Source organism: Crossiella sp. CA198 (assembly GCF_052078295.1).
Taxonomy (GTDB): domain Bacteria; phylum Actinomycetota; class Actinomycetes; order Mycobacteriales; family Pseudonocardiaceae; genus Crossiella.
This window is the reverse complement of sequence record NZ_JBQJIM010000035.1, coordinates 1-57,671: the sequence shown is the minus strand read 5'-3', so window position 1 is coordinate 57,671 and position 57,671 is coordinate 1. Positions and strand designations below refer to the sequence as shown.

The following is a 57,671-nucleotide window of genomic DNA, read 5'->3' as shown; positions in this document are numbered from 1 at the left end:
ACCAGACCGGTGAGCTTGACCGCCTCGGCGGCCAGCCGCAGCACGCTGCCCTGCCTGGCCACCACTTCCACGCTGCCGCGGGCGTCGCTGGCCGCGATGGTGACCACCTTGGTGACTTCCAGGGACTCGTCGTAGCGGCCGGGCAGCACGGAGATCACCGTGCCGTTGCGGGCGTCCAGCAACGCGGCGGAAATGGTGCGATAGCCGCTGTCCCGGTCCACCGTGAGCACGTGCCGTGACACGGGCGCTCCCCTCATCGTCGGTCCTCCGCATCGGGCAACGCAGTGGGGGGCGGATTGGGTTCACTCGGTCCGCGTCCTGCCGGTGGTTCTGCGTGTTCGGGTCTGGCCGGAGCGTGCTGGACTGGCACGATGAGGCGACAGCTCGCAGTGGCCTGCGCGACCTTCGCGCTGGCCGCGAACGGCGGCGTGGCGGCCGCGCAGGACACCGTTCTCCCGCAGATCCCGCAGGTGTTGCGGGCCGGTCAGCCGTGCACCGGCTCCTCCGGGAAGAAGATCACCGAGACGCCGTGGCAGTTGCCGTACCTGGGTGCGGACCGGTTGTGGGCGTTGAGCACCGGGTCAGGGGTGACCGTGGCGGTGGTGGACACCGGGGTGGACGCGACCGCGGTGCCGGTGGAGGCGCTGGGGGACGCGGGCAAGGACTGTGTCGGTCACGGCACGGTGGTGGCCAGTCTGATCGGCGCGCCGGTCCGCGAGGGTGTCCGGTTCGCCGGGCTGGCGCCGGGGGCTCGGGTGCTCGCGGTCCGGGGCACGGACAAGTCCGGCGCGCCGAGTGCGGGTGGGATCGCGGGTGCGATTGACGCGGCGGTGGCGGCGGGGGCGCGGATCATCTGCGTGGCGGTGGGGGTCGTGGAGGCGGATCCAGGGCTGGGCAAGGCGATCGAGCGTGCCCTGGCCGCCGGGGCCCTGGTGGTGGCGGCCGCTGGTCCGGACAGTCTGCCGAACAAGAAGGTGGAGCCGGGGCCGTACTTCCCGGCGGGATTTCCCGGGGTGCTGGCGGTGAGTGCGCTCGGACCGGACGGGAAGGCCGCGGTGAGCGTCCCCGGATCCCTTGCCGCGCCGGGGAATCTGGTGGTGGGCACCGGGCCGGGTGGTGGTCAGGTGGTCGGGTCGGGACCGGCGTTCGCCGCCGCGCACGTCGCGGCCGCGGCGGCGCTGATTCGCGCCTACCGGCCGGAGATCACCGGCGCTGAGCTGGCGAAGCGGTTGCGGGACAAGGCGTACCGGCAGCCGGGTCTGGCCGTGCTCGACCCACTGGCCGCGTTGACCGCGAACCAGGCCGAGGCGCCGGTGACCGCGCGTCGTGAGCCGGTCGCGCTGGCGGCGGTCCCGGATACCGTTGGCGCGCAACGCTCGGCGCTGGCGGTGGCCGGGATCGTGGCGCTCGCGGTGTGCTTGCTGGGTGCGGTGGCGGTGGTGTTGCCGCTGGGCCGCCGCCGCGGGTGGCGCGGCGGCGGCCGGTGATCACTTCGCGCTGAGCGCGGTCTCGTGCGCTGACAGCGCGGTCTGCACCAGGGTGGTTCCGCGCCGGGTGGCGTACTGCGCCCGGCCGGGGATCAGCGTGCGCGGCCGGACATCGCCGAAGACCATACCCTCGGAATTGGGGCAGGACAACAACAGCACCGGGGTGTTGACCTCGACCAGGCGGCGCAGCAACGGATCGTTGGCGCCCCGGCCGACGCCGTTCGCGCCGCGGGCCACCACCAGGTGCAGGCCGAGCGCGTTGCCCTGGGCCAGTGCGTCGAACAGCGGCTGGAAGGCGTTGCCCGAGGACGTGGTGACCATGTCGTAGTCGTCGATCACCACGAACACCTGCGGACCGCTCCACCAGTCCCTGGCGCGCAGCCGCGCGGGTGAGATGTCCGGGCCGGGCAACCGGGTTTGCACCGCGCGGGCCACCCCGTCGATGAGTTCGCGCACCGAATCCGCGGCCACCGCGTAGCCGAGCTGGTGCTCCGCGGGCACCGCCTCGTAGAGACCCCGGCGGTAGTCCACGGTGATGATCCGGGCTTCCTGTGGGGTGTAGCGGCGGGTGATGCCGTCGATGATCAGGCGCAGCAGGTTGGTCTTGCCGGTCTCCACATCGCCGACCACCAGCAGGTGCGGGGTGTCGGCGAAGTCGTGCCAGAGCGGTTCGAGTTTCTGATCGTCCAGGCCGAGCGGGATGCGCACATCCTGTTCGGGCGCGGGCAGTTCCGCGTGCGCCAGCACCGGGGGCAGCATCCGCACCGGCGGCGCGCTCGGGCCGGTCCAGGCGGTGGCGATCCGGTCGACCAGGGTGGCCACGTGGTCGGTGACCTCGCCGTGCACCCCGTCCAGGGACGGGAGTGCGGTGCGGAAGTGCAGTTCCTTCTCGGTGAGGCCACGGCCGGGGATCTTCGGCACGGTGGCCGCGGCGCGCATGTTGACCACCGAGTCGACCGGGTCGCCCAGCCGCAGTTCCAGTTGGGTGCCCACCAGATCGCGGACCGCGCTGGCGATCTCGCTCCACCGGCCGGAGGCGAGCATCAGGTGGATGCCGTAGTTGAGGCCGCGGGCGGCGAGTTCGGCGAAGGTGGGCAACAGTTCCATGAAGTCCTGGCGGATGGTGGACCAGCCGTCCACCACCAGGAACACATCCCCGTGCCGTTCCGCCGGGAACTCACCGGCGGCCCGCCTGCGCCGGTAGGTCGGCATGGAGTCGACCGAGTGGTCGGTGAAGAGGCGTTCCCGGCGGGCCAGCAACGCGGTGACCTCGCCGATGGTGCGGTGGATGCGGTCCAGGTCTAGGCGTCCGGTCACGCCGCCCACGTGCGGCAGGCGGCGCAGGCCGGACAGCGTGCCGCCGCCGAAGTCCAGGCAGTAGAACTGGACCTCGGCCGGGCTGTGCGTGAGCGCGAGGGCGGTGATCAGGGTGCGCAGCGTGGTGCTCTTGCCGCTCTGCGGTCCGCCCACCACGGCCACGTGCCCGCCCGCGCCGGACAGGTCGACCAGCAGCGGATCCCTGGTCTGCTCGAACGGCCGGTCCACCAGACCGATCGGCACCCGCAGCCTGCCACGGTCCGGCCAGTCGGCGGCGCACAGGCCGTGTTCGAGAGTGATCTCCAAGGGCGGCAACAGTTCGTCCAGGGAGCTGGGCTCGTCCAGGGGTGGCAGCCACACCCGGTGCGCGGCCGGACCGCTGTCTCGCAACCGGTCCACGGCCACCTCTAGGAGGCTGTGGGTGGAGCCCTCTGGTTCCGGCGTGGGGGTGGGTTCGGGTTCGACTTCGCGGTGGGCGACGAACTGGGCGGTGAACGGCACGATCTGTTGGGCCACCACGGCTTGTTCGACGTTGCGGCGGGCGGTGCGGTGCGGGCCGGAGACGTAGGCGGCCTTGAACCGTTCCAGGGCGCCGATCCCGTTCTTGAGGAACCCGTTGCCCGGATCGGCGGGCAGTTGGTAGGCGTCGGGCACACCGAGCACGCCACGGCTTTCCATGGCGGAGAAGGTGCGCAGGCCGATCCGGTAGGACAGGTGGGATTCGAGCTGGTGGATGCGGCTCTCGTCCAGGCGTTGCGAGGCCAGCAGCAGGTGCACGCCGAGCGAGCGGCCCAGCCGGCCGATCATGATGAACAGGTCCATGAAATCCCGGTGCGCGGCCAGCAGCTCGCTGAACTCGTCCACCACCACGAACAACGTGGGCAGCGGGTCCAGTGGCGCGCCGGCGGCCCGCGCGCGTTCGTAGTCCAAGGCGGAACTGTGGTTGCCCGCCTTGCGCAGCAGTTCCTGGCGGCGCACCAGTTCGCCGTGCAGGGCCTCGCGCATCCGGCCGACCAGAGCAGCCTCATCGGCCAGGTTGGTGATCACCGCGGAGGTGTGCGGCAGATCGTCCAGGCCGAGGAAGGTGGCGCCGCCCTTGAAGTCCACCAGCACGAAGTTGAGGATCTCCGAGGAGTGGGTGAGCGCCAGCGCGAGGACCAGGGTGCGCAGCAGTTCGGACTTGCCGGACCCGGTGGCGCCGATCAGCATGCCGTGCGGGCCCATCCCGGCCTGCGCGGACTCCTTGATGTCCAGCTCGATCGGCGCGCCGTTGGCGCCGACACCCAGCGGCACCCGCAGCCGTCCGCCGGGACGTGGTGCGGCCCAGCCCGCGGCCACGTCGTGGGTCTGGATGTCCTTGATGCCCAACAGGGTGGTCAGGTCGAAGTCGGCGGACAGGGGTTCGGCGGAGCGGCGCGGCGCGCCCATCCGGTACGGCGCGAGCCGCATCGCCAGCGCGGACGCGGTGGCCAGGCCCAGCCCGTCCGGCCGCCCGAGATCACCGGCCACCTCCTTGTTGTGCTGGTCGACGGTGATCAGCTTGAGGATGCCGTCCTCGATCCGCAGCCGCAGGGTCTGTGGATCGTCCTGTTCGGACAGTGCGCCGGAGAGGTCGAGCACCGTGGTGTTGCGGTAACCCGGCCCGGCCAGCCGTGCGGTGGGTGGCACCGGCACGCCGTCCACGAACACCAGCACACACGGTTCGCCGCGATCCGGCACCGCGTCCGGGTCGAAGGCCGGTCGGCTCGCGAACTCCTCGCCGAGTGCGACGTCCAATTCGGACAGTGAGGACACCATCAGGCGGGTCGCGCCCGCACCGTCACTCTCGTTCGGGTGCAGGTTGTGCGGCAACCACTTCACCCACTCCCAGCCCGCCCGGCGCTCCGGCGGGGTGAGCAGCACGATGCGCAGTTCGGCGGGGGAGTGGAACACCGCGAGCTGCGCGATCATCGCCCTGGCCAGTGCCCGTACGCGGTCCTCGTCACGCTGATCGGCCACTCGCAACAGGATCCGGGCGAAGGAGGGCAGGAACACCGCCACCGGCTGGTCGGCGACCGTGCCGTAGGCGTGGATGAACCGGCGCAGCGCGTGCGCGGACAGCGGTTCCAGATCGTCCACCGGCTTGGTGGACAACGGGTTCAGCCGCCAGGCCAGGCGTTGCGGACCCAGTGCGACCCGCACCTCGCCGAAGTCCTCGTCCTGGGCGTCCCGCTCCCACATCCTGGTGGTGCCCGGCAGCGACCACAGCGCGGCCGGGTCCGGGTGCCGCCAGGCGAGCGCCTCACGTTGGCGCAGCACGACTTCGCGCACCTTGCGGCGGGACTGGGCCAGGTAACGCAGATAGTCCCGGCGGGCGTCGTTGAGCTTCTGCCTACGCTCGCCCGCGCTGCGGCCCAGCTGGCCGATCAGCATGGCCATCGAGGACACCGTCATCAGCCCGGCGGCCAGATAGCTGAAGGCGCCGTTCTCCCCCGGCCGCACGAACAGCAGCACGGTCGCGGTGGAGGACAACGCCATCGGCAGGTACATCATGATCGCGCCCGCGCTGCGCTGGACCTCCGGCAGCGTGGGCGGTTCCTGGATGCTCAGCTCGCCCTCGGGCATCTCCGGTCCGGGTCTGCGCTGGCTCTTGCGGAACGTGATTACACTCAAGCCCGGATTCCTTCCCTGACGGACGCGCTGTGGTGGCAGCTCCGCAACAGGTGACGAAATCCGACCACGCGACGGTTCACTCCGATGCCGCGCGTCGGTCGCCGAAGAAAAGGCGTGTGCCATGGCGACCACTTCCGGGCTGTGCAAACTCCGGGTCCGGGCCCCCTCCACCGGCTTCGAGCTGGCCGTGCCGGGGGACATCCCGCTGATCGAGATGATGCCGACCATCCTCGGCTACGCAGGTCCTGACCTGGCCGAAGCCGGCCTCGAACACGACGGCTGGACCCTGCAGCGACTCGGTGAGGCGCCCCTGGACCAGGAGGCCACCGTCGACGCGCTCAACCTGCGTGACGGCGAGACCCTGCACCTGCGGCCGCGCCGCGAGCGGCTGCCCACCGTGCACTTCGACGACATCATCGACGGCCTCTCCACCGAGGCCCGCGACCGCGCCGACACCTGGAGCCCCGAGGCCAGCCGGTGGACGCTGCTCGGTGGTCTGCTCGCAGTGCTGACCCTCGGCTTCGGCGTGCTCGCCACCGCCCCGAACACCTGGCAGACCCTGCTGGCCACCGGCCTGGCCGCGGTGTTCCTGCTGGTGTGCGCGGCCACCGCGGCCCGCGCGCTGGGCGACCAGCCCGCCGCACTCGCCCTGTCCCTGGCCGCGGTCCCGTTCGTCGGGCTGGCCGGATTCCTGATCCCGGACGGCCCGGAAGGCGAGGTGCTCACCGGGGCCCGGATCCTGGCCGCCTGCGTGGCCGGGGCGGGCGCCGCCGCGCTGGGACTGGCCGCGGTGGCCGGGTCCGCGCCGGTGTTCGTCTCGGTCGCCACCACGGGCCTGCTGTGCGCCACCGGCGGGCTGGTGATGATGCTCACCGGGGCCAGTGCCGCTGCCTCGGCCACCGTGATCGCGGTGCTCGCCGTGCTGCTCGGCGCGTTCGTGCCCAGGGTCGCCTTCCGGCTCTCCGGTCTGCGGCTGCCCGCCTTGCCCACCAACGCCCAGGAGTTGCAGGAGGACCTCGAACCGCACGCCGGGGACGAGGTGGTGGCCAAGGGCCGGATCGCCGACGCCTACGTCACCGCCCTGTTCGCCGCGGTCGGCGCGGCCTGCGCGGTGGTGCTCACCTTCGTGGTGCGCGATCCGTCCTGGCAGGCCACCACGTTCGCCGCGGTGCTCAGCGCGTTGCTGCTGGTGCACGGCCGAGCGCTGGGCAGCGTGTGGCAGCGGCTGTCCGTGCTGGCACCCGGTGGGTACGGCGTGCTGTGGCTGCTGCTGGCCGTGCACGAACGCTCACCGAAACCCCTGGCCCTGATGATCGGGTTGTTCGTGCTGGCCGCGGTGCTGATCGTGGTGCGCTGGACGCTGCCCGGCCGCAGGCTGCTGCCGCAGTGGGGCCGACTGGCCGACATCGCGGAGAGCGTGGCCGCGTTCTCCCTGCTGCCACTGGGATTATGGCTGCTCGGCCTGTTCGCGTACATGCGCGGGATCGGGGGCTGAGCCGTGAACTCCAAGACCGACCAGGTCCAGGCGCACCGGTTCATGATGGGCAGGCTGTCCTCCGCACTGCTGCGGGTGGACCCGGACGCGCCGGAAAGCCCACTACACCGCACGTACCGGGGCAGCACCATCGGCGGGCTGATCGCCACCCTGGTCTGCCTCGGGCTGCTGGTGTTCGGCCTGATCTCCCCTGGCGGCAACACCTCCTGGAAGGTGGAGGGCGCGCTGGTGGTCTCCGACACCACCGGCGCCCGATTCCTGTACGCGGGCGGGAAACTGCTGCCGGTGCTCAACCTGGCCTCGGCCCGACTCGTTGCCGGGGATCGCCTGGTGGTCAAGCACGTGGCCGAGGCCTCCCTGCGCGAGGTGCCCAGGGGCGAGGCGCTGGGCATCATCGGCGCGCCCGACGCACTGCCCTCGGCCGCGGCGGACCCGTGGGAGGTGTGCGCGGCGGTCGGCCGGGACCAGGCAGGCGGCACCGCGTTGCGGATCGGCGGCGGCTCCGGTCGCGCGCTCGGACCCGACGACGCGGTGGTGGTCCTCACCCCGGACGGCGTGACCTCCTTGCTGTGGCAGGGCAGACGGCACCGGGTCGCCACCAACCGGGGCGCCCTGGACGCCCTGGACGGCATGCCGCAGCCGGTCAAGGCCCCCGCCGCACTCCTGGACGCACTGCCGGTCGGCCCGGACTTCGCACCGCGGACCCTGGCCGGACTCGGCGCGCCCGGACCGGCGCTGGGTGCGGTGGACTCGCGGATCGGCCGGTTGTTCGCCGTCGCCGGCGAACCGTCCCAGCGGTATGTGCTCACCGGCACCGGACTCACGCCGATCTCCGAGCTGGAAGCCCGGTTGCTGACCGCGGATCCCGAACTCCGCCGGGCCGCCTACAGTGGCGGCGACGTAGTGGCGACCCCGTTGCCCGGCCGCCTGGTCAGCGAGAACCTGGCCAAGGCCGAGCCCCCGCCACCGGTCAGGCCACCGCGTGCCACGACCCTCCACAGTGGACAGAGCCTGTGCGCGCTGGTTACTCCGGATGGCGGCACCCCGCGCACCCAGCTCACCGTGTCCGACCAGGTCGCCGCCGTCGGCGCGCCGCCACTGGCCCAGCCAGGGATCGCGGCGCCGTGCGCGCGGGTGGACCGGATCACGGTGCGGCCGGGGACCGGGGCGCTGGTGAAGGCCACCGCCGCCTCCGGACGGCTCGGCGACGCGCTGTACCTGGTGACCGACACCGGCGTGAAGTATCCGGTGCCGCCCGAAGGCGCCAAGGCCCTCGGCTACGGCGCCACCGCCGCCATCGGACTCTCCACCAGCCTGCTGGCGCTGCTGCCGACTGGGGCGGCGCTGGACCCGGCCGTGCTGCGCGGCGGCGGCACCGTGCTGCCCGCCGCCACCGCCTGTACTTCCTGACCGGCGGAACCGCAGGCGGTTTCTGCCGGTGGTTCAGCATGGTCCGCCCGCCCCCGGGTTGATGTCCTGGGGGCGGAGCGCACCACGGGAAAGGACCACCGGATGAGCACGCCGCAGTTCCAGAAGACCGACACCGGCATGAAGGGTGGCTACCAGGCCATCCAGAGCTGCCTCGACACCTGCCGCGCCATCGGCGGCAACGTCGCCAACATCTCCACCGACCTGGGCGGGAACTGGCAGGGCCAGGCGTCCCAGACCTTCCTGGCCAACCTGCGGGCCTGGATGGAGGACTACAACCGGATCATCAACTCCCTGGACGAGATCGGCGAACTGGTCGGCATCAGCGACCAGCAGATGAACGACGTCGAAGCCGACATCACCCTGCTCTCCCAGGGCGCCTTCACCGGCGGCGAGGGCGACCGCGTCTTCAAGTCCCTCATCTCCTGACCACCACACCCCAGCAGAGGAGCACCCGGCATGTTCGACGGATTCTCGGTCGGCAGCGGCATCCCGCACATGGCCGACCAGATGCAGGCCCAGACCAAGGCGATCATGGACGCGCTGGAGGAGCTGCGCACCCGGATCAAGCCGATGGCCGAGACCTGGACCGGTGACGCGGCAGGCATGTGGGCCCAGGTGCAGTCGACCTGGACCGGCGCCACCAACGACATGCAGCAGCGCTTCGGCAAGGCCCAGGTGACGCTGAACCAGTCCTACGACAACTACCGGCGCACCGACGCGAACATCGCGGGCAAGTTCACCGGGCTGTAAGCCGGGATCCGGTACGGGGAAAGGGAGCAGGGCATGGCGGACAGTGGCGACATCACGATCACCGTCGCGCGGTTGCAGCAGTTCCAGGCCAAGGTGCTGCAGCCGATGGTCAACGACCTGATCGGCAACGAGCATGTGCGGGAACTGTCCTATGTGCTCGATGAGAAGACCCGCAGCCTGCTCGCGGGTTCGGAGACCTTCCAGCCGGCCAAGGTGCTGATGGACCGGTACGAGTCGGCCACCGGCACCGCGCCCACGCTGCACACCCAGTTCCAGGCCCTGCGGACCTCCCTGGAAACGCTCAACCGCAACATCACCTCGGTGGTGAAGATCGCCGAGAGCGGTGAGGACGAGAACATCAAGCTGTCCACCGAACTGAGCGCGTACCAGCTCGGCGTGATCCTCGGCGGCAAACCCGCCACCGGCGGGAGCTGACCCCGATGCCCGACGAAGCCCCGCTGGGTCCGGTGGACTGGTCGAAGTGGTCCTGGGAACAGGCGCTCAACATCTTCCAGGACGGCGCCACCTACCCTCTCGTGCCCAACCGGCAGACCGTGGCAGGCGCGAAGTGGATCAAGTGGGACGTGTGGAGCGCGGTGCACGGCGCGGCGGGCAAGGACGGCGACAAGCACGAGTACTACGTCAAGTACGCCACGAACTGGATGAACTACTGGGCCGTGGCCGACACCGACTCCGAAGCGCTCACCAAGCCGATGAACGACTTCTACGGCAACATGCGCAAGATCGTGGACTCGCTGCGGGCCGGGGTGAACACGGTGGCGCAGCCGGAGACGTTCAACCGGGCCTTCCGCACCCTCAACGGCGCCAAGGATCTGCTCACCAAGCACGCGGCCACCCTGAAGACAGAGCAGCAGACGATCGGGAACAAGGGCGACGACCTGCAGGGCTCGGGCGCCATGGCACTGCGGAAGTTCCTGGGCGGCCTGGTGTTCCAGTGCGAGGACGTGGTGCGCCAGCTCGGCGTGGCCGACGGGCACGCGTGGAACGCGCTGGCCGATGCCCAGGGCAGGTTGGACAACCCGGCCACGAAGGAGATCAACGAGGCCAAAGGCGGCCTGCTGGTGGCGATCGACAAGATCTCCACCGCCTACACGGACTGGTTCTCCGCCAAGCCGGTCAGCTACGACACCGGGATCTTCGGCCGCGTCAGCAGCACCGGCTCGGCGCTGGCCTGGCCGGGCGGCGCGTTCACCGCGATCTGGACCTGCGAGCAGTTCCGCCAGGACCTCAAGGCCAACGAGCCTTCGGGGTCCGCCGCGTGGAGCGGGGGTGAGCAGTTCCCGCGCAGCAGCAAGATCGGCGCGGACGCGCGCAGCGCCGCGTTCTGGACCACCCTGGAGGAACTGGCCAAGAACCTGTGGTTGGAACATCTGCGGACCGTGCTGGACGGCCCGGCTTCGCAGGCGGTGCAATCCCTCGGCACCAGCTACAACACCGCGGCGACCTACCTGCCGACCATCGTCACCCCGGTGCGCCTCGACCTGAGCAACCCCAAGCCGCCGCCCCCGCCCGGTGGTGGGCCGCCGCCCCCGCCGCCACCGGGCGGCAAGGCTCCGCCCACCCCGCCGCCGGGCAAGGGTCCGCCGAAGCCACCGCCGGGCAGCGAGGGACCCAAGGGGCCCAAGGACAACAAGGGCAACGGCCCACCGCCACCCATCCCGAAGCCCGGCTCGCAGGGACCGGGAACGGGGAAGAAGGACCCGCCCAACCCCAACGGCCCCAACGGTCCCAACCGGCCGGGCCCGGACTCGGTGCTGAAGGTGCCCGGCAAGTCCACCGTCGGCGCCGATGGCGTGGTGCGCGGACCGGACGGCAAGCCGCTGCTGGACGCCTTCGGGCGGCCGCTGATCGTGCCGCCAGGGTCCCGGATCAACTCCGACGGCGAGATCGTCGGCCGCAACGGCAACAAGCTCACGGAGAAGGACCGGCTGTCCCGCCCGGACACCACCGCGCCGGGCGACAAACCCGCCGAGTCCGACCTGGACAAGTACCTGAACTCCCTGCGCGGCAATAACACTCCGGCTCCACCGACCCTGCTCTCCAGCTCGCCGCCACCGCCATCGGTGATGCCGAAGGGACCACTGGGACTCCACAGTGGAGGATCCAGTTCCGGGCCGTCGCTGGGTGTGGGTGGCGGTCAGCATCAGCCGCAGGGCGCAGCTCCACCGCCCGCACCACACACGGTGACCACCGAGGGCGGACCGTCGCTGCTCAAGCCCCCGCCGGGCACCGGCGGTCAGGGCAACGGGCTGGGCGGCGTGCCGTTCTACCCGCCCACCGCGGGCGGTCCGGGCGCGGGCGCGCCCGATCAGAACAAGGGTGAACGCGACCGGTCGACCTGGCTGGCCGAGGACGAACAGACCTGGGGCACCGACCCCCAGTTGATGCCCGCGGTGCTGGGCCGCCGCAGGCGGGGCCGGGCCACCGCGGGCGGCCCCCGCAACCACGCACCGGGAGGATCCGATGGCCGACTGGCTGGCGGCACAACTGCACCAGGCCATGGACACGCTGAGGGAACAGCGTGACCGGATCGAGTCAGCAAAGGCCGAACTCGCGGCCCGGACGGCCTCGGCGACCTCCGCGGACCACCTGGTGACGGCGACCGTGGACGCGCGGAACGCGGTGGTGGGCCTGAAGTTCCACACATCCAAGTACCGCACGATGCCGCCGGAACAGCTCGCCCGCACGCTCCTTGAGGTGCTGGACCGGGCCCGCGCGGAGATGGCCGAGGTGACCCTGGAGGTCTTCGGTCCGCTGCTGGACCAGCGGGCCGACCTGCGTGCCGCGATGGCCGGGGAGACCCCGGCGGACGCCGCGTTCGCCGCGATCTGGGACGAGGCGCCGTCGGACGTCCTTGACCGCGGCCGGGGCTGATCGGCATGCGCTGGGATGAGGCCATCAACGTCTTCAGCGACAACGGGGTCGCCACCAGCACCTATCCCAAGGTGCCGGAACGGGCCACCGTCATCGCGCCACGCTGGCTGTCCTCGGACTGCTTCCGCCGGCCGCGCGGACCGGGAAACCACCTGCCCGGCAACATGTGGCACGTCGAGACAATGACCCTCTACACCTCCTACTACGGGGTCGCCGATCCGACCCCGGAGCTGGAACAGGTGATGAAACCGTTCTACGCCAACGGTTCCAAAATCCTGGACGCGCTGCTCTTCGACCACAGCACGGTCGCCAGCCGGGCCACCTTCGAACGCGCGGACAACACGCTGAAGGGCGCGGCCGACTGGCTCACCGCCCAGGTCACCCCGTTGCGGACCGAGCGCGACCAGGTCGGCAAACGCGGAGACCACTTCCAGGGCACGGGCGCCAACGCGTTCTGGAACGTGCTGGACGAGTTGCGGTACCGGTGCGAGGACCTGGTGGCCCAGCTCAGCAAGCAACGCACGGCCTGGGACGCGCTCGGCGATGCCAAGGAGGCCCTGCGGCAGGCCACCGTGACCCTCAACGACGGCTACCACGAGTGGCTCGGCGAGAAGTCCTTCTCCTACGACACCGGACTGGGTTTCCAGGTCAGCGCCAACGGTTCCGCGCTGGCCTGGCCGGGTGGCGCGATCACCGCGATCTGGACCGCCCCGGAACTGGTGGCCGACTTCCGCGCGCACGGCCCACAGGACTACTACAAGGACCAGGAGAGCTACCCGACCAGCACCCTGCTCGGCGGCAAGGTCACCGAAGGCGGGATGTGGGAGCGGCTGGAGAACGCGGCCAAGAAGATCTGGGAGGCCCACCAGATCGCCACCCTGGACGTGGCGGCGACCACCGCGATCAGCAAGCTGGACAAGGACTACCTGGCCGCCGCCGCACACCTGCCCACCATCGTCACCCCGATCCGGTTCGTGCTGCCGCCCGGATCAGGTCCCGGCCCCGAACCGGGACCTGATCCCGGACCTGGCCCCGGCCCGGACGGCGCGCCCGAGGGTGGCGGCGGGCAGAGCGAGATCGGTGGCGGCCAGGTACCGCCGCCACCGCCGCCCAGTCTCGGCCCGAATCCCGGTCCGAAGGGGCCGGCCAGCGTGATCAGCGGGCCCAACTCGATGCTGAAGGTGCCCACCGGATCGCACGTCGGCACCGACGGCACCGTGTACGGGCCGGACGGCAAACCCGTGCTGGGCCCGGACGGCCGACCGATCATCGTGCCGCCCGGGTCCAGGGTCACCCCCAACGGCACCATCGTGGGACCACGTGGAAACGGCCGCCTGGAACAGAAGGACCGCATCCGCCAGCCCTTCCAGCCACCGGGTGGCACCGGTCCGCAGACCGGCGGCCAGTCGCCGGTGGAGCGCTATCTCCAGTCCCTGCGTCGCACTCCGCCACCACTGCCGCCACTGCGTCCGCCGAACGCCGCACTGCCGATGACCATGTCCAGCGCCGACCCGCTGTCCGTCCACAGTGGACCTGGCCCGGCCGGTGGCGGCAAGGTCGGTTTGTCTCCGTCGGCCACCGCGCCGTTCACCGCCACCGGCGGTGGAAAGCCGATGGTGCCAACCCTAGGTGGACCGTCCGGTGTGGACGGTCCGAAAGGGAATGCCGGGAACGGCGGTGTGCCGTTCCACCCGCCCACCGCGGGTGGGCCTGGTGCGGGGGCACAGGACAAGGGCGAACGGGACCGGGACACCTGGCTGGCCGAGGACGAACAGACCTGGGGCACCGAGACCGCGGTGGCGCCCGGTGTGCTGGGCCGCCGCAAGCGCCGGACCCGGTTCGCCACCGGCACCCGGCTCGGCGCGCCGGCACTGCCCGGCCCACCGTCGGGACTGGACGACCGGGCTGCCGGACACGGCACCGCGAACGGATGAGGAGCTAAACGCCATGAGCAGCAACGGGATGAGCGCCGACCCGGACATGATCGCCTACGTCGGCACCCAGTTCCGGCCGATCGCCCAGCACCTCTACGACCTCGGCCAAGGCGGCGAGGAACGGCTGGCGCTGCTGATCGCCGCCTGCGGCGACGACGATATGGGCCGGGAGATCCGGGAACAACTGCTGCCCACCGCCAAGATCATTGAAGAGGCGGGCGGCTCGATCGGCGCGGCGGTGGAGAACACCGGCAACGTGATGTCGGCGCTGGCCTTGCAGCTCAAGGCGATGGAGCGGAACAACGCGGCCAACATCGGCCACGGGTTCAAACGCTGACCAGACAGATTCAGCACAGAGAGCGGGAACCAACCATGTCCACCGAGAGCCAGGCCGCCACCGGCGTCGCGGTCAGCACCCCGGAACCAGCACCCGCCGCCCCGGCGGAGACCACTGTGGTGACCGCGCCGGTCGCCGCCAAGGCCCAGGCGGCCGGGACGGTGCCGCCGGTGGTCGAGGGCGGCGCCGCGGTCAGCGGATCGGCGCCCGGCAAGGTGTCCAAACCGGTGATCGTCGCCGCGGCCGTCGCGGGCGCCGTGCTGGTCGCGTTGCCGTTGAGCCTCAGCGGCCTGCTGGAGGACAACGGCCCCGGCGAGGGCCCGGCGCCCACCGGGTACGCCCAGGCCGGCCAGCCGGGCAACGGTTTTGTGCCGGGCGTGGCCGATCCCACCGTCGACAACGTCACCGGCTCCACCCTGGCCCAGCCGCCCCCACCGCCGCCAGGACCGCCCGCCACCGGCCAGCCTGGCCAACCGGAGCAGAAGTCCGGTGAGTCGGCCAATCCGGGAACTCCCGCAGCCCCAGGCAATCCGCCCGCGGGCAACCCGCCGCCCCCACCTCCGCCGCCGCCCGCGGGGCAGCAGCCGCACAAGGCGCAGGCGCCCACCTACGAGGGCATGGCCGGGCCGGGATGCGGTGGCAGCACCAGGTTTTCCGGGGTTGGCTCGTACCGAGATGGCAAGGCGGGCTGGGTTGATCAGGGCAGCGGCGGCTGCGGCAGTTCCTACGTCTCCGTCCCGATGTCGGGCGATCCGAACAAGGACGACAGCAGCGCGTACGGGCTGTGGACCTTCAACACCGGCCCGGTGACCAGTGGCAACTGCACGGTTTTTGTGTTCGTGCCCAACGGGAACGCCACCCAGGTCGGCGGCAGCCCGACCTCCTACCGGGTGTTCGACCGGTTCGAGATCGGCAAGGGCAGTCCGATCGGCAGCTTCCAGGTCAACCAGCTCGCCCAGCGCGGCAAGTGGGTGCAGGTCGGCCAGTTCCGGGTGAACGGGGCCAAACTCGCGGTCCAGCTGCTCACCAGGGGCAAGGACTGGGACGGCGCAGGCAAGACCTACGCGCATCACGCCGCGGCGATGGTGAAGGCCCAGTGCCAGGCGTGACAACCGCCTAGTTCCGCGTTCAGGTCCACTGTGGAGGTTCGGTGCCCAGCAAGTTCGACGGCGGTGACTTCGGCGATGTGCCGGCGTGGGCCCGAACCCTCCTGGAAATCCTCGGCATGTCCTGGCCAGCCGCCAACCAGCACCGGTTCCGGCGGCTCGGTGAGGACTACGACCAGGTGGCGCAGAAGTTCGCCGACACCCCGGAACTGATCGCCCGCATCGAGAAGTCGATCCGCCAGCACTTCGACATGGGCGCCTCGGAACAGTTCCGCACCAGCATGAAACCGCTCACCGACGGCTCGCCGAACCTGCTGGAGGAGTTGTCCACCGGCGCCAAGGGCATCGCCGACGGCAGCCGCAAGATCGCGCTGCAGGTGGAGTACGCCAAGTACTCCGCGATCGGCCAGCTGTTCCTGCTCGCCTACGAGATCGCCATGGAGTACGCGCTCTCCGCGGTCACCGGCGGCGCCTCGCTGGCCAACCTCACCTGGCACTACGCCGCCACCCGCCAGTACCTGGTGGCGATCTTCAAACAGCTGACCAGGGTGGCCACCCTGGAGGTCTTCATCGGCGTCTCCGGCGGCCTGATCATCGACGCCGTGGTGCAACGCCTGCAGAAGGAACGCGAGTCCTGGGACACCGAAGCCACCATGCAGACCTTGCTCTCCGGCGTCATCGGCGGTGTCATCGGCGGCACGGTCGGCGAACTCGGCGAAGCCCTTGGCCGCAAACTCGGCGGCCTGCTCGGCAAGGACTACAGCAAACTCGCCACCGACGACCTGAAGAAGTCGGTCAAGGACCTCGACCTCCCCGGCGCCGACAACTGGCTCAATGACCTGGGCCGCACCCTGTCCGACCGCGCCGGCAAGGAACTCGGCAACCCCGCCACCGCTTTCACCAAGCAGTCCATCGAGAACTTCGCCAAGCAGACCGGCGACCGTTTCGTCGCCGCCTTCGGCAAGGACCTGGGCGAGGACGCCGCCCGCCAGCTCGGCCGCGACTACGCCAAGTCCTTTGTGGACAACTGGGCCCGGCACGGCCTCGACGGCACCACCGCCTTCCGCGACCGCCTGCGCGACGTACTGGCTCCCCAGGCCGACAAACTCGGCAAGGACGCCGTGCGGTTGTTGTCGCGGGAAGTCCCGGATGTCCTGGCCCGCAACACAATCGACCACCTGGGCGGCAACCTGGCGGCGAAGGCGGCCATGTACAGCACCATGTTCCTGGCCGAGGGCGTGTCCGGGGTCATGACGATGGCGATCATGGCGCAGATCAGCGGGGATGAGGTGGGCGCGGCCGAGTACGGGATGGGGTTCCTGAGCGGCACGGTGATGGGCGGGATCGGGCACGGGATCGAGCACGTCGGGACGTACGCGCTGGATTCGGTGGTGAACGCGGCGAAGGAGAAGCTGGGGGCGTTGACGGGAGGTGCGGAGGGGCTGGGGGCGGCCGCGCAGTCGATGGGATCGGCGGCTGGGGCTTCGGCTGGGACCGCGGGGGATGTGAAGGCGGGGGCGGAGAACAAGGCGGGGGCGGAGAGCAAGGCGGCTGCGGAGAACAAGGGTTCCGCGAGCACCAAGACGACTGCCGAGGGCAAGCCGGAGCCGAAGGCGACGAGCACCGCCGTGCGGACGGCCTCGGAGAACACGGCGGGGCAGCGCGAGGAACAGCGCTCGCAAACCCGTCCCACGCCGCCGCGCACCGCCTCAGCTTCGCCGACCACCTCGACCGCCACCGCCGCCACTACCACGACCGCCGCGGCTCCGACCGCCGCCACCAGCACCGCTCCGACCGCCACCACCAGCAGCAGCACCGCTCCGGCCACCACCGCGACCGCCGCCGCTCCGACCGCCCCGGCCACCGCCGCTCCGGCTGCCCCGGCCGCCGCCGCCACTTCGCCCACCACGGTGACGACCGACGGTGGCGCCGCTGCCCAGTCCTTGACCGCCCCAACCACCGCCGCCGACGCCCCGACTCCCGTCGCCACCGCCAGTGCCGCGCCCATCGACGCCAGCACGCCTGCGCCGCTCGCCCCCACGAGTGATCCCACCAACCTCACCGCCACCCCCACCCCGGTCACCGACCCCGCCGCTGCTGCCCCCGCCGCGTCGCCGCTTGACCCCATCACCCCGGAAACCACACCCGCCGAGGTCGCCTCGCCGCCCGATCTCACCGATCCCGCTGTTCCTGCCGCCATTGCCTCGCCGATCGAAGCCGGCACCCCCACTCAGTCCACAATGGACTCGGTCGCAACCGGACCACCCCGCCGCAAGGTGCCGCGCACCCTGCAAGCCCGCCAGGCAAGGCTGTCCCGGACCTCGAAGGCCTGGCGAGACGCGGAAGTCGGCGCCCAGGGCCAGGCCCGGCGGGCCGAGGAGCTGCTCCGGGAACTCGATGTGTCGCTGGACTGGTCCGCCGCGGTGGCCGCTGCCCGGACCCGTACCTCCGGCGGGACGACCGGTCAGCACCTGCGCACGGCGGACCGGGAAGCGGAGGCCGCGCGGCGGCAGCTCGGCGAGCGCCGGGCCGAGGTGGCTGCGGTGGCGCTTCGGTTGGCCGAGGTGTCCGATCTCGGGGATGTGCCCGAGGTGTCCGACCGGCCGAGCGGGGAGCGGGCGCTGGCGCAGGAGTTGGTCGAGGCGAAGGTCCGGAGTGCCGCGCTCCGAGCGGCGCGGGAGGAGCGGCGGCAGTGGGCAGCCGCGGCGGGTGAGGCTCGGGCATCGCTGGGTGCCGCGGTGGATCAGGTGGTCCGGACGCAGGCCGAGTTGCAGGCGGCCTGGCTGGATTTTGTGGATGGCAAACAGGATGCGTGGCGGCTGGCCGTGGATGCCCTGGACGCCGAGTCCGCCCGCCTGGCCACGCCGCCGAGCAGTCCCGAGGACGAGTCCTGGCGGCATAGCCGGGCCACCACCGCACCCTGGTTCACCGTGGACAACCCGCTGGACCCCGCCGCCTGGGAGTCTCAGCGAGCGGGCACTCCGCGCCGGGCGGTGGACACCGAGACCGCCGATGTGCTGACCACCCTGTTCAGCTCGGCGGCCAAGCGGTACACGGGGCTGATCCGTTACGGCGTCAGCCGGTTCGAGGTCGGCGGCCGCGGGGTCACCGAGTTCACCGTGCCGATCAACCTGGTGCCCGGCCCCGGCGTCCGCCCGGATCAGCTCGACCAGCTCCGCGCCCGTGCCCAGACCGGCCTGGACACCTTGATCAACCAGCGTTACGGCCTGCCCAACGGCGATCAGCTGCACGTCCGGGTCGAGTTCACCGCCAACCCTGGCCTCGGCGAGCACGACGTCCTGGTCGACCCCGGCCGACGCACCACCCAGACCACCTGGCAGCCGACCGCGACCGCGGCGGACCTGGCGCACGAGCTGATCCACTACCTCGGGCCGGGCGACGAATCGCACGACCCGGACCGGGTTTTCCTGCGGCGGACCGACGACGGCGCCGGTGCGGTGGTCACCGGCGACCGCGGCCTGATGGGTGCGGACGACGGCGAGCTGCGGCTGCTGCCGCGGCACACCTGGATGATCCACCGGGTCTTGCAGGATCAGGTGGGGCAGGCGCGGCTCACCGATCCGGGGCAGGACGCGCTGCCGGGGTCGGCGGGGGCCGATCGGGTGGTGACCAGGCCGGCGCCGGGTTCGCTGCCGGGAACCGTGGTCGAGTTCGACACGAAGTCGGATTCGCTTGGCCCGCAGGCGATTTCTGGGTTGGTCGAGCTGGCCGACCGGGTGGCCGGGGCCGGGCGGGTGGTGGAGATCCGGGTCGAAGGCCGGGTGGGGAACAACCCGCGGGCGCCACTGGCCAGGCAACGTGGTCAGCAGCGCCTGGACGTGGTGGTCGCGCGGCTCGCGGAGTTGGTGGCGGACCGGGGGATCGCGGGCCGGGTGACGATCACGCCGGTGCTGGCCGAGGGGCCGGGGCGTGGGCTGAGCCAGGACCGGAGCGGTGCTGAGTTCCGGGCCCGCCGGATGGTGACCCTGTCGGTGCTCGACCACGGCCCCGCGCCGGTGACGACGGTGCAGCCCGGGATCACCGAACCCGTGGCCACGGTCGAGCCCGACGCGATCGAGCCCATCGCCGACGCCGAGCCCGCGACCGTCGAACCCGCCGCCGAAGCCGAGCCGGTACCCGTCGCGAACGACGACTACCCCACCGCGGCCGCCCTGATCACCGACCTCGGCAATGCCCTCCGCCCCGAGCCTGACCCGCACGACCTGCTCGGCCCGGACCTGTTCGACCTGCGCACCGCCGCACCCCCGCCGGACTTCCTCGCCGGACTCGACCAGACCGCGCTCACCACCGGCCAGTTGCTCCAACTCCTGGAGACCCTCAACCTGACCGCGGACGAGCCGCCTGCCGCGGTGACCAGTGACCTGCTGGACGATCCCGCGGACTGGGTCATCCCTACCGAACGGTCGGTAGACGAACTGACGCGGTGGGCGCCGGGTGCGGTCCCGCCGTTGCCCAATCCCACCGAACTGCCCGCGTTGCTGCACGCGATCTGGCTGGGTGGGCCGCTGCGGGACACCGGGCACATGGCGGGCTTCCGGCGGAACTACGGCACGGCCGCGAACGCCTACGCGGAGTACTACCGCGCGGTGCTGTGGACCGATGTGCCGCGGGCCCAGTTCGAGGCGGCCCGTGCCGCCGACGCCCCGGCCGCGCTCGCCGAGGTGCGCGACATGCTGGACTGGGCCAGGGCAGGCAACGTCCGGCTGGTCAACGTGGACGAGGTGTTCAACGCCGCCGCGCCAATGCGGTTGCACCAGTTCTACCGGGTGGAGACGGGCAAGCAGATCGGGCCGGGTTACGCCGCGGCCAGTGACATCCTGCGACTGGAGGTGCTGGACCGGTTCGGTGGCGTCTACAGCGACGGCGACAACGTTCTTGACGACCTGACCAAGGTGGAGGACATCGCGGCGTCGCCCGCGGCCTTCGCGGTCAACAAGGACGCGGACGGCAACACCGGCAACTCGGCGTTCGTGCTGCCCCGGAACCACCCGTTCGCGCGGCTGTACCTGGAAGCGATCGAGGCCAACTACGGCAAGCACCAGCGTGAGCTGTTCCCGACCTACATCGCGGACTGGGCCCCGGGGTTCTTCGACAGCGACATCGGGCGGGTCAACCGCAACTCGGTGATGTGGCGCACCGGCCCCAACGTGCTCACCGCCCTGGCCGGGAAATTGGGCTACAACAACGGGATCGAGGGCTACCCGGCCCTGACCGGCATCGTGATGAACAGCGCAGCGAGCTGGCTCCGGCCACTGCCCGCGCCCGCCCCGGAGCCGCACCGGGACCGCACCCTGGACCTGACCAAGAAGGTCGTGCAGACCCTGGTGCGCGATCTGTACAACCGGGACGGCGACCTGCACCTGACCGCGGTCGAGGAGGCGGTGGGCAGGCATTCGCGGCCGGACCTGGTGTGGCAGGCGGTGTTCGGGTTCCTCTCGGCCCGGCCCGAGCTGGCGGAGCTGGTGCGGCGGGTGACCGACGGCCGGTTCCGGGACGGCGCGCGGCAGGAGGTCGGCGTGCCGGCGGCGGCGATGGCGTTGCTGGATGTCACCCCGGGAACGGAGCAGAACTGGCTGGGGGAGTACTCGCGGGCGGCCAGGTTCCGCTCGGTGCCGAAGACACCCGGATTCCCGCTGACCACGACAACATCGGACCCGGCAACGACATCGGACCCGGCAACGACATCGGACCCGGCAACGACATCGGACCCGGCAACGACATCGGACCCGGCAACGGCGTTGGACGCGGCAGCGGCGTCGGATGCCGCCGTGACGCCGGGCGCCGCCGAGACGCCGGGTGCCACCCCGCCCTTGGATCGCGCGCGGATCTTCGCCGACGAGTCCTGGCGGCACAGCGACCGCGACCTCACCCACCCCGACGCCGCCTGGGCCACCCACGCCAACCCCGTCCCCGCCGCCCGGATCAACGCCGTCCGCGACCAGGTCCCGCCACACCGCCACCGCGCCGAATCCGGTGGCCTCACCGACAACAGCGTCATCACCATCGAGAACGGCGCACCCCGCTTCCAGCTCAGCACCTGGCAAAGCCCGATCGGCTACGAAACCCGGCGCCTGCGCTTCGGGCCCGGCCAGATCGTGCAGGACCGCACCTTCCGGCTGCACCTCAACAACCCTCGCGGCTACGACCTCACCGCCTTCAAACAGGCCGCCCAGGACGGCAACGACCAGTTCTGGAACCGGGGTTTCGCGTTGCCGCGCGGGGATCAGCTGCATGTCAACGTCGAGTTCACCGACGATCCGGCCCAGGCCACCGGTGTCATCACGGTCACCGCGCCGGGCACCCCGGCCAACCAGCTCAACATCCCCCTGGACGCCACCGCGGCGCAGTTCGCGCATGAGATCGGCGGGCACTCCGGCGGGCTGGACGACACCTATCACGAAGGGCCGCAACAGAATCCGAGCATCTTCCAGCATCACCTCGGGCGGACCGTCCGGCATCTGGACGGCAGTACCGAGATCGTGGGCCGGGGCCGGATCGTCAACGACGACAACATCATGGGGCAGCACGCCGCCCAGGTGACCCCGGCCAACCTGTGGCTGCTGGACCAGCGTGGGCCCAGCCCGGAGGTCGTCAACCCGGCCACGGTCGGCCCGGACAATCAGGTCACCCGGCCGGTCAACCCGAACATCAGCGCGCCGGTCGGCAATCCGGGGCGCAGTCTGCTCAACAAGCCCAGGCTGTTCGGACTCGCCGAGGTGGAGCGGAACCCGATGGCGGGCGCTGACGCGGCACCGCTCGGCATTTCCCTGCCCACCAAGAAGGGCGATGAGTCCGTGGCCAGGTTGTGGGCCGCGAAGACCACGGCCCGGCCGGTGCGCGAGTACAACACGCTGCACCTGAACTCGCCCGCCACAACGCATCCGGCGCCCTGGGACACCGAGGATCCAGCCAGGAAGCCGATTTTCGTCTACCTGCACGCGGGTCCCGAGCGGTTCAAGATCAGGACGACCGGTGGCACGTTCCGGGTGGACGGGGCGACCCTGGCCGACGTCGTGCTGAGCGATCCCGGCTTCCAGCAGACCGCGCTGGACCGGCCCGACGCGCCGATCGTGTTGCTGGCGTGTGAATCCGGTCAGCTGAACGCGCCGGGTGGGGGTGGCTACGACTTCCGCCGGGCGCTGGCGGAGCGGGGGCAGGACCGGCAGGTTTTCGCGCCCACCCAGACCATCAACCTGGTGCCCGTCTTCGCCGCGATCAACGTGGACAAGGGCGGGGAGTTCGTCGAGATCGCCGCCCACCCGGCCAACCCGGCCAAGATCCCGGACTTCCCGGACGCGTTGCCGGACAATGTGATCGCCTTCGTCAAGGGCTCGCGCACCCTGGACGCCGAGGCCATGGCGGTGCTGGCGCGGTTCGCGCAGCGGGCCGTGGGGCAGGCGCGGATCGTGCTCACCGGGCACGGCAACGCCAGGTTCGGGGCCGCCGACACCGGGCGGGACCGGGCCCAGGCGGTCGCGCTGGCACTGCGGCCGCTGGTCGGTCCGGCGCCGGTGATCGAGGTGGTGGCGGGGCGGGATGCGTTGCCGCCGTTGGTGTCCGGCGATCCGGCGGCCCGGCGGCGCACAGTGACCATGGCGCTGATCGAGCCCGGCCGCCAGCCGCGGCCACACCTGGATCTGCGGGCAGGGGAGGAGGTCACGGACTGGCTGTCCCGGACCGCCTTGCTGCTGGGCGAATCCGCCGAACTCTGGTCCGGCTCACCGCTGCTCGCGCACGTGCGGGCCAGCCTCGCCGCCGGATCGGGGCGGCGCGCGGACATCACGCTGCGGCTGTCGGTGGACCCCGGCGGCCCGGCGCCCAGGCTGGGCAGGCTGATCGGCGCGCGTGGCCACGCCTGGGTGGAATTCGAGCTGCCGCAAGGCATCGAGGCGATCGGGTTCCATCGACAGGGCGTGCGGTTCCAGGACCTCGGGCACACCGCGACCGCGAGCTACCAGGTGACGGTGTCGGCTGAGGACGCGCTGCTGGCCTTCGACTTCGCGTTGCGGCACCTGCACACCCCGTACCGCGCGGTGTCCTTCAACTCGGTGGACTTCGCGCGTGGCCTGTTCGAGCAGGTCTCGGGCCAACCCGCGCCCTCGGCCGGCTGGCTGGCCAACGGGCCGGACGACCTGGGCAGGCGGCTGCGGGAGCTGGCCGTGGCCGGACCGGCCGCCGCGGTGGAGCGGGTGCCGCCACACGTGGACGCGATCGGCTTCGAGCCAGGCCAGGACACGGTGCTGGCCGCCGCGCTGCCCCCGCTGGACCGGTTCGCCCGCGCGGTGCTCGGCGAGCCGACCGACCCGGCGCCGCGGATCCGGATCGTGCTAACCCACGGCGACCACCCGGCCCTGACCGTCCCGCGCGCGCAGCAGCTCACCGCCGCGGTGCGCACCGCCCTGACCACCGCCGGATCCGGCCTGACCGGCATTGACGTGCAGACCGTGCACGACCCCGGAGCGGTCGTGGACACCGCCACGCTGAGCCTGGTCCGCCCGGAACCGCCCCGGCCCGGTCCGGCGCCGATCATCCCGGCCGGGCAGTCGGTGCGGAACTGGCTGGACGGCCAGGCGAACCCGGACCACCCGGTGCGCAACGCCTTCATCAACACCCTCCAGCGCACCGCCCTGGTCCGCGCGCTGGAACAACTGCGCACGCTGGGACCGGACCGGCCGGTGTTCCGGCTGCGGCTCAAGACCGAACGGCGGAACCTGCTCTCCCAGGATGTCGGCCACGCCTGGGCCGAGATCCGCGACCCGTTCATGGGCACGACCGTGCTCGACCTGGTGCCGGGCGAGGACGTCGGCCTGCCCTGGGCGGCCGTGCCGGGCGAGGTCCGGGCCCTCGACCGCGAGCGGTACCAGGCCACCTTCGCCGCCGAGTTCCCGGCCAGCGCCAACGATCTGATCCGCGGCCTGGACACGGTGCTGTCCCTTGTGGAGGATCAGTACCAGCTGACCCGGCACAACTGCACGCACTTCGTGCTGGCCCTGCATCAGGCCGTGATCGGCGCGCCCGCCCCGTACGCGGGCCGCTGGATTCAGGGCCCGACCGATCTGGAACGCACCCTGCGTGCCCAGGCCCCGCACCTCACCGCCAGTCCACGCTTCCCCAGCGGCGAGGTCCCGGCCGCGCCACCCCGCCGTGACAACCCGCTGCGGGCGACGGAGCTGCCACGGAACCCGTTCTCCGGCAACGACTTCACCACCGTGGCCGAGTTCTCCCGGCTCGCCGGTCCCGGCAACCTCACCCCCGAATCACCGGACCTGGGTGACACGCCCGACTTGCTGGCCGCCGCCCTGAACACCCCGGGCGAGGTCGAGTTGAAGCGCCGGGTACGTGCCCTCGCGGTCGACGCGCTGACCCTGGGCACGCTCGTCCCGTCCCGCGGCAACACCCTCAGTCTGCTTTCCCCGCAACGACTCCAGACCCTGCTGACCGAACTCACCGAGTCCGTCCACAATGGACAAGATCCGATCGTCGCGGCCGGACTGGACTACGACCCCGGTGCGCCCTTGCCGCGCAGGCTGGTGGAACTCGGCCTGCTCGACGTGCCACCGGCGCTGCGCGACGCTTTGCGTGCCGACCCGCTGTTCCAGGACCTGCTGCGCAATCCGGATGCCCTGGCCGAGGCCCTGTTCACCGCCTCGGGCGACTTCACCGTGGCCTTTGACGCGGCCGCCGAGCACGGCGTGCCACCGATCAGGACCCTGACCCGGCTGGGCCACGCGGTGCCCGGACTCGCGGAGATCCTCAACCAGGCCAACGAAACCGAGGAGCGGGCCGCACGCTGGGCGGTCGGACTGCTGCTGTCCGCCCCGGTCCCCGTTGATCCCGCACTGCGGGCCGTGGTCGGCGGCACGCTCGGCCCGGCGACTCGTCCGGCCGGTGGTTCCTGGGCCCGCGAGCACGCCGTCCGGGAGTGGTGGCGTTCGCCCGACCCGGCCGTCATCCCCGACCACCACGTCCAGGATCCGTTGTCCCGTCAGGACATCCAGCACCTGCGCGCCCAGACCGCGCCCACCCGAGTCACCTCAGAGGACGGCGGACTCACTCGAAGCGGTCAGCCGTGGCGCGGCCCGATCGGCTACGACCTGCGGCACCTGGAGGTTGTCGGCGCGGACGGCGCCACCCGGCGGGTTCGGCTGCACACCGTCCGACTGCACCTGGAAGGCACCCACACCACCGAGTTCCGGGCCAGGGTCGACTCTGCGGCAGACCGCTACCTCAACCAGGGCCACCGCCTGCCCAGCGGCGAACAGTTGCTGGTCGAGGTCGAGTTCACCGACCGCGCCGACGCGCACGGCACCATCCACGTCACCGCCCCCGGTACCCGGGCCGACCAAACCCACTGGCCGGTAGACGCCAGGGAGATCGAGTTCGCCCACGAACTGGGCCATTTCCTTGGCCTGCACGACGAATACCTGGACGACAGCGAGGATCCGCCCGTCTTCCAGCACCGTGCGGGCGCGGGCCGGGTCGCCACCGGACCCGGCCTGATGACCGCGGCCGCCACCACCGGTGAGGCCGTGCTCGAACCCCGCAACCTGCATCTGCTCTGGGACCGTGCACGCCACCTGCTCGGCGACAACCCCCGTCCCGCAACGGAATCCGCCACCGAACCGGGTCCCGGCTTCCTCGCCGACACCGACGATGAACGTGAGTTCCGCACCCACCCGGAACTCACCGCCTACCTGCCCCAGGTCGCCGAAGTCCTGACCCGGCACCCGAACCTGGCCGCCACCGGCGAAGCCGAACTGGCCGCGATCCGGGCCTACACCGACACCCTGTCCCCGGTCATCGAGGACCACCTCAACGGCACACCCGCGCCCGCCTACGCCGAACCGCTGACCCGCCTGCTGTCCTCCGCCGTGACCCGGCTGCCCACCCGGTTCACCGGCCTGGCCACCCGCTGCCTGATCATGGATCTGGACCGGGCCCGCGCCCTGTTCACCGAGGACAGCGTCTACACCGACCGCGGCTTTTTCCGGGCCAGGGCAGGCGAACTGCGCTTGTTCCCGACCCGCCAGGTGATCATCACCGCCCAGGTGCACAACGGCGCCTACCTGTCCTCGGTGTCCCGCTTCGCCGGTGAACGTGAAGTCCTGCTGCCGCCCGGCACCCGGTTCACCGTCACCAGCGCCCGCGAGCAGAACGGTCAGCTGGAGGTGACGCTGCGCCAACTCGACCCCACCCCGACCCGGATTCACCCGCCCTACAACGGAATCCCTGGCCCGGTCGACCTCTCGGACTTCATGGAGAACCAGCTCTCGATGACCCGGTTGCTCGGCGAGGACCCGGAAATCGAGGTGTCCCTGGCCACCGGTGACACCCGCGCCTTCCGCGATGAACTGGGCCGGGCCCGCCACCGGCTGGCAGGCCGGACGGCCGCGCCCGCGACGATCGAGGTCCGGGCCTGGCGGTCGGCGGCCGAGCTGGACGAGTACCGGCCGGGCCGGGTGATCATCGAGCCCAGGGTGCTGATCGGCGGCGGGACGGGCGGCAACGTCCGGTTCGTGGTGCGGGCCAACGCCGCGCGCACGGTGGGCGAGCAGATCGTGGTGGCACCGGGGACCTCCTTCCGGGTCACCGAGGTCGAGCGGGCAGCGGACTGGGCCGGGACGACCGTGATCCACCTGTCGGAAACCATGCCAGACCAGGAGATCACCCCCGACCCACCCGCCATCGCCACCAACGCCCCGGCACCGCCACCCGCACCCACACCCGCCCCGCGCACGCCCACCTCAGCAGCCGATTCGCCAACGCCCGCCACCGGCCCGGGTGCGCCCACCCAGTCCGACGGTCCGCCCGCGCCAGCCGCCACTGAGTCCACTGTGGACACCAGCGTCGGCGCAGCGATCTTCGACGCCCTGGTCCCCCGCCCGGCCCTCATCCCCACCACCCTGCTCGACGGCAACCGCGGCATCCGCCTGACCGATCCCACCCTCCCCGACCTCCCTGCCCACGACCGCTACTTCACCTTCCTCGCCCACGGCGACACCACCGGCAAGCCCTTGCACAACAACACCTCCCTGACCCCGCGCACCGTCGCCGACCTCCTGCTCCGCGCCCACCGGGACGGCCACTGGGACGGTGCGAAACCCCTCCTGTTCGCCTCCTGTGGTGCCGGCCAGGGCGGCCAGGATTCCTTCGCCGCCAAGGTTCTCGCCGAACTCCGCACGCACGGCATCACCGCCGAGGCCGTCGCCCCCAACGGCCCGGTCTACTTCGTCCCCGGCGGACCCGGCCAGCTCATCGTGGCCAGCCGGGTCGGCGTCGACGTCACCGGCAGGCCCGTGCTCGAACCGGGCGGCACCTGGATCCACCTGGCCGACGACCAGGTCGAAACCCTTGGCGCGCAACTGGAAACAGACTCCGAAGAACTCCCGGTCAGCGGCCTCGAAGGGGCCGTGCGGCTGGGCATCACCGCCAAGGAAGGCCCGCTCTACCGGCATCCGGACTATCTCGCCCAGGTCGCGGCCTACGAATCAGCGCTGGGCGCGCATTTCTTCCACGATCCGGCGGCCACCACCGAACTGCGGAACACCTTGCAGCGCTTGGTCAGCCTGCTGCCCACAGCCTCCGCCGCGGAGCTGTGCGCGCGGTTCGCCGGCGGGGATCCGACCGTGCTCGGCGAGCCCGACCGCGGGCTCGGCACGGCGCAACTCGCCCGGATCGCCGGCGAGGGCAACCAGCGTGAGTTGGCCGCGGCCGTGCTGAACGTGGCCTTCCGGGACGGGCAGCTGAGCCTGGCCGCGGTGATCGACCCGATCATCGACGCCAGGGACTGGACGCTCGCGGCGAGCCTGGGACTGGATGTGGACGGTCTCCAGGCGCAGGCCGAACACCGCGAGCGGGGCTACGAGCACGTGCTCCAGGTGGTCCGGGAGGCCAACCCGCAGCAGACCGAGTCAGAACCCGATCCGTTCTGGCCGGGCCGGGAGGATCGGGCGCTGGAGATCGCACAGCTCATCCGGCCGCTGCTGACCCGCACCGAAGGCTGGGAACCGGACGTGCGGACCTTCGCCGCGGACCTGTGGATCACCACCACGCTCGCCGAACCCGACTGGCGCCCCGGCCAGTGGACCAGCACCGACCTCGACCAGCGCGGGGTGGTGCCGAGCCAGCGGGAACGCCGCGCCCTGGACAACGGCACCCTGCGCTGGGTGCCGCGCACCGCCAAGGTCGAACTGGACCGGGACACCGCCCGGTACCGCCAGGCCGAGGCGCGCGGCATCCGGCTCAGCGGTGGTGCGGCGCTGAACGTGGCCAAAGCCATGTACGCCTACCGACTGGTCGGTCGGGACACGGACAATCCGGAGCACTTCCTGCGCGGGCTGCTCGGCTGGTTGCTGCCCACCGGCGAGCACTCCCTGCACGAGGTGCTGACCGCGGCCGCCGTCAGCGGCAGCTTCCCCACGCTCCGGCGCACCCTCACCGAGGACGCCGCCATCCTCTACCGCGAACTGCCCGGCCTGACCTCGACCGACCGCGCCCAGCTCGGCAGGCCGCCGCACGAACAGCTCTACCTGAACCTGTCCCGCGACGGCGGCCTCGTCGAGCTGCGGTCGCAGCTGGTCACCGAGTCCGAGTGGCGGCTGAACAAGATGCGGAAGCAACACCCGGCGCCGGACCCGCACGAGGTCGCCGGGAAGTGGCTGCTGCGGCACGACATCACCGCCGAAGAGCTACTCGACCGCCTGGGCCTGGCGCATTTCCTCGCCTTCTCCCTCTACACCGACAACGGCTTCCCACTGATGAACGCCCTGATGCGGTCCTCGATCGGACAGCGGCAGATGCTGGCCGTGCAGCTGACCAGCATGGTGCGGACCCGCCAGCCGGACGCCTGGCCGACCGCCCTGCAGAACGATCCGGTGGTGGCGCCGCTGCTCAACCAGGCCGTCCCGGCGCTGGGCACCCCGGAGTGGGAGCAGTTCATCCAGCCCGTGCTGGGCAGGGTGAACGCGCACCTGGACCCGCTGATCAACGAGATGTCCCTGCACTGCCACCTGCTGATGGACGCGCTGCGGCAGCTGCCGCCCGCGCTGGGACAGGTCTGGCGCGGCGACTTCTCCGTCGGCGACACCGGAACCTGGTACGGCCGCTGGCTCTCCCCGGTCCTGGGCCGCACCGAGATCACCTTCAGCGAGTTCACCAGCACCAGCCGGGCCAAGGCCACCGCGGTCAACTTCGCCACCGCCAAACCAGCCACCGCACTGGCCCACCCGGTGCTGTTCAAGATCGAGACCACCGGTGCGCACGGACATGACATCGCGCCGTTCTCCGCCGTGCCGAACGAACAGGAGGTGCTGCTCGCCCCCGGCGCCAGGATCACGGTGAGCACGCGGGAGCCGGTCGCGTACGCCAAGGGCGAGGTGCTGGAGACGACCGCGATCGAACACGGGCCCAGCCTGGCTTTCCCGGACGGCACAACGGAATCCGGTCGGCGGCGGATCCGGGCCAGGTCGCTGGACGGGCTGACCCGGCTCAACCGCGGCGTGCCGGTGCGCGAGTCCGCCGACCTGACCGCGCTGGCCCCGCGGATCGGCGTCACCGGACCGGACCACGGCACGCACCTCTGGGGCCTGACCACCCTGCTGGCCGCGATCGACGACCCGGCCGGGGACCTGAGCCTGGACCGGCTGACCGCGATGCGTGCGCTGGTGGACCTCGGCACCCCGGGGTTCGTACTCGCCGAACAGTCCGCCGAGGGGCTGAAGCGGCTCAACGAACTCGCTCGCCGGGTGTGGCCGCTGGACGCGCTGCGCTTCACCGACGACGGCGTGAATGGTCCGCGCCGACTGCTCGACACCGCCGCCGACCTGGTGGCGCACAACGAGAACGTCACCGTCGCCGACCTGGACCGGCGCTGGCGGGAACAGCACCCCGAGCCCGATCCCGGCCAGCAGCCCCAGCTCGCTCCTGCACCCCCGCCGGACGCCCTGGACGACCTGATCTCCCAGCACGCCACCGATTTTGGCGATCAGCGGGTGCTGCTGGACGATCCCGGCCTCACCCCGGAACAGCGCAACGCCTTCACCAAGGCCGTGCTGGCCATCCCGCCCAGTCAGACCTACTTCACCCTGCTCGTGCACAACACCGGGCAGGGCGGGCTCAACCTCGGCTGGAACGGCATGCCGGTGACCGGTTCCCAGCTCGGCCGCCTGCTGATCACGTTGCGGGACAAGGGTCTCTGGGATGGGCAGCGGCCGATCCGGCTGGTCTCCTGCGCCGCCGCGCTGGGCACGGCCAGCTCGGTCGCGGCCGCCCTGGTCGAACGCCTGTACCAGCACAACCTCAGCACCGGCGACTCGCTGCGGGCCGAGGTCTACGCGCCCACCGGGCCGGTCTGGTTCCTGCCGGCGGGCAGCACCGGCGAGCTGATCGCGAGCCCGGCCGTCGGCGCGGACCCGAGCGGACCGGCCTACGTGCAGGGCGGCAACTGGGTGTGGTTCCGGCCCACCCCCAACGGCGACATCCGGCACACCAAGATCGGCGCGTACCTGGCCGAACACCACCAGCCGCCCGGCGAGCTGCCGTCCGGACTGCACCAGGTCGCCGATTCCGCCGTGCTCACCGACATTCCGGGCACCGTGGCCTTCGGCGAGCTGTACCGCGACCCGGGTTACCCGGACCGGGCGGAACGCTTCGAGGACGCCATCGGGCAGCACGCCTACCACTCGGAGCAGGCGATAGCCGCGGCGCGGGCCGGACTGCACCGGCTGCACCAGGTGCTCAGCCAGGCCCACCCCGATCGCACCGACGTGCACCGGGCCTTCCTCAAGGGCGATCCCGGTTCGGCCGGGCAGCTCGGCCACCTCACCGCTGAGGGCTTCGCCGAGTTGATCGGCACCGGCAACCTGCGCGAGCTGATGACCGCCTTCTACAACGGCGCCTACTTCGCCGGGTCCCCACTCGGCCTGCAACCACTGCTCAACAGCATCGTGCGCACCGAGAACTGGGACCGGGCAAGGGAACTCGGGCTCAACCTGCCCGCGCTGCGCGCCCAGGCCACCTACCTCAACGGCCCGCTGCGCCCGGTGCTGCACCGGCTCGCCCGCACGGTCTCGGACACCCTCGGCCGCACCTTCGACCTGGACGTCTTCGCCGGCGGCAACGTGCTCGCGGCCAGCCCCGACTGGCTCGGCGCGGGCAGCGAGTACCTGACCAGCCTGCGGGCCCGCCGCGACGGTGGTCCGGAGCGCCGTCTGGACGCCCGGTTCACCCGCACCCAGCGCGAATTGCGCGAGCTGGGCATCGAGCTGAGTCAGCGCGAACTCGACTACCTGGTGCGCAATCCGGGCTTCGCGCCGCTGCTCGGCCTAGTCTCCCCGCTCGGCGACCCGCCGCCCGGTCACGCCGGACCCGAACTGCCGCTGAGCTGGGTCTCCGGTCAGCAGGCCCTGGACCTGGACCCCGGCTCGGCCTGGCACCGCGAGCGCACCGCACAGGGTTTCCGGCTCGTCGCCGGGGTCTCCGGCACCGCGGCCAAGATGGCCAATGCCGCGCTGCTACTGGGAATTCAGGACCCGGCCGCGTTCACCCAGGCGCTGCTCGGCTGGATGCTCACCGGCCGGGACCACTCAGCCTACGAGATCCTGGCCGGAGCCGGACTGGTGTTCCCGCTGCCCGGCGTCGACCGCGCCAACGCCGCCACCCTGTACCGCAGCCTGCCCGGCATCAGCCTGGCCGAACTGCGCGCGCTGCCCGGCACCGACGGCCTGCTGCCGCACGAGGCGGTGTACCTGGAGCACGCCGACCCGGCCGAGGCGACCGTCGCCCGGCACAGCCTGGCCCGCTTCCGGGCCATGGCGGGGGAGCCCGCGGTGCGCACCTGGCTGGCGCGCAACGATCTCACCGCCGAGGACGTGCTCGGCCTGCTCTCACCCGCGCACGTGGCCGCGCTGCGCGCCTACCGCGGCCCGGCGCACCAGACCATCAATTCCCTGCTACGGCACCATGATCCGGCCGTGACCGGCGCCCCGGCCCGGCACGCCGAACTGGTCCGCGAGGCTCTCGCCCTGCTGCCCCCGGTACGCGGCACGGCCTGGCACGGCGGCCCGCGCACCGGCCCGCTGCTGCCCAGTCATGGCTTCCTCCGGTCCCGGGAACGGGCCGAGGAATCCCTGCCCCACAACGGAACGCTGGTCCGGGCCGAGCTGACCGGCCGGGCCGCCAAGGACATCTCGATCTTCGCCGGGGACCCGGACGAGGTGCTGCTGCCGCCCGGCGCCCGGCTGCACGTCACCCACCGCGAGCAGCTGCCCGGGCACCTGCTGGTCGATGCCGCCGAACCCGAACCGGAATTCCCGCCGCCCGCCGACCCGGACCATCGCACCGCCCGGCAGCGGGCCGAACGGGTCCGCACCGCCCTGTCCGCGCTCACCGGCTCGGCGCTCGCCGACCGCACCGACCTGGCCGGACTCGCCGGACGGCTCGGCGTCGGTCACCGTCGCCCGGCCCTGGACGCGCTGTGGGCCGGTCAATCCCGGCGGCAGGACGGCCTGGCCGCCTGGCGGCTCGGCCTGCTCGCCGACGAACTCACCGGACCACTCACCGTCGACCGGCTCACCGCCGTCCGCCGCAGCACCGACCTGGCAGGCGGCACCAGCCGCGACCACCTGGCCGACCTGCTACGCGACCTCGACCAGCGCGCCACGGACACCCCGGTGGACAACGCGGACCTGAACCGCCTGATCGAGGTCGTGCAACAGCTCAAACGCCCCGGCACGGCGGTGACCCTCGCCGCCCTCCGCACCTCCTGGCCCTACCTCTTCCCGCGCTGACCGGCGAGTTGGCCCAAGTGGGACGACCAGTTGGGCCAACTAGGCGTACGAGTTGGGCAAAGTGGGCGGGTGGGGGTGGGGTGGAACTGCGGGTGGGTTCTGCCTGGGGTCCTGCGTGGTCCCGGCGGGGCTGGTGGGGTGTGCTGGTGGGGTGACCACAGCTGCGGAATTCGTCCTGGCCAGGGTGTTCGACCACGTTCACCCGGAGACCGGCCCCGGCTTCGCCGCCGACCACCCCCGCCTTCCCGATCCCGCCGAACGCCAGGCCATCGCCGACTACCTGGACAGCGGCACCCCGGTGCTGCTCAGCCCGACCCTGCTGGACGACGTGCTCGATCCGGCGCGCACCGCGGTGGTGCCTGTCAACTTCTTGACAGACGGACGGTGGGTGTGGACGGACACCGTCACCTACTACCTTCAGCGGCACGGGCTGGCCCCGGAACCGGAGCTGCTCGCGCACCTCCGGGCCCAGGGCCCGGCCGCCGCCCCGGTGGCGGCCGAGACCGTGCGCCGCGCCGCCGGGTTTGTGCTCACACCGCGGGCGAACTGACCAGGGTAGTTTTCCCGTCATTTCGGCGTTACAGCGGTTTCACAAATATTCACGTTATTATCCCGGCTGCCCAAAAGGGCGGCCACAAGGCCGTGATCCCCCGTCTAGCGGGTCAACTCGGCGAAAGTGCCCACGGGCTGTCGGTGGTGGCGATTATGTTGTGGATCTCCGCCCGGCGCCCGAATGTGTACGTCAGAGTTTCGTTTCGGGACGCCTGAAGTCTGTTTGTTTCAGACCATCGACGTGTGTTGCCGAAGCGAAGGGCCCATCGTGACCGTTGACGTCTCCGACCGCACCGCCGTCCGTCCCACCAGCGCGGGCTTCGGCCTGGAACTGCCAGCGGGCTCCACCTCATGGCCGGTCCTGCTGGACCGCGTCGACCTGCTCTCCGCCCGTGAGCTGGAAGTCTTCCTGCGTCTCGGCAGCGGCGCGTCCAACCGGGCCATCGCGGGCAGGCTCGGCGTGACCGAGCGGACGGTCAAGGCACACGTCGCCCAGGTGATGGCCAAACTGCTGGTCGAGTCGCGGTTGCAGGCCGGGCTGGTCTCGCTGATGTTCCAGCTCACCTTCGACGACGCCCTTCCGGGGGTGTCCACAAATTGCGGCCGCCTGGCTGAAGGCTGCCGGAACCGCTAGTGAACCAAAGTTCAATTGAGCCGGGGTCGGGTCTCCGGTCAGGCTTGGTCAGATATTTGTGGAGTCACGCGAGTGGACGGGGGTCTCTTGGGATGCGTTCGTACAGTTCCTATATTGCCGGTTCGGATTGCCCAGGAGAAACCTGGGTGTACACGGTCAACGCCAACGCATTCCTCAATGACTTCATGTCGAACCTGAAGGTCAAGCGCGAGCTGGAACGCGGCAGCCGCGACGACGGGGCCGAACTGCCCAACGTCGCCGCCCGGTGCGCGGTGACCAGCGACGAGCACCTGCAGGAAGCCCTGGTCAAGGCCAAGGAGGCAGCCCCGGTCTGGGGCGCCTTCCCACTGGAGACCCGGCTGCTGCTGGGCCAGCGGGTGCGGGAAGAGGTGACCCGCAGGCGCGAGGAGTTCATCGACGTCCTGGTCGCCGAAGGCCACCCACGCAAGCTCGCCGAATGGGAGATCGCCGGCATCCAGCAGGCCGCCAGCAAGGAAAACCTGGACCTGTGGCGCAGGCAGCTCCACGAGGAGCACCAGGTCGGCCCGCGCACGCTGCGGCTGGTGCGCAAGCCCGACGGCGTCGTGGTGCTCAGCCCGCCGCAGAACGCGGCCGCGTCCAACTCCTTCCTCGGCGTGCCCGCGCTGGTCGCGGGCAACACACTGGTGGTCAAGGCCCCGCGCAGCTCGCCCTACGGCGTGATGTTCGGCTGGCGGGAGATCGTCGCGCCCATCCTGGAGGAACTCGGCGCCCCGCCCGGCACGCTCAGCCTGGTCTGCGGCCAGCCCAAGAAGATCATGAGCCAGTGGCTGGACAGCCCCCTGGTAGACGACATCTTCTTCTTCGGCGGCAGCGAACGCGGCATCCAGCTCGGCCAGGAAGCCGTCGCCCGCGGCAAGAAGCCGATCCTGGAACTGGCGGGCAACGACGGCGTGCTGGTGTGGAAGGACGCCGACCTCGACCTGGCCGCCGAGGCGCTCACCGAATGCTTCTTCGGCTCCGGCCAGATCTGCATGGTGCCCAAGTACGCCATCGCGCACCCCGACATCGCCGACACGCTGCTGACCAAGCTGGCCGCGCTGGTCGCCAAGATCCGCCCCGGCTACCCGGACGACCCCGAGGTGCTGCTCTCCCCGGTGATGCGGCCGGACGAGTACTTCGCCTGCCTCAAGGAAGCCGTGGCCGCCGGCGCCGAGGTGATCACCGGCGGGCACCGGCTGGAACTCGACGGCACCGCCTCGGACACCGGCCCGTTCATCGCGCCGACCGTGCTGCGGGTGGACGGCCTCGACGGCGCCCGCGACCTGACCGCGGTGCGCGAGGAGACCTTCTTCCCGCTGCTGCCGATCGTGGTGCCCGAGACCGACGACGGCACATTGCTGGATCAGGCCATCGCCTTCCTCAACGCCAACCAGTACGGCCTGCGGAACTCGTTGTGGGCCAAGGACCCCGCGGTGATCGAGGAGGTGGCCAACCGGGTCGTCACCGGCGGCCTGCTCAAGGTCAACGACTCGCACATCGGGTTCGTGCCCTACCTGGCCAGCCACGGTGGCACCGGGCTGACCGGCGGCCCCTTCGGCGAACTGAACTACCCGCTGCTGCGCACCTCGCACCTGCAGGGCATCAGCATCGCCGAGGGCGTGCAGCCGCGCACCGCGGTGTTCGAGACCGGAGCCGCACCGGAGGCGACCCGATGAGACTGCTCAGCCAGGAACGCCAGACCTGCGAACGCTTCCTGCCCGGTCTGGACGGCAAACTCGCCGCGATCCCGTTGCTGGACCTGGAATCCCCCGGCGGAGGAGGCATCGAGCTGTTCCGCGCCGCCGGTGGCCCCGGACTGCTCATCCCGGCCAAGCACAACGGCGGCGGGGCCACCGCGGTGGACGCGGTCCGGGTCACCAGGGCACTGGCCGCGCGCTCGCCCTCGCTGGCCGTGGCCACCACCATGCACCAGTTCTCCCTCGCCAGCCTGGTCGCGCTGGCCGAGTCCAGCACCGGGTTCGAGTGGATGCTGCTCGACGGGGTGGCCACCGACCAGCGGCTGATGGCCTCCGGTTTCGCCGAAGGCCGTACCTCCCAAGGCATCCTGGCCCCGACCATGAAGGGCGTCTGGGACGGCACGAACTGGCGGATCAGCGGCCGCAAGCAACCGTGCAGCCTGTCCCGGTCGATGGACCTGCTCACCGCGAGCGTGGCCCTGGAACAGCCCGACGGCACTACCCGCACCGCGATCGCGATGATCCCGGCCGCCTCGCCCGGCATCTCGGTCACCCCGTTCTGGGGCTCCTGGGCACTGGCCGGGGCGGAGTCGGACACGCTGATCCTGGACAACGTCGAGGTGCACCCGGACCTGATCGTCGAACTGACCATCGGCCTCAACGGCGAACTCGACGACCTGCAGACCCTCGGATTCGTCTGGTTCGAGCTGCTGGTCACCGCCTGCTACCTGGGCGTGGCCATGGCACTGGTCGAACGGGTGCTCACCGCGGAGAAGGGCACGCCGAGCGAACGGCTCGGCCTGGCCATGGCGGTGGAGGGCGCCGCGCTCACCCTCGACGGCGCGGCCCGCAACCTCGATGAGGGCGACGGCGGCAACGACGGCCTGGCCCGCGCGCTGATCACCCGGTTCACCATCGCCGACACCATCCGTTCCACCGTGGCCACGGCGGTGGAGCTGTTGGGCGGCATGGCTTTCATCCGGTCCTCCGAGGTCGCCTACCTCTCCGCCGCCGCACACGCGATCGGCTTCCACCCACCGTCCCGGCACAGCTCGGCCGACGCCCTGCTCGGGTGGTTCTCCGGGCGTCCCGTCGTCCTCGACTGAGACCCCAGGGAGCCCCATGTCCAGCACCAGCACCGAACCCGGCTACCCGGAGGTGCTCGACCTCTACCGCAGCCACCTCTCCCGCGGCCGGGCCAAGATCTCCGAGGTCTTCGGCACCCAGATGGAGACCTCGGCCCGCGGGGAGTGGATCGAGACCTCCGACGGCGGCCGCTACCTCAACGCCGGCGGCTACGGCGTGCTCATCCACGGCGCCCGGCACCCGCACGTGGAAGCCGCGGTCATCCGGCAGATCCAGACCAGCCCCATCGCCTCCCGCATCCTGCTCGAACCGACCGCGGCGCGGGCGGCCGAGGCACTGGCCAGGGTCACCCCGGACGGCCTGGAACACGTGCACTTCGCCAGCTCCGGCACCGAAGCCACCGAGGCCGCGCTCAAACTCGCCCGCACCCTGGGCAAAACCCGGCTCATCTCCACCATCGGCGGCTACCACGGCAAGACCTTCGGCGCGCTCGCGGTCACCGGCAACGACCTGTACCAGGCCCCGTTCCGCCCGCTGCTGCCCGACGTCACGTTCGTGCCCTTCGGCGACGCCGCCGCACTGGCCGCCGAACTCGCCAAGGGCGGCCAGGACGCCTGCGTCATCCTCGAACCCATCCAGGGCGAGGGCGGCGTGCGCATCCCGCCCGCCGGTTACCTCGGCGCGGTCCGGGCCCTCTGCGACGAGCACGGCGCGCTGCTGGTGCTGGATGAGATCCAGACCGGCATGGGCAGGCTCGGCCACTGGTGGGGCGCCGACCGCGAAGGCGTCACCCCGGACATCCTGTTGGCCGGCAAGGGACTCTCCGGCGGGATCGTGCCGGTCTCGGCGATGATCGCCACCCCGGCCGCCTTCCGCGCGTTCAACCGGGACCCGTTCATCCACACCTCCACCTTCTCCGGCGCGCCGATCGCGATGGCCGCCGCCCGCGCCGCGATCGAGGCCATCGAGCAGGACGGCCTGGTGGAACGGGCGGCCAAGGTGGGCGAGGTGCTGCTCACCGGCATGCGCGAGATCGTCGATCGCCGCTGCCCGCAACTGGTCACCGAGGTCAGGGGCGTCGGCCTGCTCATCGGCGTCGAACTCAAGGGCGCCGGACTGGCAGGCGCGCTGCTGGCCGAGATGGTCAACCGGCACCTGATCGTCAACTACTCCCTCAACGCAGGCGCCGTGCTGCGGTTCACCCCGCCCGCGGTGATCAGCGACGAGGGCACCGAGTTCCTGCTTTCCGCCTTCGACGGCGCCTGCGCCGAGGTCGCGGCGCGCTACCCGACCGCCGACTCAGTAGGAGCGAGCTGACGTGCGTCACGTAGAGATCCATGCCCTGATCCGGGACACCGACCCGGACACCGTCTTCGACACCCTCGCCGACTTCAGCCACTACGCCGAACTCGTCGACGTGGTGCGCAAGGTGGAGATGCACCGCGGTGACGGTGGGCCCTCCTACAGCAGCTGGGTGGTCGAGTTCCGCAACGGCCTGCTGCAGTGGACCGAACAGGACTGGTTCCGCCGCGAGGAGATGCGCCTCGACTTCATCCAGACCGAAGGCGACTTCGAGGAGTTCTACGGCGGCTGGGTCCTCGAACAGACCCCCGAGGGCATCAAGACCGCGCTGATCGCCGACTTCGACTTCGGCGTGCCCTCCCTGGCCAGCATCGTCGAACCGGTCGCCGAACGGCTGCTCACCGACGTCGTCCAGCTGGTGCTGATCGGCCTGTTCGGCGACCGGGTGGAGTTCCCCGAGGGCGCCCCGGTCCCCGCCCGCGCGGCCGCCGTCCCGCTCTGAGCGCGTCCCGACCACCCACCACCACCCGCTGGAGGAAATCGATCATGAGCACCGACCGGTCCGCGGAGGCCCTCTACGCGCACCACAGCGCACCGAACACGGTGCCGCAGGGCACCCTGCTCACCGACCTGGCCCCGCGCAAGATCTTCCGCGCGGCGCAGATCATGTTCGCCAAGAACACCTTGTCCCGCAAGCGGTTGCCGGTCCGGCTGGACCTGGAGCAGTACCGCGACCCGAACTACGTCTACGACACCGACTCCACCGAGAAGGTGGAGAAGCAGCTCCTGGACGTGCCGCTGACCGCCGACGGCATGCGCTGGATCCACGGCCGCACCGAGGTCTACTTCTACGGCGTGCGCACCGTCGACATCGACTACGACGACTTCGTCTCCAAGGTCGAGATCAGCCGGGTCGGCGACTGCTTCAAGGACGTGCTCGGCATCAACACCCAGGTGCTGCACCGGGACGCCGAAGGCAGGCCCACGCTGCAGATCGAGCGGATCGCCGCACTCGCCCAGCCCACCTACACCGCCTTCCTCGGCAAGGACGAGCTGGACGTCTACAAGCTGGAGTTCGCCGAGTACGGGCCGGACGAGCAGCGCAACTGGATGCGCACCGTGTGCAGCCCCAACCTGTCCACCTCGGTCGACGACAGCTACATGGCGGTCAGCCGGATCCCCGGCTCCAACCACACCAAGGTCGTCTTCGTGGCGCACCAGGTGTTCCCTCGGCCGCGGATCATGCAGCTGTTCGGGCTGGACCGCTGGATCTGGTTCCGGGACACCCTCACCGAGGCGGCCTACCGCTCGTTCTGGAACACCACCTACGGCAACCTGCTCCGGGTCTATGAGGGCAAGGAAATCGCGATCGGCCGTCCCAGCAACGGCGAGAAGACCGGCGTTCCGCGCGCACTCAAGATCGCCGGGGCCGCCCTGGCCGGTCTGTACCTGCTGCGCCGCACCCGCCGCGCCAAGCGCCGCTGAGCGCTCCCACGTCGAGCTGAGAGGACGGAGCCCCGCGATGGACTATCCGTACGCGTTCCACATCGCCCTGGATGGCAATGGCCTCAACGGGCTGGAAGGCCGGGCCGGGGTCTGCGTCTTCCGGTACGACCCGGTCAGTGGGCGCTACGCCTACAACGTCGAGTACTTCGACGGCATGGCGGGCGGTCACGCGGTCAGTGTCAGCCCGGACAACCGGGTGGGCTTCCTCGGCAGCACCGGCCAGCACCTGATGTTCTACGACGCGCAGACCCTGGAGGAGGTGCAGCGCATCTCCACCCTGCGCTTCGAGCCGACCGACTCCTCCATCAAGGGCAGCACGCACGTCGCCTGGATCAACGACACCCAGGCCGTCGCCGCCATGGGCGACGGCCTGTGGCTGTCCGATCTGGAACGCCTGGACAAGGCCGAACGGCTCGGCGACCACGGCGTCAAACTGCCGCACGCGATGAAGACCTCCGCCTCCGGCCGATACCTGGTCTACGGCGGCATGGACCACCCGGGGCGGGGCGAGGCGTGCGAGGTCGGCATCTTCGACCTGCACACCCGCACCGCCCGCCGGGTGCAGCTGCCCGCGACCTGCTGGCACGTGGTCTGCCACCCGGTGGAGGACCGGTTCTACGCGCTGTCCTTCCGGGTGCAGCCGCAGGACGGCCGGGACTGGCACGAGTGGAGCATCGCCCAGTTCAAGGAATACGCCTTCGAGGTCGACGCGGAGACCGGCCAGGTGCTGCGGCACTGGACCGCCGGGCACGACACACCCGCGCACATCAACTCCGACGTGTGCATCTCCGACCGCGAACTCATCTACTGCAACGGCGCCAGCGGCACCATCGTGATGATCGACCTGGACAGCTTCACCACCTACCGGGTACTCGACGAGAAACCCAGCCTGCGCAGCAAACTGCGCGCGGGGCGTCAGGTGCTGCGCACCGCGGTGGACACCCTGACCAGGGGATCCATCCTCACCGGCGGTCACCACTACCTGCGCGCGCTGCGGGTATCCCGCGGCGCGATGATCGACTCGGTCTACGCCTGCCAGCTATCCGCCGATCAGTCACTCTTGTTCACCGCGAACCGGGGACTGAACACGATCACGGTATACAACTATCCGGAGAACACCGTTCGGCTCCAGGTGCGGATGCCTGAACTCCAGGAGTTCGACACCGGGCTGCGGTGGTGGAGCGATCCCAGGCTCGGCTTCCACCACAGCACGTTGCTCAGCCCACCGGCCGGCCCAGTGGTTCCCGGCTGACGTTCAGCGACACCTACCGCGCACCAGGAGTTCCCGTTGGACCGCCTCACTGACGCCCTTTTCCGCAACAGCAGGCTCATCGTCGTGGCCTGGATCCTGCTGGCCATCACCGGCGGGGCCTTCGCCATCGGACTGGAAGGCCGGGCCGTGCCCGGCGGCGAGGCATCCTCGACCAGCCAGGCCGAATCGGTGGCCCGCGAGCTGAGCCGCAACGGCGTGCCCGCGTTGTTCGTCGTGGTCACCGGCAAGGCGGCCACCGCGGAAGGCGCTGGGGAGCTGAAGACGGTCCGGGACAAGATCGCCGGCACCGAGGGCGTGCGCGAGGTGCAACCGCTGCCGTTGCCGCCTGCCAAGGAGGGCACCGGGCCGCTCACCGTCTTCGGCGTGTCCAGCACCGGCGGCATCGACGGCTCCATCGGGGTGGCCAACAAACTCCTGGACATCGAGGGGCTGGCGCCGGGGGACAGCAAGGTCTTCCTCGGCGGCTACGGCGCGCACCGGGAGGAACTGGTCCAGCTCTCCCGCAGCGACCTGCTGCGCGCCGAACAGGTCGGCCTGCCCATCGTGCTGGTGGTGCTGCTGCTGACCTTCGGCACCCTGTGGGCCACCCTGGTGCCACTGGCCATCGGCGCCTCCGCGCTGCTCGGCGGCCTCGGCGTGGCGGGTGCGCTGGCCTTCGGCATCCCCTTCTCCGAGTACGTCACCAACTCGGCCACCATGGTCGGCCTGGCGCTGGCCATCGACTACGCCATGTTCCTGGTGCAACGCGTCCGCGAACTGCTGCTCGGCGGCCTCGAAGTCGATGACGCGGTCCGCACCGCCATGCGCACCACCGGCGTGGCCGTCGCCTGGTCAGGGCTCACCGTGCTCGTGGCCGAGGCCGGCATGTTCATGGTCGACTCCAGGGCCATCCAGACCGCGGCGCTGGGCATGATGCTGGTGACCGCCATGGCCATCGTGGCCGCGCTGATCGGCGCGCCGATCGTGCTGCGTGCCCTGGGCCACCGGATCCTGCGCAAGAAGGAACGCGCCCGGCTGGCCGCGGGCGAGGTCAGCACCGCGCACGTGGACGGCGAGATGTCCGGCTTCTGGGGCCGCTGGGGCCTGCGGGTCACCAAACGCCCGTTGCTGTGGCTGGTCGCGGGCACCGCGGTGCTGGCCGCGCTGTGCCTGCCCGTGCTGGACCTGGTGCAGAAGGTCGACCTGCCCACCGCCAGCCAGATGCCGGTGGACTCCCAGGTCCGCCAGTCCACCGAACTGGGCGCCAAGGCCTTCGGGCCCGGCGTGTTCGCCCCGGTGGAGATCGTGGTGCACGGCAGTTCCGGCGAGGTCCGCGGCAACGCCGAACGGATCGCGCAGGCCCTGACCGGCAACCCGGATGTGCTGGCCGCCCGGCCGATCCCGCTGGACAACACCGAGGCCTACCGGGTCAGCGTGGCCACCACGCACAGCCCTTCCGACGACCGCACGCACGAACTGGTGCGCAGCCTGCGCGGCGGCAGCCTGCACGAAACGCTCTCCGGCATCCGGTTCGAGGTCGGCGGCGAGACCGCGATGCGCATCGACGCCACCGACGCCCTGTTCGCCAGCCTGCCGCTGATGCTGCTGGTGCTGCTCGGTCTGGTGCTGCTGCTGCTGATCGTGGCGATGCGCTCGATCATCCTGCCGATCAAGGCCGTGCTGCTGGTGGTGATCTCCCTCGGCGCCAGCATCGGCGGGCTGCTGCTGTTGTCCACCACCGAGATCGGCGCCCGCATCATCGGCTGGTCGGATCCGGCCGATCTACACCCGATCGTGCCGATCACCATCGTGTCCGTGGTGATCGCGCTGTCCACCGACTACGAGGTCATCCTGATCTCCCGGATCGCCGAGCGGTACCGGGAAACCGGCGACAACACCGGCTCGATCATCGACGGCGTGGCCCGCACCGGCCGGGTGATCAGCAGCGCCGCGGCCATCATGATCGCGATCTTCTTCGGCTTCGCGCTCTCCGATGTGACCCCGCTCAAACAGCTCGGCGTCGGCCTGGCCTTCGCGGTGCTGATCGACGCCACGGTGATCCGCGGGGTGCTGGTCCCGGCCAGCATGCAGCTCATGGGCCGCTGGAACTGGTGGTTCCCCGGAAAGCAGGAAAGGAATCCCGACAGTGCGCAACCCCTTGGCGACGATCGCCTGGGCGAGCCGGATCGTGCTCGCCAAACGGACGGTTCCCCGGCTGGAGCCACCGTTCGAGATTGATCTCGACCTCTACCACGGCAGCGACTACGAGAAGATCATCCCGGAGCTGGTGGACATCGAGCACCGGCTCAAGGGCAAGCCCGCCGACCGCCGGGGCATGCGCTGGATCCACCAGCCCGACGGCACCGTGCTCTTCCACGGCGAGCGCGTCCTGGACGTGCCGTATGAGGACTTCATCACCCGGGTGCCGATCGGGCACGTCGGCCAGTTCTACCGGGACTCGCTCGGCCTGAGCACCCGGGTGGTGCAGCGGGACGAGCAGGACCGGGCGCTGCACCAGGGCGTGCGGATCATCGCCTTGCCGCAGCCCAACTACGCCGCGTTCATGGGCAAGCAGGAACTCGACGTCTACAAGCTGGAGAAGATCGACTACACCGAGGACGAGCAGCGGGTCTGGATGCTGACCGTGCACAGCCCCAACGGGTCCGCGGTCTGCGACGACGGCTACATGTCCTTCCGCCGCACCGGCGACGGCCGCGGCACCGTGGTGTCCTTCATGTCCTGCCAGAACTTCCCGGTGCCGCCGCTGATGGCGCTGCTCCGGCTGGACCGCTGGGCCTGGTTCCGCACCCTGGTCACCGAACTGGCCTACCGGCGCTTCTGCGAGGTGATGATGGACAACGTGCAGGACTGCTACGACGGCACCGACTTCCACGTGGGCCGCGCCCAGAGGTGAGCCGCCGCCGTTGTTAGGGTTTGGCCGTGCTCGCTGACGTGCTCGGACTGCTGGCCTGCCCGCACTGCGGCCTCGGCCTGAGCCTGGCCGGGCCCAGCGCGCGCTGCGCCACCGGGCACACCTTCGACCTGGCCAGGCAGGGCTACCTGAGCCTGCTCGCCGGGGACGCGGGCGCGGGCACCGGGGACACCGCGGCCATGGTCGCCGCCCGCGCGGACTTCCTCGGCGCCGGCCACTACCGGCCGATCGGCGAGGCCATCGCCGAGGCCCTCGGCGGAGGGGTCAGCGGGCCGGTGGTGGATCTCGGCGCGGGCACCGGGCACTACCTGGCCGAGGTCCTCGAACAGTCCCCGGCCGCGGTCGGGCTGGCCCTGGACCTGTCCAAGTTCGCGCTGCGCCGGGCCGCGCGGGCGCACCCGAGGGCGGGCGCGGTGGTGTGCGACGCCTGGCGCGGGCTGCCGGTGCGCGAGGGCGTGGCCGCGGTGCTGCTCAACGTCTTCGCCCCGCGCAACGGCCCGGAGATGGCCCGCATCCTGGCCCCCGGCGGCCGCCTGGTCGTGGTCACCCCGGAAAGCGGCCACCTGGGCGCGCTGGTGGACGAGCTGGGCCTGCTGCGGGTGGACGCGGACAAAGGCCGCCGGGTCGACGAGCAACTTGGCGCACACTTCACCCAGGTGGGTGAGATCCGGCGGCGGTTCCGGCTGGGCCTGTCCCGGTCCGAGGTGGCCACCGTGGTCGGCATGGGCCCCAACGCCTGGCACACCGACCCGGCCGAACTCGCCTGCCGGATCGCCACCCTGCCGGAGCCCTACGCGGTCAGCGCCCAGGTGCGCGTCGGGGTTTACCGGTCGACCGGCCCTGTGCGGAACGGCCCTGGTTAGACCGGTCCTGGCCGGAGTTGCCGTGGCCGCCCTTGCCCTTGCCGTAGGCCGCTTTGCCCTGGCCGGTGTTGCCCTGGCCACGACCCGCGTTGCCCTGGTTCGCCCGGCCCTGCGCGGCCTTGCCCTGTGCCGCCTTTCCTTGGGGAGCCCGCAGCCCGCGGTTGGGTGCTTCCTCCCGGCGCGAGCCGTCGGTGCGCAGGTTCTTCGGCAGCGGCGGCCAGGACAGCGACTTGTCCGCGGCCAGCTCGGTGGCGATGCCCAGCCACTGACTGAGCTTGATGGTGCCCACCGGGGCCTGCGATTCGATGCCGATCTCGTGCAGCATCCGGTGCGCCCGGCCCCGGGTGATGAAGGAGGTCAGCGCGGTGCGCGCGGGCACGTTCGGGCCACCGTAGGCGGTGCTCAGCAGGGCCCAGATCACACCCTGGAGGTGCTTGCTCTGGCCGGTCTTGCGCTTGAACACCAGGTGCGCGGCGTCGATCTTGGGCGCGGGGCGGAACGCGGTGGCCGGCACCCGGTGCTTGATCGAGATCTCGAACCGGGCCGCCCACCAGGCGGCCTCCAGGTCCCGCGGCCAGGCCGCGGTGAGCCGCTTGGCCATGCCCCATTCGACCAGCAGGTCGGCCTGGGTGAGCGAGCCGTTCGGGGTGTTCAGCAGGCGGCGCAGCAGCGCGGTGGTGATGGAGAACGGGATGTTGGCCACCACCGCGAACTCCCGGTGCGGCAGTGGCACCGAGAGCAGGTCGTCGTGCACCACCCGCAGGTTCTCGTGGTCGCCGTAGCGCCGCTCCAGGTCGCCGACGAACTCCTCGTCGCGCTCCACGGCGAGCACCCTGGCGCTGGTGCGCACCAGTTCGGCGGTGATCGAGCCGGTGCCCGCGCCCAGGTCCATGACCAGGTCGTCCGGGCCCAGCACGGCGTTGTCCACCAGCTCGGAGATCACCTTCTGGGACCAGAGCAGGTGGACGCTGGAGTGGTTGGGCTGGTGGTTTCGGGGAGGACGACCTGGTTGCACCCCCTTACGCTAGCTGGGCGAGTCCAGTAATGACGAAACCGTGGTCTGCCGGGCGAGCAGGTCGACCACGTCCATCGGCTCGCCACGGCGGGCCATCGCCTGCCGTTGCCGGTGCGCGCCACCGCCCACGGTGCACAGGTGCTCGGTCAGTTCCTCGACCAGTTCCAGCTCCCCGTTGTCGAGCAGGAACGGCCGCAAACGCTGCCGAGCGCGCCGCAGCACGACGCTGACCGGCAGCAGCGCCCCGGACTCCGGATCGGGGCAGTAGCCGCCCAGGCCGTCCCTGGCGGCCCGCCACAGCGCGGCCCGCAGCACCTCGTGCGGGATCGGCTTGGCGGCCACCCCGGTGTCCAGGTCGTGGCTGGCGGCCTGGGCCAGCGCCCGGACCAGCACGCCGAGCAGCACGGCCTCCTCGACGGTGGCGGCCACGTCGCAGACCCGGAACTCCAGGGTCGGCTGCGCCTCGGAGAGCCGGATGTCCCAATAGACCATCTTGCGGTCCAGCGCCGCGCCCACGTGCAGCAGCGCGCTCACACTGGCCTCGTAGTGCGCGGCGGACTCGAAGAAGGGCGGCGGCCCGGCCGAGGGCCAGCGGGCCCAGGTGACGTGCCGCCAGCTGGCGTGCCCGCTGTCCTGGCCGCGGGAGAACGGGGAGTTCGCGCTGAGCGCGAGCAGCAGCGGCAGCCAGGGCCGCAGGTGGTTGCTGAGCTTGATGCCGAACTCGGCATCGGGGATGGCCACGTGCACGTGACAGCCGCAGAGGGTGTCGATCAGCCCGCCGAAGCGCTCGGCGATGACCTGGTAGCGGTCCTGCCCGGCCAGTGGCGGCGGCCAGGGCTCGGCGAGCACCGCGGTGCCGGTGGCCAGCAGGTGCAGGTTCCGCTCCCGGGCACTGGCGGCCAGCCTGCCACGCAGCCGGGTGAGGTTCTCGCCGAGCTGGTCCGCGGTGGTGCAGACCGGCGAGGCGATCTCCACCTGGTAGCGGGTCAGCTCCAGCTGGAGTTCGTCGTCCGAGCCGCTGGCGTCGGCGCCGTGCCGGACCGCGGCGGCCTGGGCCGCCAGCCTGCCGGTGTCCGCGTCGACGAGGATGAACTCTTCCTCGACCCCGAAGGTCCACTCACTCATGGATTCACCCTGCCCCAGCCAGGCGCGCAAGGCTGCGCGCATCCGGGTGGCTACGGGGAGCATCCCGGCAGGGCGGGGAAGTAGGGGCGGTCGACGCGCTAGGTCGCCTCTCGGCGAAAGGCACGACATGGCTCCAGCCGAACGGTATTCCATGAAGGCGGAAAGTGAGCCCGGGGGACACGTAACACGCCGACCGCTACCTACAACTTATCGCACTTGCCGTTTGTTCCCCAAAACTTGACGAAGAGGGCCGTCGGCCGGCGAGGGGGGTGTTACCGACCGACGGCAGTGGACTGACGCGGTGATCTGTGCCCGGATGGGGGAGGCGGTGGTCTGGGGGAGTTCACCGCGTGCCATCCGGCCTGGACAGCGACTCTCGGGTAGGTCGTCGCCGGATCACACACGCGTCAGTCGAAATGTTCAACGGTCTACTACCTCCTCTTGTTCCGGAACCCGGAAGTGCAGTAGGTCACCCCCGTCCGGCGGATTCGCCAGGGGTCGGCGCGCCCGGCCGGGGCACCACCCAGCCGTCCTCCCTGCCCACCTTGGCCGCACCGGCCACGATCACCACGCCGACCGCGATGAAGGCCAGGTGCAGCAGGTTGTCCGCCCAGTTCAGGTTCAGCGGATCGAGGGCCGGATCACCGGTTGCGGCTAGGCCGTAGACCAGCGTCGCGCCGTAGCCGGCGATCAGCAGCCAGCCGTAGCCGAAGGTGGCCCGCAGGCCGCTCGCGCAGATCCCGCCGACCAGGCCGAACACCAGGTGCACCAGGTTGTGCAGCGGGTTCAGCGTGAAGCCGGCCAGGTGCTCGCCGGGATCGTGGCTGAGGAAGTCGGTGAACCCGGTGATCGCGAACCCGGTGAGGCCCAGCAGGAAGAAGACCGCGCCCGTGCTCAGGGCCACCAGCTGTGGCCACGGGAACCGGGCCGGTCCCACTACTTCGCTCATCGCGCACCTCCGCGCTCGATCTCCGGCTACCCGGGCAGGCACCGGCCAAACGCGGCGGGTTGGCAGGATGCGGGGGTGCGAGTGCGACCGGTGTCCTTCGAGGTTCTGGTGGCGGAGGTGGCCGAGCGAATCGCCACCCTGTCCGGACAACCATGGGCGCGGGTGGCCGTGGACGGCGCCGCCGCGGCCGAACCCGAACGCCTGGCCGACGCCCTGGTAGAGCCCCTGCGAGTGCGCGGCCGCCCGGTGCTGCGGGTACGCGCGGCCGACTTCCTGCGCCCCGCCTCCCTGCGCCTGGAACAAGGCCGCCACGACCCGGATTCCTTCTACCTCAACTGGCTGGACACCAACGCCCTCCGCCGCGAAGTCCTAGACCCCTTGTCCCCCAACGGCTCCGGCCAGGTCCTCCCGACCCTCTGGAACCCGGAAACCGACCGCGCCACCCGCGCCGCCCGAGTCCCCCTCCCTCCAGGTGGAGTCCTCCTCCTGGACGGCCCCCTCCTCCTGGGTCAAGGCCTCCCCCTGGACCTGACCGTCCACCTGAGACTCTCCGAACCCGCCCTGGCCCGCCGCACCCCCGAGTCCGCCCACTGGACCCTCCCAGCCTTCAAACGCTACACAGAAGAGGTAAACCCAGAATCCCAAGCCAACCTGGTAGTCCGCCTGGACAACCCCGCCCACCCAGCCCTAGTAGACCCCTAACCCACCCACCCCCGCGCGTGTTGGCCGTTGTCGTACACCGAGTTGGCCGTTATGACGCCGAGTTGGCCGTTATGGACGGTGTGTTGGCCGATGTTGTACGCCACGTTGGCCGTTGTGGGACGCCGTAGGCAGCTGCGGTCGGGCGAAGCCCGGAGCCTGGCGGCGGGGGTGGCTTTTCGAAAACATCCCCCGAGCGGTTCCCCATCCCCGTCAGCCTGGAGAGGACACACCGCATCCTGGGCAAGCGGCCTGCAACCTGCTTCCGCGTGCCCGCCCAACCGCAACGGGCCGCTTGCCCGGGATGTGGTTTGGTATCGGAGGGCTGACGGGGATGGGGAACCGTACGAGCACTGCTCTTTGCCTTTGATCTTCTCCCCCCATCCTTTGATTTCTGCCCGTCCGGCGAGGACGCTCTTGATCTTGATTTTGGTTTAGATCAAAACCCGAAGATCAAAAAGGGATGGCCTCGCCGGCCGGGCAGACCACCGGAGGGGTGGGGCAGATCAAGAGCCGGGTCCAGCGGGTTGCGGGGCGGGGTTTGGGTTGCCGGGGCCTGACCCAGCGTGGCTCCGAGGGCTCGCGTGTTCTCCGTACGGCCTTCCGCCAGCCAACCACACCCCGATGAGCGGCCCCCGTCACCTTGGGAGGCAAGGGTTACGCAGGTTGCAGGGGCCGCTCCTCGGGGTGTGGTCTGCATGCTCCAGGCCGTACGGAGAACACGCGAGGGCCCTCGTCGTGGGGTTTCACCCCCACCCCGCACCCCTTGCCCGTCCCACAATGGCCAACGTGGCGTACAACAACGGCCAACTCGGCGTCCATAACGGCCAACTCGGTGTACGACAACGGCCAACACTCCGGCGGGGGTGCGCTTCTTGTCAGCGAGGTTCGGCTGGTGCGCCTTTCTCGTCCGAGAGCATCAACTGCGCCCACCGGACGTCATGCCATCCCCCGCTTTTCCACCCGATCCGCCGATAAGTCCCCACCACCTCAAACCCCAGCGCCCGATGCAACCCCTCACTCGCCGCATTGGGCAGCGTCATCCCCGCCGCCACCGTCCGATACCCCCGCGCAGACAGCCGCTCGAACAACGCCCCATACAACGCCCGCCCGCCCCCAGCCCGGCGCCGCCCCAACTCCAGATAAACGCTGACCTCGCAGGACCACCGATAGGCCGCCCGAGCCTTGAACGGCCCGCCATAGGCGTAACCCACCACCCGGCCGTCCTCCTCCAGCACCACCCACGCGTGCTCGCGCTGTGCCTCGGCGATCCGCGCGGCCATCTCCGGCACCCCGGGCGCCTCGGTCTCGAAGGTGATCGTGGTGCCGGTGACGTACGGGGCGTAGATCGCCGCACACGCCTCCGCGTCCTCTGCTGCTGCGTCGCGCACTCCGTTCATGAAACTATAGTAGCCAGAAGTGTCGCTATAGTGGACGGCATGTCGGATCCGCTCTCCGTGTCGCTCGCCACCACCGTGCAAGACGCCCGGGTCGCCCGGGATATCACGATCAACGCGCTCGCCCAGCGTTCCGGTGTGTCCCGGGCGATGATCAGCAAGATCGAACGCGGCGAGGCGCAGCCCACCGCGGTCCTGCTGGGCCGCCTGGCCGCCGCGCTGGGCATGACGTTGTCCGAACTCATCGCCCGCGCCGAAGGCGAACGCCGGCTGGTCCGCGCCGCCGACCAGCCACAGTGGACAGATCCGGAAACCGGCTACCGCCGCCGCGCGGTCTCACCAGCCGCGGGCGGGCCCCTCGAACTCGTCGAGGTCGAGCTCCCCGGCAACGCCGTCGTCGAGTACCCCGCGGACACCTACACCCTGGTGCACCACCAGATCTGGGTCCTGGACGGCCGCCTGGACTTCCGCGAGGGCGAGGTCCGGCACGAACTGGCCAAGGGCGACTGCCTCCAGCTCGGCCCGCCCCAGCCCTGCGCCTACATCAACCCCACCGGCAAACCCTGCCGCTACCTGGTCGCCCTCGCCCGCCGCACCTGAAACCGTCCCACTTGGCCCAACTCGCCGCCCCAGTTGGCCCAACTCGGCGTACGAGTTTGGCCAACTGGGCGTACGAGAACGGCCAACACGCCGGGGGATCAGCCCTTGAGGGTTTCGCGGGCCTTCTCGAAGGCGTGGATGGCCTGCCAGACCTCATCCGTGCTGTGCGCGGCGGACATCTGGGTGCGGATGCGGGCCTTGCCGTGCGGCACCACCGGGTAGGAGAAGCCGATCACGTAGATGCCCTGCTCCAGCAAGGCTTCCGCCATCCGGCCCGCCTCGGCCGCGTCGCCGATCATCACCGGCGCGATGGGGTGCTCGCCGGGCAGCACGGCGAAGCCGCGGGCGGTCATCTCCCGGCGGAACAGCTCGGTGTTCTGCCGCAGCTTCTCCAGCAGGTCGCCGGAGGTGCTGATCAGGTCGAGGGCCTTGATCGAGGCGGCGGTGACCGCGGGCGCCAGGGAGTTGGAGAACAGGTACGGCCGGGAGCGCTGGCGCAGCAGCTCCACGATCTCGGCCCGCCCGGAGACGTACCCGCCGCTGGCCCCGCCCAGGGCCTTGCCGAGCGTGCCGGTGAGCACGTCGATCTTGTCCTGCACGCCGAACAGCTCCGGGGTGCCCGCGCCGGTCGGGCCGGTGAAGCCGACCGCGTGCGAATCGTCCACCATGACCAGCGCGTTGTGCTTCTCCGCCAGCGCGCAGATCTCGTCCAGCGGGGCGAGGTAGCCGTCCATGGAGAACACGCCGTCGGTGGCGATCAGCCGGTAGCGGGCGTCCTTGGCCTCGATGAGGCACCGCTCCAGGTCACCCATGTCCCGGTTCTTGTACCGGAACCGCTTGGCCTTGGACAGCCGGATGCCGTCGATGATGCTGGCGTGGTTCAGCTCATCGGAGATCACCGCGTCCTCGGCGCCGAGCAGGGTCTCGAACAGACCGCCGTTGGCGTCGAAACACGAGCTGTACAGGATGGTGTCCTCGGTGCCGAGGAAACCCGACAGCCTGGACTCCAGGTCCTTGTGGATCTGCTGGGTGCCGCAGATGAACCGCACCGAGGCCATGCCGAAGCCCCACTCGTCCAGCGCGGCCTTGGCCGCGGCGACGACCTCGGGGTGATCGGCCAGTCCCAGGTAGTTGTTGGCGCAGAAGTTGAGCACCTTCGGTCCGCCGCCGACGCCGACCGCGGCGTTCTGCGGGGTGGTGATGACCCGCTCGGCCTTGTACAGGCCTGCGTCGCGGATCTCCTGGAGGCTGGCGCGCAGATCTTCGCGCATGGTGCCGAACATCAGGTCCCTTTCGGTGCGAGTGGGGGCGAGACTCAGTTCGTGGTCCAGTCGAGGATGACCTTGCCGCAACGCCCTTCGCGGGCGGTGCCGAAGGCCTCCTCGAAGTCCTCGTGGCCGAACCGGTGGGTGATCACCGGGCTGAGGTCGAGGCCGCCTTCGAGCAGCACCGACATCGAGTACCAGGTCTCGAACATCTCCCGGCCGTAGATGCCCTTGATGGTGAGCATGTTGAGCACCACGGTGGAGAAGTCCACCGGGATCTCCTTGCTGGGCAGGCCGAGCATGGCGATCCGGCCGCCGTGGGTCATGTTCGCGATCATCTCGCGCAACGCGGCGGGCTGGCCGGACATCTCCATCCCGATGTCGAAGCCCTCACGCAGCCCGAGCTGCTTCTGCGCGTCGGCGATGGTGTGCTTGCTGACGTCCAGGGCCAGCGACACACCCACCTTCTCGGCCAGCTCCAGCCGGTACGGGCTGACGTCGGTGATCACCACGTGCCGGGCGCCCGCGTGCTTGGCCACCGCCGCGGCCATCACGCCGATCGGGCCCGCGCCGGTGATCAGCACGTCCTCGTTCATGATCGGGAAGCTCAGCGCGGTGTGCACGGCGTTGCCGAACGGGTCGAAGATCGCGGCCACGTCCAGCTCGACCGGGTTGCGGTGCACCCAGGCGTTGGTCGCGGGCAGCGCCACGTACTCGGCGAAGGCCCCGTTGTGGTGCACGCCAAGGCCCTTGGTGCGGGCGCACAGGTGCCGCCGCCCGGCCAGGCAGTTGCGGCACTTGCCGCAGACCAGGTGCCCCTCGCCGCTGACCAGGTCGCCCACCGCGACCTCGCGCACGGCCGAGCCGATCTCGACCACCTCGCCGACGAACTCGTGCCCGGTGATCAGCGGCACCGGCACGTTGCGCCGCGCCCAGTCGTCCCAGTCCTGGATGTGCAGATCGGTGCCGCAGATGCCGGTGCGCAGCACCTTCACCAGCACGTCGTCGGCGCCGACGACGGGCATCGGGACGTCCTCCAGCCACAGGCCGGGCTCGTCCTTGGCCTTGATCAGGGCTTTCACCAGGCAACTCCAGAGAACTCAGGGACGCGCGAGATGCCTGGAAGTCTGCGTGCGCGCGTGCGCATGCGTCCATCGACGATTACTGAACTGGGGATTCAGTCGGCCTGCACAACGTGCCCCGGCAGCAGTCCGGCGGCCACCGCGACCCGCACCGCCGCGCCCCGGTCCTTCACCTTGAGCTTGGCGAACACCCGTTGCAGGTGGGTCTTCACGGTGGCCTCGGTGACGAACAGGCCGCGAGCGATCTCGGCGTTGCGGCGGCCGGTGGCGACGAGCCGGAGCACCTCCAGCTCGCGCTCCGACAGTTTTGGCCTGCTGCCGTCCTGCTGAACCTCGGCCACGAGTTGGCACAGCAGTTCTGGTGACACGGTGGCGATTCCGGCGCGCGCCCGGCGCACCGCCTCGATCAGCTCGGCTCGGTTCGCGGATTTCAGCAGAAAACCGCGGGCGCCGGCGCGTAATGCCGCGAACACCCGTCGGCCCTCGCCGCTGAACACCAGGACCTCGGTGTCCGGGTGGTATTCGCGGACATGCCTGATCAGCTCAAGGCCGTCGTCGAGGGTGGTGGCCAACTCCAGGAGTACGACATCCGGAGGATACTGGCTGAACTGGGGATACGCGGTACACCATGAGGTCGCGCCGCCGATGTGGTCGATGTCGCCGATAGGTGCGAACACGGTGCGCAGTTCGGTGGTGACAATGGGCTGCGGATCAATGACGAATACCCGGACAACGGCTGACGGTGCCATGGAAACCTCGGGAATTCAGGGGCGGCGTCAGGGATGTCGCAGGTTAACATACTCGATATGTTGTCACTGTGTGGAGTTTCGAGTTTTCGATCCAGCCAGCGTGTGCCACTGCGCGACCCGCCAACTGGTCCAAACCAGATTTCCACAGAGGGGCGACAAGCGCGGGCGGAGATGGTACCTACGGGGTCATGTCAATCCGCCAGGCGCTGTTGGCCCTGTTACAGCAGGGACCCAAGTACGGCTTCCAGTTGCGCGCCGAGTTCGAGACGCGTACCGGATCCACCTGGCCGCTCAACATCGGGCAGGTCTACACGACCCTGGGGCGGCTCGAACGCGATGATCTGGTCGAACCGGCCGGACAGGACGCCGAGGGACACATCTATTACCGGCTGACCCACGGTGGCCGGGGCGAGGTGCAGCGCTGGCTGCAGAGCCCGGTCGACCGCGGCGCGCCCGCGCGCGACGAGCTGGCCATCAAGATCGCCCTGGCGGCGGCGCTGCCAGGGGTGGACGCCCGCGGCATCGTCCGGGTGCAGCGGCTGCACACCCTGCGGGTGCTGCAGAACTACACCCGGCTCAAGGCGCAGGCCTCCGCGGATGAGGACCTGGCCTGGCTGCTGGTGCTGGACTCGCTGGTGTTCCAGGCCGAGGCCGAGGTGCGCTGGCTGGAACTGTGCGAGCAGCGGCTGGCCCGGCGCGCGCAGGCCGTGGAGACCGCCGGTGCCGCGGCGGCTCCGGCGCCTGTGCCCGCCGAGCAGGCAGAACCCGGGCGGGTAGGAGGATGACCTGAGCGCTCCCGCCCGGAAGACTGCTGCCGGAGGTTTTCGGTAACCCTTTGCGGAGGGGGCGGTCTGGTGCGGGGCGGCGTGTTCTCCCCGCCCGCGGTGCGGGCGGTGTGCCGCTTGGTGCTGCGCTGGATCAGCGCGACCAAGGGCGCCAGCCTGGCACTGGCCGTGATGATCTCGGTGCCGGTGGCCGCGACCCTGCTCAGCGACGTGCTCTCGGACGCCCAGCGCGGCAACCCCCGGCGCACGATCGAACAGAACATCGGCCAGGCCGCGGCCAGGGTCACCGACGCGGGCTTCGGCGATGTGCCGATCCTGCAGAACCTGGACGGCACCCAGCTGCGCGCCGCGCTGCCGGCCGAGGTCACACCCGGGCACCGGCACACCGCCCGGCCGGAGCTGCCGCCGGGCGCGCTGGTGCTGACCATGACCCGCTCGCTGCTGACCACCACCACCGGCGCGGCCCGGCTGAGCACCCAGTTCCAGGAGCTGGACTACCTCCATCCGCTGGCCCGCGGCATCACCGAGCAGGTGCGCGGCCGGGCGCCCAAGGGCCCGGACGAGGTGGCGGCCTCGCCGGAGTTCCTGCGCCGGGCCGGGATCGACCTCGGCGCCACCGTGGCGGTGCCAGCGGCCGGGCGGTCCTTCCTGGTGGTCGGGGAGGCCAGGCCGACCAGGGACCACGGTGAGCTGGTGCTCTTCGCCCAGCCCGGCGCGCTCTACGAGCAGCTGCTGCGCGCCGCACCCGCCGAGGCGCCCCGGCTGGGCGGGCGGATGTGGCTGGTGGACAAGGACATCGACTGGGCCGGGGTGCTGGCGGCCAACGAGCACGGGCTCGCGGTGTACTCCCGCGGCGCGGTGCAGGCGCCCCCGCCACCGGAGAAGATCCCGCTGCCCGGCGATCCGCCCGGCGCCTACCGCAGCTTCCACGACCTGCTCATCGACGACCTGACCGGCGGGCACGACCGCAGCCAGTCCACCGGCGAGCGGCTGGGCATGCTGCTGGCCGGGATCGCGGTGGTCCAGGTGATCCTGCTGGGCGGCGCGATGTTCGCCGTGGGCATCCGGCTGGGCCGTCGTCAGCTGGGCGCACTGGCCGCCAACGGGGCCAGCGGCGCTCAGCTGGTGCTGTTGCTGCTGGTCTGGGGCCTGCTGCTGGGCCTGGCAGGCGCGGTGCTGGGCAGTCTGGCCGGCACCGGGGCGGCGGCGGTGCTGATCGAGGTGTTCCTGCGCTTCGACCTGCCGCAGATCTGGCGGTTCGAGGTCGGCCTCGACGATCTGCTGCTGCCGGTCGCGCTGGGCCTGTTCACCGGGGTGGCCGCGGCCGTGGTGCCCGCGGTCCGGGCCGGGCGGACCAAGGCCGGGCAGCTGCTGGCCGAGCGGCGCAGCGACCGGCGGCCGTCCAGGGTCACCCCGGTTTTGGGTGGCGCGCTGGTGTTCAGCGGGCTGGCGGTGGCCGCGGCGGCGGCGTTCTTCCTGGACTGGCGCGGACTGGTGCCGGTGGCCACGGTGCTGATCAGCGTGGGCCTGTTCTGCTGGTTCCCGGCGCTGGTCGGCCGGATCGCCGCATTGGCCCCCGCACTGCCGGTGAGCGTGCGGATCGCCCTGCGCGAGCTGGGCAGGCACCGGGCCCGCAGCGCACCCGCGATCGCCGCGGTGATGATGGTGGTGATCGGCACCATCGCGCTGGACACCCTGGACGCCACCCGCAACGCCTACACCTCCGGCCGCTACTGGCCGACCCTGCCGGACCGGCACGCCGCGGTCCTCATCGCCGACGCGGCCGACCGTCCCGCCGGGCTGGCGGAGTTGCGGGACAGCCTGGGCGAGGCGTTGCCGGTCCGCTCCTTCGCCGAGGTCACCGCGTTGCCGGGGGCCTGGGACACCTGCGGCGCCGGTGGCTGCCCGCGCACGGTGGAGGTGGCCATGGCGCCCTCGGCCGGGTGCGGCGCGGACTGGACCACCCGGGAGCAGTGGCTGCCGCCGGGCGGCCCGGACTGCGTGCACCACCGGCGGCTGCTGGGCGCGGTGGTGGTCGGCGACGCGGAGCTGCTGCGCCGGGTCAGCGGGGTCGCCGACCCGGCCGCGGCGGCCGCGCTGGACCGCGGCGAGGCGGTGGTGCTGGACTCCCGGTACGTGCAGGAGGGCAGCACCCGGTTCGTGGTGAACACCCCGCAGGGCAGCCACGAACTGTCGTTACCGGCCATGGCGGTGGACAGCGAGGTCGGGTCGGCGCTGGTGGTGCTGCCACCGCGGACCGCCGAGCGGCTGGGCGTGCCGGTGTCGCTGCGCGCGCTGGACATCGAGCTGGACCGGCGGCTGAGCGGGTTCGAGCAGGACCGGATCGCCGAGATGGTCAGCGCCGCCGGCCTGGGCAGTTACGTCGAACGCGGCGACACCCGCGAGGCCGCGCTGTTCGCCCTGTTGTTGCTGGCCTGCACCGCGTTGCTGAGCACCACGGCCGCGGTCACCGCCACCGTGCTCTCACTGATCGACACCCAGCGCCACTCGATCATGCTGGCCACCGTCGGCGCCACCGTGCGCACTCGCCGCGCCCTGGCCGTGGCCCAGTCCCTGATCATCTCCGGCCTGGGCAGCGTGCTGGGCGTGCTGGTCGGCATCCTGCCCGCCGCGATGATCTCCGCCCAGGGCGCCCGCCGGATGTGGCGCGAGGGCCCGGTGGCCTTGCCCTACGAGCTGGTGCTGCCCTGGCCGGTGATCGGTTTCGTGCTGGTGGTGGTGCCCGCGATCGCAGCCCTGGTCGCCCTGGCCTGCGTACGCGGCCGAGTCCGCATCGACCGCCGCCACACCTAGGCAAACGCCATCGTGATGCTCCTATGGTTGTCAAGTCGTCTGCAGGGCCTGCATGTCGGCCAGGTCGGCCATCAACCGGGGATAGATCTCTCGGGCCAGATAGCGCTTGAGGCAGCGGATAAGGTGCTTCTTGGT

Annotated in this window: 36 protein-coding genes (1 of these 36 running past the window's edge); 27 read left to right on the top strand and 9 right to left on the bottom strand. The window is 71.0% G+C overall.

Features of this window, described 5'->3' with window-relative positions; translation table 11 throughout:
* Nucleotides 1-242, bottom strand: the 5' end (the start) of a protein-coding gene (locus tag ACTOWY_RS39505) for a right-handed parallel beta-helix repeat-containing protein (RefSeq protein ID WP_441314717.1). Its footprint begins 3,046 nt before the window's first position; only the first 242 of its 3,288 coding nucleotides appear in the window; it begins with the start codon at nt 240-242; the stop codon falls past the left edge of the window.
* A gap of 129 nt (nt 243-371) precedes the next feature.
* Between ACTOWY_RS39505 and ACTOWY_RS39500 the strand changes: the two genes are divergently transcribed.
* Nucleotides 372-1,487 carry a S8 family serine peptidase gene (locus tag ACTOWY_RS39500; protein ID WP_441314716.1) on the top strand — a complete coding sequence of 372 codons (1,116 nt, stop codon included), beginning with the start codon at nt 372-374 and terminating at the stop codon, nt 1,485-1,487.
* On the opposite strand, the gene eccCa is transcribed toward ACTOWY_RS39500, so the two are convergent.
* The gene (gene eccCa / locus ACTOWY_RS39495) at nt 1,488-5,456 is read right to left on the bottom strand and encodes a type VII secretion protein EccCa (protein WP_441314715.1); all 3,969 of its coding nucleotides are present in this window, start codon (nt 5,454-5,456) and stop codon (nt 1,488-1,490) included.
* Between the two features lie 121 nt (nt 5,457-5,577).
* On the opposite strand from eccCa, the gene eccD reads away from it, so the two are divergent.
* The 22 genes from eccD to ACTOWY_RS39385 all read left to right on the top strand — a co-directional run bounded on the left by eccD (nt 5,578) and on the right by ACTOWY_RS39385 (nt 45,056).
* Nucleotides 5,578-6,951, top strand: coding sequence for a type VII secretion integral membrane protein EccD (eccD, locus tag ACTOWY_RS39490; protein WP_441314714.1), 1,374 nt, complete (start codon nt 5,578-5,580; stop codon nt 6,949-6,951).
* A 3-nt stretch (nt 6,952-6,954) separates the two neighbouring features.
* Complete coding sequence (gene eccB, locus ACTOWY_RS39485) at nt 6,955-8,361, top strand: type VII secretion protein EccB (protein WP_441314713.1); 1,407 nt, start codon at nt 6,955-6,957, stop codon at nt 8,359-8,361.
* Between the two features lie 102 nt (nt 8,362-8,463).
* On the top strand, nt 8,464-8,808 hold the full coding sequence (locus ACTOWY_RS39480; RefSeq protein WP_441314712.1) for a WXG100 family type VII secretion target: 345 nt from the start codon (nt 8,464-8,466) through the stop codon (nt 8,806-8,808).
* A 30-nt stretch (nt 8,809-8,838) separates the two neighbouring features.
* On the top strand, nt 8,839-9,132 hold the full coding sequence (locus tag ACTOWY_RS39475; RefSeq protein ID WP_247758069.1) for a WXG100 family type VII secretion target: 294 nt from the start codon (nt 8,839-8,841) through the stop codon (nt 9,130-9,132).
* A 33-nt stretch (nt 9,133-9,165) separates the two neighbouring features.
* On the top strand, nt 9,166-9,567 hold the full coding sequence (locus ACTOWY_RS39470) for a hypothetical protein (protein WP_441314711.1): 402 nt from the start codon (nt 9,166-9,168) through the stop codon (nt 9,565-9,567).
* Nucleotides 9,568-9,572: 5 nt separating this feature from the next.
* Nucleotides 9,573-11,678 carry a hypothetical protein gene (locus ACTOWY_RS39465; RefSeq protein ID WP_441314710.1) on the top strand — a complete coding sequence of 702 codons (2,106 nt, stop codon included), beginning with the start codon at nt 9,573-9,575 and terminating at the stop codon, nt 11,676-11,678.
* On the top strand, nt 11,617-12,027 hold the full coding sequence (locus tag ACTOWY_RS39460) for a YbaB/EbfC family nucleoid-associated protein (RefSeq protein ID WP_441314709.1): 411 nt from the start codon (nt 11,617-11,619) through the stop codon (nt 12,025-12,027). The genes ACTOWY_RS39465 and ACTOWY_RS39460 overlap by 62 nt, the downstream gene beginning before the upstream one ends.
* 5 nt (nt 12,028-12,032) lie before the next feature.
* Complete coding sequence (locus tag ACTOWY_RS39455) at nt 12,033-13,961, top strand: hypothetical protein (RefSeq protein ID WP_441314708.1); 1,929 nt, start codon at nt 12,033-12,035, stop codon at nt 13,959-13,961.
* A gap of 13 nt (nt 13,962-13,974) precedes the next feature.
* The gene (locus ACTOWY_RS39450) at nt 13,975-14,298 is read left to right on the top strand and encodes a hypothetical protein (protein ID WP_441314707.1); all 324 of its coding nucleotides are present in this window, start codon (nt 13,975-13,977) and stop codon (nt 14,296-14,298) included.
* Between the two features lie 35 nt (nt 14,299-14,333).
* Nucleotides 14,334-15,407 carry a hypothetical protein gene (locus ACTOWY_RS39445; RefSeq protein WP_441314706.1) on the top strand — a complete coding sequence of 358 codons (1,074 nt, stop codon included), beginning with the start codon at nt 14,334-14,336 and terminating at the stop codon, nt 15,405-15,407.
* 41 nt (nt 15,408-15,448) lie between these two features.
* A complete protein-coding gene (locus ACTOWY_RS39440) occupies nt 15,449-33,211 on the top strand; it encodes a WXG100-like domain-containing protein (protein ID WP_441314705.1) in 17,763 nt (5,920 codons plus the stop codon).
* A 151-nt stretch (nt 33,212-33,362) separates the two neighbouring features.
* Nucleotides 33,363-33,761: a hypothetical protein gene (locus ACTOWY_RS39435; RefSeq protein WP_441314704.1), complete on the top strand. Its 399-nt coding sequence runs from the start codon at nt 33,363-33,365 to the stop codon at nt 33,759-33,761.
* A 270-nt stretch (nt 33,762-34,031) separates the two neighbouring features.
* Complete coding sequence (locus ACTOWY_RS39430; RefSeq protein ID WP_441314703.1) at nt 34,032-34,397, top strand: helix-turn-helix domain-containing protein; 366 nt, start codon at nt 34,032-34,034, stop codon at nt 34,395-34,397.
* 185 nt (nt 34,398-34,582) lie between these two features.
* The gene (locus ACTOWY_RS39425; protein ID WP_441314702.1) at nt 34,583-36,094 is read left to right on the top strand and encodes an aldehyde dehydrogenase family protein; all 1,512 of its coding nucleotides are present in this window, start codon (nt 34,583-34,585) and stop codon (nt 36,092-36,094) included.
* Nucleotides 36,091-37,221, top strand: coding sequence for an acyl-CoA dehydrogenase family protein (locus ACTOWY_RS39420; protein ID WP_441314701.1), 1,131 nt, complete (start codon nt 36,091-36,093; stop codon nt 37,219-37,221). Before ACTOWY_RS39425 ends, ACTOWY_RS39420 begins: the two co-directional genes overlap by 4 nt.
* A gap of 16 nt (nt 37,222-37,237) precedes the next feature.
* A complete protein-coding gene (locus ACTOWY_RS39415; protein WP_441314700.1) occupies nt 37,238-38,518 on the top strand; it encodes an aspartate aminotransferase family protein in 1,281 nt (426 codons plus the stop codon).
* Between the two features lies 1 nt (nt 38,519).
* Nucleotides 38,520-39,005, top strand: a complete 486-nt coding sequence (locus tag ACTOWY_RS39410; protein ID WP_441314699.1) for a type II toxin-antitoxin system RatA family toxin — start codon at nt 38,520-38,522, stop codon at nt 39,003-39,005.
* A 44-nt stretch (nt 39,006-39,049) separates the two neighbouring features.
* Nucleotides 39,050-39,988: a hypothetical protein gene (locus ACTOWY_RS39405; protein ID WP_441314698.1), complete on the top strand. Its 939-nt coding sequence runs from the start codon at nt 39,050-39,052 to the stop codon at nt 39,986-39,988.
* A 37-nt stretch (nt 39,989-40,025) separates the two neighbouring features.
* Nucleotides 40,026-41,261 carry a hypothetical protein gene (locus ACTOWY_RS39400; protein ID WP_441314697.1) on the top strand — a complete coding sequence of 412 codons (1,236 nt, stop codon included), beginning with the start codon at nt 40,026-40,028 and terminating at the stop codon, nt 41,259-41,261.
* 36 nt (nt 41,262-41,297) lie between these two features.
* Nucleotides 41,298-43,499, top strand: a complete 2,202-nt coding sequence (locus ACTOWY_RS39395; protein ID WP_441314696.1) for an MMPL family transporter — start codon at nt 41,298-41,300, stop codon at nt 43,497-43,499.
* Nucleotides 43,408-44,175, top strand: coding sequence for a hypothetical protein (locus ACTOWY_RS39390; protein ID WP_441314695.1), 768 nt, complete (start codon nt 43,408-43,410; stop codon nt 44,173-44,175). Before ACTOWY_RS39395 ends, ACTOWY_RS39390 begins: the two co-directional genes overlap by 92 nt.
* A 26-nt stretch (nt 44,176-44,201) precedes the next feature.
* Nucleotides 44,202-45,056 (top strand): putative RNA methyltransferase, encoded by an 855-nt coding sequence (locus ACTOWY_RS39385; RefSeq protein ID WP_441314694.1) that lies wholly within the window; start codon nt 44,202-44,204, stop codon nt 45,054-45,056.
* Here ACTOWY_RS39385 and ACTOWY_RS39380 read toward each other — a convergent pair.
* The 3 genes from ACTOWY_RS39380 to ACTOWY_RS39370 all read right to left on the bottom strand — a co-directional run bounded on the left by ACTOWY_RS39380 (nt 44,992) and on the right by ACTOWY_RS39370 (nt 48,145).
* Nucleotides 44,992-46,071, bottom strand: coding sequence for an rRNA adenine N(6)-methyltransferase family protein (locus tag ACTOWY_RS39380; RefSeq protein ID WP_441314693.1), 1,080 nt, complete (start codon nt 46,069-46,071; stop codon nt 44,992-44,994). The two genes, ACTOWY_RS39385 and ACTOWY_RS39380, sit on opposite strands and share 65 nt — an antisense overlap.
* Before the next feature lie 9 nt (nt 46,072-46,080).
* Entirely contained in the window at nt 46,081-47,196 is a 1,116-nt protein-coding gene (locus ACTOWY_RS39375) for a carboxylate-amine ligase (RefSeq protein WP_441314692.1), read from the bottom strand.
* A gap of 469 nt (nt 47,197-47,665) precedes the next feature.
* Entirely contained in the window at nt 47,666-48,145 is a 480-nt protein-coding gene (locus ACTOWY_RS39370) for a DUF4383 domain-containing protein (protein ID WP_441314691.1), read from the bottom strand.
* Between the two features lie 75 nt (nt 48,146-48,220).
* Between ACTOWY_RS39370 and ACTOWY_RS39365 the strand changes: the two genes are divergently transcribed.
* Entirely contained in the window at nt 48,221-48,847 is a 627-nt protein-coding gene (locus ACTOWY_RS39365; RefSeq protein WP_441314690.1) for a uridine kinase, read from the top strand.
* Nucleotides 48,848-49,722: 875 nt separating this feature from the next.
* Here ACTOWY_RS39365 and ACTOWY_RS39360 read toward each other — a convergent pair.
* On the bottom strand, nt 49,723-50,244 hold the full coding sequence (locus ACTOWY_RS39360) for a GNAT family N-acetyltransferase (protein ID WP_441314689.1): 522 nt from the start codon (nt 50,242-50,244) through the stop codon (nt 49,723-49,725).
* A gap of 39 nt (nt 50,245-50,283) precedes the next feature.
* Between ACTOWY_RS39360 and ACTOWY_RS39355 the strand changes: the two genes are divergently transcribed.
* Nucleotides 50,284-50,841: a helix-turn-helix domain-containing protein gene (locus tag ACTOWY_RS39355; RefSeq protein WP_441314688.1), complete on the top strand. Its 558-nt coding sequence runs from the start codon at nt 50,284-50,286 to the stop codon at nt 50,839-50,841.
* Between the two features lie 98 nt (nt 50,842-50,939).
* On the opposite strand, the gene ACTOWY_RS39350 is transcribed toward ACTOWY_RS39355, so the two are convergent.
* The 3 genes from ACTOWY_RS39350 to ACTOWY_RS39340 all read right to left on the bottom strand — a co-directional run bounded on the left by ACTOWY_RS39350 (nt 50,940) and on the right by ACTOWY_RS39340 (nt 53,937).
* Complete coding sequence (locus ACTOWY_RS39350; protein ID WP_441314687.1) at nt 50,940-52,124, bottom strand: glycine C-acetyltransferase; 1,185 nt, start codon at nt 52,122-52,124, stop codon at nt 50,940-50,942.
* 32 nt (nt 52,125-52,156) lie between these two features.
* Nucleotides 52,157-53,188, bottom strand: a complete 1,032-nt coding sequence (gene tdh / locus ACTOWY_RS39345; protein WP_441314686.1) for an L-threonine 3-dehydrogenase — start codon at nt 53,186-53,188, stop codon at nt 52,157-52,159.
* Nucleotides 53,189-53,283: 95 nt separating this feature from the next.
* Nucleotides 53,284-53,937 (bottom strand): LuxR C-terminal-related transcriptional regulator, encoded by a 654-nt coding sequence (locus ACTOWY_RS39340; protein ID WP_441314685.1) that lies wholly within the window; start codon nt 53,935-53,937, stop codon nt 53,284-53,286.
* Nucleotides 53,938-54,125: 188 nt separating this feature from the next.
* On the opposite strand from ACTOWY_RS39340, the gene ACTOWY_RS39335 reads away from it, so the two are divergent.
* Both ACTOWY_RS39335 and ACTOWY_RS39330 read left to right on the top strand, forming a co-directional pair.
* The gene (locus ACTOWY_RS39335) at nt 54,126-54,722 is read left to right on the top strand and encodes a PadR family transcriptional regulator (RefSeq protein WP_441314684.1); all 597 of its coding nucleotides are present in this window, start codon (nt 54,126-54,128) and stop codon (nt 54,720-54,722) included.
* Between the two features lie 69 nt (nt 54,723-54,791).
* Nucleotides 54,792-57,536, top strand: coding sequence for an FtsX-like permease family protein (locus tag ACTOWY_RS39330; RefSeq protein ID WP_441314683.1), 2,745 nt, complete (start codon nt 54,792-54,794; stop codon nt 57,534-57,536).
* Nucleotides 57,537-57,671: the final 135 nt, after the last annotated feature.

Coding starts and splice junctions, on each gene's coding strand:
- ACTOWY_RS39500 (WP_441314716.1), top strand. CDS start 372: ATGAGGCGACAGCTCGCAGTGGCCTGCGCGACCTTCGCGCTGGCCGCG.
- eccD (WP_441314714.1), top strand. CDS start 5,578: ATGGCGACCACTTCCGGGCTGTGCAAACTCCGGGTCCGGGCCCCCTCC.
- ACTOWY_RS39480 (WP_441314712.1), top strand. CDS start 8,464: ATGAGCACGCCGCAGTTCCAGAAGACCGACACCGGCATGAAGGGTGGC.
- ACTOWY_RS39475 (WP_247758069.1), top strand. CDS start 8,839: ATGTTCGACGGATTCTCGGTCGGCAGCGGCATCCCGCACATGGCCGAC.
- ACTOWY_RS39470 (WP_441314711.1), top strand. CDS start 9,166: ATGGCGGACAGTGGCGACATCACGATCACCGTCGCGCGGTTGCAGCAG.
- ACTOWY_RS39465 (WP_441314710.1), top strand. CDS start 9,573: ATGCCCGACGAAGCCCCGCTGGGTCCGGTGGACTGGTCGAAGTGGTCC.
- ACTOWY_RS39460 (WP_441314709.1), top strand. CDS start 11,617: ATGGCCGACTGGCTGGCGGCACAACTGCACCAGGCCATGGACACGCTG.
- ACTOWY_RS39455 (WP_441314708.1), top strand. CDS start 12,033: ATGCGCTGGGATGAGGCCATCAACGTCTTCAGCGACAACGGGGTCGCC.
- ACTOWY_RS39450 (WP_441314707.1), top strand. CDS start 13,975: ATGAGCAGCAACGGGATGAGCGCCGACCCGGACATGATCGCCTACGTC.
- ACTOWY_RS39445 (WP_441314706.1), top strand. CDS start 14,334: ATGTCCACCGAGAGCCAGGCCGCCACCGGCGTCGCGGTCAGCACCCCG.
- ACTOWY_RS39425 (WP_441314702.1), top strand. CDS start 34,583: ATGTCGAACCTGAAGGTCAAGCGCGAGCTGGAACGCGGCAGCCGCGAC.
- ACTOWY_RS39420 (WP_441314701.1), top strand. CDS start 36,091: ATGAGACTGCTCAGCCAGGAACGCCAGACCTGCGAACGCTTCCTGCCC.
- ACTOWY_RS39415 (WP_441314700.1), top strand. CDS start 37,238: ATGTCCAGCACCAGCACCGAACCCGGCTACCCGGAGGTGCTCGACCTC.
- ACTOWY_RS39405 (WP_441314698.1), top strand. CDS start 39,050: ATGAGCACCGACCGGTCCGCGGAGGCCCTCTACGCGCACCACAGCGCA.
- ACTOWY_RS39400 (WP_441314697.1), top strand. CDS start 40,026: ATGGACTATCCGTACGCGTTCCACATCGCCCTGGATGGCAATGGCCTC.
- ACTOWY_RS39375 (WP_441314692.1), bottom strand. CDS start 47,196: ATGAGTGAGTGGACCTTCGGGGTCGAGGAAGAGTTCATCCTCGTCGAC.
- ACTOWY_RS39370 (WP_441314691.1), bottom strand. CDS start 48,145: ATGAGCGAAGTAGTGGGACCGGCCCGGTTCCCGTGGCCACAGCTGGTG.
- ACTOWY_RS39360 (WP_441314689.1), bottom strand. CDS start 50,244: ATGAACGGAGTGCGCGACGCAGCAGCAGAGGACGCGGAGGCGTGTGCG.
- ACTOWY_RS39355 (WP_441314688.1), top strand. CDS start 50,284: ATGTCGGATCCGCTCTCCGTGTCGCTCGCCACCACCGTGCAAGACGCC.
- ACTOWY_RS39350 (WP_441314687.1), bottom strand. CDS start 52,124: ATGTTCGGCACCATGCGCGAAGATCTGCGCGCCAGCCTCCAGGAGATC.
- ACTOWY_RS39340 (WP_441314685.1), bottom strand. CDS start 53,937: ATGGCACCGTCAGCCGTTGTCCGGGTATTCGTCATTGATCCGCAGCCC.
- ACTOWY_RS39335 (WP_441314684.1), top strand. CDS start 54,126: ATGTCAATCCGCCAGGCGCTGTTGGCCCTGTTACAGCAGGGACCCAAG.